The organism is Streptomyces sp. NPDC088794, assembly GCF_044750545.1.
GTDB lineage: Bacteria > Actinomycetota > Actinomycetes > Streptomycetales > Streptomycetaceae > Streptomyces.
Genome location: NZ_JBIVKB010000007.1, coordinates 341711 through 399092, shown reverse-complemented (window position 1 = coordinate 399092; position 57382 = coordinate 341711). Strand labels below are relative to the sequence as shown.

The 57382-nt window shown below is 71.1% G+C and carries 48 protein-coding genes (2 of these 48 cut by a window edge); 22 read left to right on the top strand and 26 right to left on the bottom strand.

What is annotated here, in order from left to right:
• On the bottom strand, positions 1-657 hold the 5' portion of the coding sequence (locus tag ACIP6U_RS22490) for a PP2C family protein-serine/threonine phosphatase (protein WP_401720486.1). Its footprint begins 564 nt before the window's first position; 657 of the gene's 1221 nt are visible here — the first part of the coding sequence; the start codon lies at positions 655-657; its stop codon lies beyond the left edge, outside the window.
• Positions 658-771: 114 nt separating this feature from the next.
• Here ACIP6U_RS22490 and ACIP6U_RS22485 point away from each other — a divergent pair, with 114 nt between their 5' ends.
• Positions 772-1248, top strand: a complete 477-nt coding sequence (locus ACIP6U_RS22485; RefSeq protein ID WP_401720483.1) for a hypothetical protein — start codon at positions 772-774, stop codon at positions 1246-1248.
• Positions 1249-1366: 118 nt separating this feature from the next.
• On the opposite strand, the gene ACIP6U_RS22480 is transcribed toward ACIP6U_RS22485, so the two are convergent.
• Complete coding sequence (locus ACIP6U_RS22480; protein WP_401720481.1) at positions 1367-1918, bottom strand: SH3 domain-containing protein; 552 nt, start codon at positions 1916-1918, stop codon at positions 1367-1369.
• Between the two features lie 981 nt (positions 1919-2899).
• The gene (locus tag ACIP6U_RS22475) at positions 2900-4318 is read right to left on the bottom strand and encodes a PLP-dependent aminotransferase family protein (protein ID WP_401720478.1); all 1419 of its coding nucleotides are present in this window, start codon (positions 4316-4318) and stop codon (positions 2900-2902) included.
• A 111-nt stretch (positions 4319-4429) separates the two neighbouring features.
• Here ACIP6U_RS22475 and ACIP6U_RS22470 point away from each other — a divergent pair, with 111 nt between their 5' ends.
• The 3 genes from ACIP6U_RS22470 to ACIP6U_RS22460 all read left to right on the top strand — a co-directional run bounded on the left by ACIP6U_RS22470 (position 4430) and on the right by ACIP6U_RS22460 (position 8190).
• On the top strand, positions 4430-5176 hold the full coding sequence (locus tag ACIP6U_RS22470) for an alpha/beta fold hydrolase (protein ID WP_401720476.1): 747 nt from the start codon (positions 4430-4432) through the stop codon (positions 5174-5176).
• A 109-nt stretch (positions 5177-5285) separates the two neighbouring features.
• Complete coding sequence (locus ACIP6U_RS22465; protein ID WP_401720473.1) at positions 5286-6227, top strand: endonuclease/exonuclease/phosphatase family protein; 942 nt, start codon at positions 5286-5288, stop codon at positions 6225-6227.
• Between the two features lie 28 nt (positions 6228-6255).
• Positions 6256-8190 (top strand): FUSC family protein, encoded by a 1935-nt coding sequence (locus tag ACIP6U_RS22460; protein WP_401720470.1) that lies wholly within the window; start codon positions 6256-6258, stop codon positions 8188-8190.
• A 119-nt stretch (positions 8191-8309) separates the two neighbouring features.
• On the opposite strand, the gene snpA is transcribed toward ACIP6U_RS22460, so the two are convergent.
• Complete coding sequence (gene snpA / locus ACIP6U_RS22455; RefSeq protein ID WP_401720467.1) at positions 8310-9020, bottom strand: snapalysin; 711 nt, start codon at positions 9018-9020, stop codon at positions 8310-8312.
• A gap of 174 nt (positions 9021-9194) precedes the next feature.
• Between snpA and ACIP6U_RS22450 the strand changes: the two genes are divergently transcribed.
• Entirely contained in the window at positions 9195-10193 is a 999-nt protein-coding gene (locus ACIP6U_RS22450) for a LysR substrate-binding domain-containing protein (protein ID WP_401720465.1), read from the top strand.
• A gap of 15 nt (positions 10194-10208) precedes the next feature.
• On the opposite strand, the gene ACIP6U_RS22445 is transcribed toward ACIP6U_RS22450, so the two are convergent.
• Positions 10209-12293: a PhoX family protein gene (locus ACIP6U_RS22445; protein ID WP_401720462.1), complete on the bottom strand. Its 2085-nt coding sequence runs from the start codon at positions 12291-12293 to the stop codon at positions 10209-10211.
• Positions 12294-12526: 233 nt separating this feature from the next.
• On the opposite strand from ACIP6U_RS22445, the gene ACIP6U_RS22440 reads away from it, so the two are divergent.
• Positions 12527-14122 (top strand): VWA domain-containing protein, encoded by a 1596-nt coding sequence (locus ACIP6U_RS22440; RefSeq protein WP_401720459.1) that lies wholly within the window; start codon positions 12527-12529, stop codon positions 14120-14122.
• 167 nt (positions 14123-14289) lie between these two features.
• Positions 14290-16014 carry a methionine--tRNA ligase gene (metG, locus tag ACIP6U_RS22435; protein WP_401720456.1) on the top strand — a complete coding sequence of 575 codons (1725 nt, stop codon included), beginning with the start codon at positions 14290-14292 and terminating at the stop codon, positions 16012-16014.
• A gap of 102 nt (positions 16015-16116) precedes the next feature.
• Here metG and ACIP6U_RS22430 read toward each other — a convergent pair whose 3' ends face one another.
• The 3 genes from ACIP6U_RS22430 to aspS form a co-directional block, all read right to left on the bottom strand.
• Positions 16117-17463 carry a polysaccharide lyase family 1 protein gene (locus ACIP6U_RS22430; protein WP_401720453.1) on the bottom strand — a complete coding sequence of 449 codons (1347 nt, stop codon included), beginning with the start codon at positions 17461-17463 and terminating at the stop codon, positions 16117-16119.
• Positions 17464-17676: 213 nt separating this feature from the next.
• Positions 17677-18576, bottom strand: a complete 900-nt coding sequence (locus ACIP6U_RS22425; RefSeq protein WP_401720451.1) for an intradiol ring-cleavage dioxygenase — start codon at positions 18574-18576, stop codon at positions 17677-17679.
• A gap of 153 nt (positions 18577-18729) precedes the next feature.
• A complete protein-coding gene (gene aspS, locus ACIP6U_RS22420) occupies positions 18730-20493 on the bottom strand; it encodes an aspartate--tRNA ligase (RefSeq protein ID WP_401720448.1) in 1764 nt (587 codons plus the stop codon).
• 186 nt (positions 20494-20679) lie between these two features.
• Here aspS and ACIP6U_RS22415 point away from each other — a divergent pair, with 186 nt between their 5' ends.
• Positions 20680-22884 (top strand): SpoIIE family protein phosphatase, encoded by a 2205-nt coding sequence (locus ACIP6U_RS22415; protein ID WP_401720445.1) that lies wholly within the window; start codon positions 20680-20682, stop codon positions 22882-22884.
• Here the strand turns inward: ACIP6U_RS22415 and ACIP6U_RS22410 are convergent.
• From ACIP6U_RS22410 to ACIP6U_RS22400, 3 genes are all read right to left on the bottom strand, one after another.
• Positions 22839-23915, bottom strand: a complete 1077-nt coding sequence (locus ACIP6U_RS22410) for an AI-2E family transporter (RefSeq protein ID WP_401720442.1) — start codon at positions 23913-23915, stop codon at positions 22839-22841. The two genes, ACIP6U_RS22415 and ACIP6U_RS22410, sit on opposite strands and share 46 nt — an antisense overlap.
• Positions 23916-24101: 186 nt before the next feature.
• Complete coding sequence (locus ACIP6U_RS22405) at positions 24102-25079, bottom strand: pirin family protein (protein WP_401720439.1); 978 nt, start codon at positions 25077-25079, stop codon at positions 24102-24104.
• 111 nt (positions 25080-25190) lie between these two features.
• Complete coding sequence (locus ACIP6U_RS22400) at positions 25191-25658, bottom strand: SseB family protein (protein WP_123998889.1); 468 nt, start codon at positions 25656-25658, stop codon at positions 25191-25193.
• Between the two features lie 161 nt (positions 25659-25819).
• Between ACIP6U_RS22400 and ACIP6U_RS22395 the strand changes: the two genes are divergently transcribed.
• The 3 genes from ACIP6U_RS22395 to ACIP6U_RS22385 all read left to right on the top strand — a co-directional run bounded on the left by ACIP6U_RS22395 (position 25820) and on the right by ACIP6U_RS22385 (position 29435).
• A complete protein-coding gene (locus ACIP6U_RS22395) occupies positions 25820-27646 on the top strand; it encodes an acyl-CoA dehydrogenase (RefSeq protein ID WP_401720437.1) in 1827 nt (608 codons plus the stop codon).
• 135 nt (positions 27647-27781) lie between these two features.
• A complete protein-coding gene (locus tag ACIP6U_RS22390) occupies positions 27782-29074 on the top strand; it encodes a M18 family aminopeptidase (protein WP_401720434.1) in 1293 nt (430 codons plus the stop codon).
• A 112-nt stretch (positions 29075-29186) separates the two neighbouring features.
• Positions 29187-29435, top strand: a complete 249-nt coding sequence (locus ACIP6U_RS22385) for a DUF6458 family protein (protein WP_280875979.1) — start codon at positions 29187-29189, stop codon at positions 29433-29435.
• Positions 29436-29528: 93 nt separating this feature from the next.
• Here ACIP6U_RS22385 and ACIP6U_RS22380 read toward each other — a convergent pair whose 3' ends face one another.
• Positions 29529-31355, bottom strand: coding sequence for an NHL domain-containing thioredoxin family protein (locus tag ACIP6U_RS22380; RefSeq protein ID WP_401720431.1), 1827 nt, complete (start codon positions 31353-31355; stop codon positions 29529-29531).
• A gap of 101 nt (positions 31356-31456) precedes the next feature.
• Between ACIP6U_RS22380 and ACIP6U_RS22375 the strand changes: the two genes are divergently transcribed.
• The gene (locus ACIP6U_RS22375; RefSeq protein ID WP_123998894.1) at positions 31457-31948 is read left to right on the top strand and encodes an LURP-one-related/scramblase family protein; all 492 of its coding nucleotides are present in this window, start codon (positions 31457-31459) and stop codon (positions 31946-31948) included.
• Positions 31949-32179: 231 nt separating this feature from the next.
• Here the strand turns inward: ACIP6U_RS22375 and ACIP6U_RS22370 are convergent, their stop codons facing one another.
• On the bottom strand, positions 32180-33883 hold the full coding sequence (locus tag ACIP6U_RS22370; RefSeq protein WP_401720429.1) for a sigma-70 family RNA polymerase sigma factor: 1704 nt from the start codon (positions 33881-33883) through the stop codon (positions 32180-32182).
• 232 nt (positions 33884-34115) lie between these two features.
• Here ACIP6U_RS22370 and ACIP6U_RS22365 point away from each other — a divergent pair, with 232 nt between their 5' ends.
• Positions 34116-34526, top strand: coding sequence for an SsgA family sporulation/cell division regulator (locus ACIP6U_RS22365; protein ID WP_401720427.1), 411 nt, complete (start codon positions 34116-34118; stop codon positions 34524-34526).
• Between the two features lie 92 nt (positions 34527-34618).
• Here the strand turns inward: ACIP6U_RS22365 and ACIP6U_RS22360 are convergent, their stop codons facing one another.
• Positions 34619-35509, bottom strand: a complete 891-nt coding sequence (locus tag ACIP6U_RS22360; RefSeq protein ID WP_401720424.1) for a carbon-nitrogen family hydrolase — start codon at positions 35507-35509, stop codon at positions 34619-34621.
• A gap of 181 nt (positions 35510-35690) precedes the next feature.
• Here ACIP6U_RS22360 and ACIP6U_RS22355 point away from each other — a divergent pair, with 181 nt between their 5' ends.
• Positions 35691-36515 carry a maleylpyruvate isomerase family mycothiol-dependent enzyme gene (locus ACIP6U_RS22355; protein WP_401720422.1) on the top strand — a complete coding sequence of 275 codons (825 nt, stop codon included), beginning with the start codon at positions 35691-35693 and terminating at the stop codon, positions 36513-36515.
• A 36-nt stretch (positions 36516-36551) separates the two neighbouring features.
• Here ACIP6U_RS22355 and ACIP6U_RS22350 read toward each other — a convergent pair whose 3' ends face one another.
• Both ACIP6U_RS22350 and ACIP6U_RS22345 read right to left on the bottom strand, forming a co-directional pair.
• On the bottom strand, positions 36552-37865 hold the full coding sequence (locus ACIP6U_RS22350; RefSeq protein ID WP_401720419.1) for a nitrate/nitrite transporter: 1314 nt from the start codon (positions 37863-37865) through the stop codon (positions 36552-36554).
• Entirely contained in the window at positions 37862-38533 is a 672-nt protein-coding gene (locus ACIP6U_RS22345; RefSeq protein WP_401720417.1) for a GntR family transcriptional regulator, read from the bottom strand. Before ACIP6U_RS22345 ends, ACIP6U_RS22350 begins: the two co-directional genes overlap by 4 nt.
• Before the next feature lie 262 nt (positions 38534-38795).
• Here ACIP6U_RS22345 and ACIP6U_RS22340 point away from each other — a divergent pair, with 262 nt between their 5' ends.
• Positions 38796-39698: a D-alanyl-D-alanine carboxypeptidase gene (locus ACIP6U_RS22340; RefSeq protein ID WP_123998901.1), complete on the top strand. Its 903-nt coding sequence runs from the start codon at positions 38796-38798 to the stop codon at positions 39696-39698.
• A 100-nt stretch (positions 39699-39798) separates the two neighbouring features.
• On the opposite strand, the gene ACIP6U_RS22335 is transcribed toward ACIP6U_RS22340, so the two are convergent.
• From ACIP6U_RS22335 to pdhA, 3 genes are read right to left on the bottom strand one after another with little or no spacing between them, the layout of a single operon-like run.
• Complete coding sequence (locus ACIP6U_RS22335) at positions 39799-41202, bottom strand: dihydrolipoamide acetyltransferase family protein (protein ID WP_401720413.1); 1404 nt, start codon at positions 41200-41202, stop codon at positions 39799-39801.
• A gap of 10 nt (positions 41203-41212) precedes the next feature.
• On the bottom strand, positions 41213-42208 hold the full coding sequence (locus ACIP6U_RS22330) for an alpha-ketoacid dehydrogenase subunit beta (protein ID WP_401720411.1): 996 nt from the start codon (positions 42206-42208) through the stop codon (positions 41213-41215).
• A gap of 1 nt (position 42209) precedes the next feature.
• The gene (gene pdhA, locus ACIP6U_RS22325) at positions 42210-43391 is read right to left on the bottom strand and encodes a pyruvate dehydrogenase (acetyl-transferring) E1 component subunit alpha (RefSeq protein ID WP_401720408.1); all 1182 of its coding nucleotides are present in this window, start codon (positions 43389-43391) and stop codon (positions 42210-42212) included.
• Between the two features lie 344 nt (positions 43392-43735).
• Here pdhA and ACIP6U_RS22320 point away from each other — a divergent pair, with 344 nt between their 5' ends.
• The 3 genes from ACIP6U_RS22320 to ACIP6U_RS22310 all read left to right on the top strand — a co-directional run bounded on the left by ACIP6U_RS22320 (position 43736) and on the right by ACIP6U_RS22310 (position 46013).
• Positions 43736-44395: a response regulator gene (locus ACIP6U_RS22320; RefSeq protein ID WP_401720405.1), complete on the top strand. Its 660-nt coding sequence runs from the start codon at positions 43736-43738 to the stop codon at positions 44393-44395.
• A 62-nt stretch (positions 44396-44457) separates the two neighbouring features.
• Positions 44458-44916: a pyridoxamine 5'-phosphate oxidase family protein gene (locus ACIP6U_RS22315; protein ID WP_401720402.1), complete on the top strand. Its 459-nt coding sequence runs from the start codon at positions 44458-44460 to the stop codon at positions 44914-44916.
• Between the two features lie 92 nt (positions 44917-45008).
• On the top strand, positions 45009-46013 hold the full coding sequence (locus tag ACIP6U_RS22310) for a phosphotransferase (protein ID WP_401720399.1): 1005 nt from the start codon (positions 45009-45011) through the stop codon (positions 46011-46013).
• Positions 46014-46122: 109 nt separating this feature from the next.
• Here the strand turns inward: ACIP6U_RS22310 and ACIP6U_RS22305 are convergent, their stop codons facing one another.
• A complete protein-coding gene (locus tag ACIP6U_RS22305; protein WP_401720613.1) occupies positions 46123-47715 on the bottom strand; it encodes a protein kinase in 1593 nt (530 codons plus the stop codon).
• Between the two features lie 332 nt (positions 47716-48047).
• Between ACIP6U_RS22305 and ACIP6U_RS22300 the strand changes: the two genes are divergently transcribed.
• Positions 48048-49676 carry a protein kinase gene (locus ACIP6U_RS22300; protein ID WP_401720396.1) on the top strand — a complete coding sequence of 543 codons (1629 nt, stop codon included), beginning with the start codon at positions 48048-48050 and terminating at the stop codon, positions 49674-49676.
• Positions 49677-49731: 55 nt separating this feature from the next.
• Here the strand turns inward: ACIP6U_RS22300 and ACIP6U_RS22295 are convergent, their stop codons facing one another.
• Both ACIP6U_RS22295 and ACIP6U_RS22290 read right to left on the bottom strand, forming a co-directional pair.
• A complete protein-coding gene (locus ACIP6U_RS22295; protein ID WP_280875995.1) occupies positions 49732-50274 on the bottom strand; it encodes a bacterial proteasome activator family protein in 543 nt (180 codons plus the stop codon).
• 96 nt (positions 50275-50370) lie between these two features.
• Entirely contained in the window at positions 50371-50958 is a 588-nt protein-coding gene (locus tag ACIP6U_RS22290) for a PadR family transcriptional regulator (RefSeq protein WP_401720393.1), read from the bottom strand.
• A 322-nt stretch (positions 50959-51280) separates the two neighbouring features.
• Between ACIP6U_RS22290 and ACIP6U_RS22285 the strand changes: the two genes are divergently transcribed.
• The gene (locus tag ACIP6U_RS22285) at positions 51281-51724 is read left to right on the top strand and encodes a hypothetical protein (RefSeq protein WP_401720390.1); all 444 of its coding nucleotides are present in this window, start codon (positions 51281-51283) and stop codon (positions 51722-51724) included.
• A 101-nt stretch (positions 51725-51825) separates the two neighbouring features.
• On the opposite strand, the gene ACIP6U_RS22280 is transcribed toward ACIP6U_RS22285, so the two are convergent.
• Complete coding sequence (locus ACIP6U_RS22280) at positions 51826-52806, bottom strand: NAD(P)H-quinone oxidoreductase (protein WP_401720387.1); 981 nt, start codon at positions 52804-52806, stop codon at positions 51826-51828.
• Between the two features lie 140 nt (positions 52807-52946).
• On the opposite strand from ACIP6U_RS22280, the gene ACIP6U_RS22275 reads away from it, so the two are divergent.
• A complete protein-coding gene (locus ACIP6U_RS22275; RefSeq protein WP_401720384.1) occupies positions 52947-53981 on the top strand; it encodes an ATP-binding cassette domain-containing protein in 1035 nt (344 codons plus the stop codon).
• Positions 53978-54826, top strand: a complete 849-nt coding sequence (locus tag ACIP6U_RS22270; RefSeq protein ID WP_401720381.1) for an ABC transporter permease — start codon at positions 53978-53980, stop codon at positions 54824-54826. Before ACIP6U_RS22275 ends, ACIP6U_RS22270 begins: the two co-directional genes overlap by 4 nt.
• A gap of 24 nt (positions 54827-54850) precedes the next feature.
• Here the strand turns inward: ACIP6U_RS22270 and ACIP6U_RS22265 are convergent, their stop codons facing one another.
• The 3 genes in view from ACIP6U_RS22265 to ACIP6U_RS22255 are tightly spaced (each overlapping or abutting the next) and all read right to left on the bottom strand, a layout consistent with a single transcriptional unit that may run on beyond the window.
• A complete protein-coding gene (locus ACIP6U_RS22265) occupies positions 54851-55948 on the bottom strand; it encodes a potassium channel family protein (protein ID WP_401720378.1) in 1098 nt (365 codons plus the stop codon).
• The gene (locus ACIP6U_RS22260) at positions 55945-57336 is read right to left on the bottom strand and encodes a molybdopterin molybdotransferase MoeA (protein ID WP_401720375.1); all 1392 of its coding nucleotides are present in this window, start codon (positions 57334-57336) and stop codon (positions 55945-55947) included. Before ACIP6U_RS22260 ends, ACIP6U_RS22265 begins: the two co-directional genes overlap by 4 nt.
• Positions 57333-57382 carry the 3' end of an NTP transferase domain-containing protein gene (locus ACIP6U_RS22255; RefSeq protein WP_401720373.1) on the bottom strand. 1021 nt of this gene lie beyond the right edge of the window, so 50 of the gene's 1071 nt are visible here — the last part of the coding sequence; its start codon lies beyond the right edge, outside the window; it ends in the stop codon at positions 57333-57335. The genes ACIP6U_RS22260 and ACIP6U_RS22255 overlap by 4 nt, the downstream gene beginning before the upstream one ends.

The window sequence follows — 57382 nt, the reverse complement described above, 5'->3', positions numbered from 1 at the left end:
CAGCCGCTCGGCGACCGTGCCGAGATCCGCCTCGTGGTACCCGGCCTCCCGGAACGTGCCCAGCAGCGCGGCCGCCGCCTCCACCGCGCCCAGGCCCTTGCCCTGCACGTCACCGACGAGGACGCGGGTGCCGTGCGGGCCGGGCTGGATGTCGTAGAAGTCGCCGCCGACGCGTGCCTCGACGTCGGAGGAGAGATAGACGGCGGCGTGTTCGAGGCCGCCCCAGTGCGGGGGCAGGGGGCGCAGGACGGTACGGCGGGTGGTGTCGGCGACGTCCCGGATGTGCAGCATGCGGAGTTCGCCGCGGACCCGGACCACGCAGGCGAGGGTGGCGAGGATGCCGCCGACGAGGACGAGCACGAAGTCGGGCCAGCCGGCCTGGTACTCGCCGGGCCACGCGCTGTCGACCACGACGTAGGTGAGGACGGCCAGCACGGACATGACGGCGGTGCCCCACACCCCGCAGATCGCGGCGGCGATCCCGGGCACGAGCACGATCCAGGAGATGACCCGGAACTCGCCGGTGGTGTTCCAGTCCACGGCGGCGATCGCGAGCAGCAGCACCAGCGGCGGCACCCAGGCCACACTGCGCCCCCGCACCCGCAGCATCTGATGCCGGGCGGCCGGGTCACCGCGCCGAGCCCCGGCCCGTCTCATGCGGCCCAGCGAAACACGCGCCCCCACCGCCCGCATCCGGGCACGACGACTTGCCAGCTCCCTTTTCCAGGTGTGCTCTGGAAGTCGGGGGCGAGGAGAGAGAGGAGCACTCTCATGGCTCAAGCGGCACCCACGCCCGGCGGAATGCGTGGCAGGACCGGCAGCCGGTTCGCGGGCCGGACGACCCGGCCCGTCCACACACCCGACATCTTCGACGACCGCGTGCACCGGGCGGCGCGCTACGGGGTCCCGGTGATCCTCGGACTCGTCTTCGGCTACTGGGCCGCCGCGAACCGGCGCGGCGGCGGCGAGATCACCGGCTGGAACATCCTGTTCGGCTTCGTCAGCGCGGCCGCGTTCATCGTGCTGTGCCTCGCGGTCGCGACGTTCGCCCCGCTGCTCAAGCGCGAACTGCACTCGCTGGTGAAGTCCGGCTTCGCGGGCGCCGCGGTCGGCTTCCTCTACAGCCAGACCGGCGAGTCGATCTACCGCTCGGTGGCGCTGGGCATCGTCGTCACGGCGGCCGTCTTCGGTGTCTTCTTCTACCGCTACTACACGCGCGAGGACGGCGAGGGAAACCGCCTGCGCTGACGTACGGCACCGCACACGCGTGGGCCCCGGCGGATGGATCCGCCGGGGCCCGCGCGTTCTCCGACTCCCTCGGTCTCTCGTGATCTCCCTCGGTTTCCCTCACCTCACCGAGGCAGCGTCACCAAGGCAGCCAGTCCCAGGCCGACGACGAGGATCCGGAGGCGCTGAAGCTCCACGAACCCGAGGCGCTCCAGGACCCGGAACTCGACGTGGCCCAGGAGCCGTCGTTCCAGTTCGGATCGTTCCAGTTCGCGTTGGACCAGTTGCCGTCCCGCCACTGCGGACAGGGGTCCGCGCAGGTCGGCACCCATTGCCCGTCGGTGTCCACGAAGGCGGCGCTCGCCCAGCCCTGGGCGCCGACGAGCCAGTACCAGTACGGGTTTCCGTTGACGCTCTGGCCCTGGACCATGCACTCGACACGGTCCTGACTGCCCGGCGAGAGCTGGTCGACGACGGAGGAGTTGACGGTGGGACCCGACCGCACGTTCAGTGCGGAGCGGGAGACGATGGTGCCCCAGATCGGACCGCCGGATCCGCCACCGCCGCCATGACCGTCGGCGTACGTCGGCGGGGCAGCGGCTGCGGCCGAGGTGCCCGCCGCCGCGGCGACGAGGGTGCCACCGGTGAGCAGTACCGCGGCCAGGGTCCGCAGGGCCGGAGTGGTGCGCATGGATCGGCCTCCTTCTCCCCAGCACCAGGAAACACCCGTTCGGGTGAACCCTCCACCGGAGAGCGGAATGCCCAGCTCCGCCACGGTTTCCGACGCACAGCGCCCGTTCGACTGGCAGCGTGCGCCCAGATGGAGTCACCCCGCTCGCGCCCGTCCCCCCGACCGTTTTGCCTGAGAGGGTGCCCTCCCGTCCCAGGAGCGCCCTGGCGGCCGCTCTGCTCACCCTCGCGTGCGTCCTCGCGCCGTTCGGCGCGCTGGCGGCCTGGGCGGCGTACGGGCTCGCCGACACCGGCCGGTACGTCACCACGATGGCGCCGCTGGCCAAGGACCCCGCGGTGCGGGACGCCGTCGCCGACTCCGTCGGGGCCGGAATCATGCACGAGGTCGACGACCGGACCGACACAGGCCCCCTGCCCACCGCCGCCCGCCCCTTCGTACGGGACGCGGTCCGTTCGTTCACCACGACCGAGGCCTTCCGCACGGCCTGGGACACCGGCAACCGGGCCGTCCACGACGCAGTGCTGACCGCGCTGCGCGACAGGACGGACCACGAGGACGTGACCGTCGACCTCGCTCCGGTCACCACCCGGCTGAAGGCCCGACTGTCGCTCGACCACGTGCCGTTGGCCGCCGACATCCCCGTCGAACACACCCGAGTCGCCGTCCTCCCGGCCCAGGAAGTGGACCGGTTCCGAAAGGGTTTCCACGTGCTGGAAGTCGCCGGTTTCTGGCTGCCGTTGGCGGCCGTCGTCTTCGCCGTGGCCGGCATCGCGCTCGCCGCCTGCCGCCGCCGCGCCCTCACCGCGACCGCTCTCGGCACGGCGCTGGGCGGCGCCGCCCTGGGCCTCGCCGTCGCCCTGGGCCGCCACCTCACCCTCACCGACCTCCCCGACGAGACCCACCGCCCCGCGGCGGCGGCGATCTACGACGCCCTCACCACGACCCTCCGCCAAACCGCCTGGCTCCTGCTGGCGTTGGGCCTCACGGTCGCGGTGACCACCTGGCTGACGGCCCGCTGGGGACACCTCGTCCTGCACCTCGTACGACGCCGCCGAGCACCCGCAACGCCCGCTCCAGATCCGGCAAACGGGCCGACCCGAGTCCAAGCCTGACCGCGTCCGGTGTGCGGCGCGGGTCGACGGCGAAGGCGGAACCCGGGGTGACGGCGATGCCGTGGGCCGCCGCGGCCGCGGTGAACGTGTCCGCGCGCCAGGGGGCCGGCAGCTCCCACCAGGCGAAATAGGCCCGCGGATCCGACCGCACCCGGAACCCGTCGAGCACCTCGGCCAGCACCCCCTGCCGACGCACCGCGTCCGCCCGCTTCGCCGCGACCAACCGCGCCACCGTCCCGTCCCCGATCCACCGCACGCCCGCCTCCAGCGCGAACCGCCCCGCACTCCATCCCCCGGACCGCACGGCCGCCGCCACCGTCTCCACCCGCCGCGGCGGTACGACGAGAAAGCCGACGGTGAGCCCGGGCGCGACCCGCTTGGACAACCCGTCGACGACATGGGTGAGTTCGGGGGCGTGGGCGGCGAAGGGGGCGGTGCCGGTCGCCGCGTCGAGAAAGGACCAGATGCGGTCCTCCACGACGGGGATGGCCAACCCCCTTACGGCTTCCGCCAGTTCGTGTCGCCTCCCGGCGCTCATCGACCGTGCCGTCGGGTTGTGCAGCGTCGGCTGGAGATAGAGCGCGGAGAGGGGAGCCGTGCGGTGGGTGGCCGCCAGTGCGTCCGGGAGCGGCCCGTCCGCGTCGCCCAGCAACGGCACCAGCGTGCAGCCCAGCCGTCCCGCGATCTCCTTGACCAGCGGATACGTCAACTCCTCGACGCCGACCCGGCCTCCCGGGCGGACCAGTGAGGCGAGGGCGGCGGCGATGGCCTGGCGGGCGTTGCCGGTGAAGAGGAGACCGGCGGGGTCGGGGCGCCAACCGGGGACGGCGAGCAGATCGGATGCCGCCTCGCGGGCGGACGCGGTGCCGGTGACCGGGGCCGGGCGGAGGGCCTCGGTCAGGACGTCGGGGCGCAGGAGCGGGGCGAGGGCGGGCGCGAGCAACTCCGACTGGCCAGGCACGGACGGGTAGTTGAGCTCCAGGTTGACCGGCGCGGAAGGTTCGCCGGGCACAAGGGCGACCGGTTCCTCGGCGGCCGGCTCGGTGAGCGCCCGCCCGGTCGGCTGCGGGGCGGCGGCCCGTACGAAGGTGCCGCGGCCGACCTCGCCCACCACCAGCCCGCGCCGCACGAGTTCGCCGTACGCCCGCTCCGCCGTCGAGGCGGCGATCCCGTGCCGGCGCGCGAACGCCCGCTGCGGGGGCAGCCGTTCGCCCGGGCGGAGCCGTCCGGCGGCGATGTCGGCGCCTATGCGGTCGGCGATCGCGCGGAAGTCGTGCGGTCGTCTCATCGGAGCCCCTCCCGTTCCCGTCATTGCTCGGAACCTCTCCCGTTCTCCCCATTGCACCGAGGGCAAAGATTTTATTGCACCGAGGAGTTGCCCCTGCCTACCGTCGATCACATGCCGCCGATCCCGCTCGTCCTCGTCCACGGCCATCCCTTCGACCACACGATGTGGCGCCCGCAGCTCACCGCCTTCTCCGCCACCCGCCGCGTCCTCGCCCCCGACCTGCGCGGCTACGGCGCCTCCCCGCCGTCCCCCGGGATCACGGCCTTCGAGCAGTTCGCGCAGGACATCGAGGCGCTGCTGGACGCGTCGGACGTGGAGACGTGCGTGCTGGGCGGTCTCTCCATGGGCGGCCAGATCGTCATGGACTGCTACCGGCGGTTCCCGGACCGCGTCCGGGGCCTGGTCCTCGCCGACACCTTCCCCGCCGCCGAGACCCCCGAGGGCGTCCGGGCCCGGCACGCCATGGCGGACCGGCTGCTGCGGGAGGGCATGCGCGGGTACGCCGACGAGGTGCTGGAGAAGATGGTGACGCCGTACGCCGACGCCGAGGTCAAGGCGCACGTGCACCGCATGATGACGGCCACCGCGCCACAGGCCGCCGCGGCCGCCCTGCGCGCCCGGGCCGCCCGCCCCGACTACCGCGACCTGCTCACCCGGGTCACCGTCCCGGCCCTGGTCGTCGTGGGCGCGGACGACGAGTACACCCCGGTCTCGGACGCCGAGGCGATGCACGCGGCGCTGCCCGACTCGACGTTGCGGGTGATCGCGGGGGCGGCTCATCTGCCGAACCTGGAGCGACCGGCGGAGTTCGACGAGGCGTTGGGGAAGTTCCTGGCGCGGATGGACGCGTGCCCGTAATGTCGGGCGAGTGACCATTCAGCCCGTCCGGCGTTTGCGGACGAGGCCGTTCAGGCCGAAGCGGGGGGACGGGGGCGGCGGCCCCCGTGACGGCGAGCGTCGACGCCGGGTGCCGCGTGCCGGACTGTGGCCCGCCGCCGTACTGTTCGCCGCACTGAGCCTGATCGTCGGCTGCCGTCTCCTCGACAGCGACGGCTTCACCCCCGTCCCCCAGATCCTCGCCTTCCTCCCCTGGCTGCTCGCCCCCACCGGCTTCGCCCTGCTGCTCGCGCTGCTGGCGCGCTGGCGGACCGGACTGGTGTGGGGGATCGTCCTGCTCGGACTGCTCGCGTGGCTCATCGAGCCGTACGGCAGCGGCGACGAGCCCGACGGGACGCCGGTCGCCGAGCTCAAGGTGCTCACCTCGAACGTGGAGTTCGGCCGCGGCGCCCCCTCCCTCGTCCCCGTCCTGCACCGCGAGCGGCCGGACATCGTGTTCGTGGAGGAGTGCGAGTACACCTGCCAGGACACCCTGGAGGGCACCTTCGCCGCCGAGTACCCCTACCGCCGGGCCGTCCGGGCGGGCGGCTCGGAGGGGTCGATCATCCTCAGCCGTTTCCCCCTGCGCGCGACCGAGGGAGTCGCCGGCACGATGGGCATGCCCGGAGCCGTCGCCGACGTGCGCGGCGCGTCCGTACGGCTCCAGCTCGCGCACCCGATGCCCCCGCTGCCCGGCCAGGTGGACGTCTGGCAACGGGAGTTGGGCCGGTTGCGGGACGTGGCCGCCGCCGACCGGGACGCCCCCGCCATCCTGGCCGGGGACTTCAACGCCTCCCAGGACCACGCGGCCTTCCGCTCCATCCTCGGCGCCGGGCTGCGCGACGCGGCCCGGCTCGCCGGTCACGACCGCACGCCCAGCTGGCCGTCCCGCACGGCCGGGGTGATCGGCGCGCAGATCGACCACGTCCTGGTGTCACGGGACTTCTCCGCGAGCCGCGCCCGGTTCCTCACGCTGGCCGACACCGACCACCGGGCCCTGGTCGTCGACATCACGCTCCACCAGCGCGGTTGACCCGGGACGGGGTGCCCATAATGGGCGCATGCCCCGCGAGTTCCCCATCGGCCTCACCCCTCCCGACTGGCTGGTGCGGAACCTCCGAGCCCAGCAGACCCCCGTCAACCGCCCCGCCGTGGCCCGCGCCGCGATCGCGATGGCCCTGCCCCTGCTGATCGGCCTCGCCGCCGACCACGCGGCGTACGGCGCGCTCGCCTCCATGGGCGCCCTGTCCGGCGTGATCAGCGACACCGCCGACGCGTACCGGATGCGGCTGCTGAAGATCGCGATCCCGCAGCTCTTCGGCGCGATCGGCGTGACCCTGGGCGCCCTGGTCGAGGGGCACGGCTGGCTCGCGGTCGCCGCCGTCACCGCCGTCGCGCTCGCCTCCGGGATGATCTCGACGATCGGCGCGGTCGCCTCCGTATCCGGACTGCTGCTGCTCCTGAACTGTGTGATCGGCGCGGGCCTGCCACTGCCCGGCGCGTGGTGGCTGGCGCCGCTGCTGATGTCCGGCGGCGGGCTGCTGGTGCTGCTCCTCGCGCTGCTCGCCTGGCCGCTCAGGTCGGGGGTGCCGGAGCGGGCGGCGGTCGGCGGGACCTACCGGCAGGTGGCCGAACTGATGGCGGCCTGCGGGCGGGAGGAGTACGACGAGGCCCGGCACGCCGTCACCCAGTCCCTGAACCAGTCCTACGACCTCATCCTCGCCCGGCGCGCCCGCCACCACGGCCGCAGCACCGAACTGACCCGGCTGCTCGCCCAGTTGAACGCCATCACCCCGGTCGTGGAGGCCGCCCCCGCCGCCCATCTCGCCGGCATCCCCATGCCGGCCGAGATCCCGGAAGCGGTACGCCACCTCGCGCACGCCGTGGAGACCGGCTACACCGGGCCGATAGGGCTCAGGCTCCCGGCGCCCGCCTCGGAGACCGCCCGCGCCGTCGACCACGCCCTGCGCCACGCGGCCGAGGTCGTCGCCCGGCCCGACGTCGACCCACGCGGCATCGACGACCGCCTCGGCCGGCCCGCCGCCCTCGGCATCCGCACCGCCCGCGCCCTGCGCAACGTCACCCTCTCCGCGGCCTCCTGGCGCTACGGACTGCGCCTGGCCCTGTGCATCGGCATCGCCCAGGCCCTGGTCTCGATCGTGCCCGTGCCGCGCTCGTACTGGGTCGCGCTCACCATCACCTTCGTGATGAAGCCGGACTTCGGCTCCGTCTTCTCCCGCGCCCTGCTGCGCGCCCTCGGCACGGTGGCCGGCCTGCTCGTCGCGGCGGCGGTGCTCTCACAGGTGCCGCGCGGTTGGTGGGACGTGGCGGTCCTGCTCTGCCTGGCCCCCTTGATCCCGCTCCTCACACCCCGCGGCTACGGCTACCAGACCGCCGCCATCACCCCGGTGATCCTGCTCCTGTCCGACGTCCTCAACCACCAGGGCACCGCCCTGCTCCTGCCCCGCCTGCTCGACTCCCTCATGGGCTGCGGCATCGCCCTGGTCGCCGGCTATCTGCTGTGGCCGGAGAGCTGGCACACCCGCGTCGGCGACCGCCTCGCGGACGCGGTCACCGACACCGCGCGCTACGTCGAGTCCGCGTTCGGCGACGACACCGAACCGGCCGCGCGGGCCCGGATGCGGCGCCGTCTCTACCGCGATCTGTCCGTCATCCGCACCGAGTTCCAGCGCGCCCTGACCGAACCCCCGCCGACCGGCCGCCGGGCCGCCGCCTGGTGGCCGCTGGTCGTCGCCGTGGAACGGATCGTGGACGCGACGGCGGCGGCCCGGGTGCGGGTGCGCCACGGAGCGGCTCCGCCGTCCGCGGGAGAGATCCACCAAGTGACGCTTCAGCTGCGGGAGTTGGCGGACGGCGTACGGGAGTCCGAGGTGCTGGTGGAGGTCCGTACCGACCTGACCGGGCCGGCCGGGAGCGTGCTGGAGCCGCTGCGCCAGGAGGTGGCGGCGGCCCGGGCCATCGCCTCGCCGCACTGACGTCCGCGGACCAACCCGCTCCCGCCGACACAGATGGGTGCGGGCCGCCTCGTGCAGAAGGCGGCCCGCACCTGGTGGGGGGTGGTGAGTGCTGGGTGGTCAGTACCCGGCGTCAGTTCCTAACGCCCGGACTTCTGGAGGGCCTTGTCGCTCGCGGCCTGGTCGAGGGCGGCGGCGAGGCCGTTCGCCCACAGCTGGTTCACCCGGGCCCGCTCGGCGGCGTTGGGGTTGGAGTTGGTGCAGGACGTGCCGGGGCCGCCGCCGGACATCAGCTCGCTGCACGGGCCCGTGTAGTGGTCCGGCAGACCGAGCACGTGCCCGGTCTCGTGGGCGGTGACGCGGGTCGAGTCGTACTGCTGGTTCTGCCGGTAGTCGAGGAAGACGTACCCGCGCCCGTGGCCGTCGGTGGAGGCGAAGGAGCCACGGGAGTCGTTGCCCTCGCGGTAGCTGAAGTTGGCGCTGGACGCGGACCCTGACTGGAGTCTCACGTTCGTCACCGCGCCGTTCCAGATCGCGGTGGAGCGGGCTATCTGGGTGGCGAAGGTGGGCGCGCGGGAGGCGTCGTAGATCACCGTGACGGCCGCCGCGCTGGTCGGGTTGGCGGCGCGCTTCTCCGCGACCGACTTCAGGACGGCCTGGAAGAAGGCCTGGCTGGCGTCGGACTCGGCGGCGGAGCCGGTGTAGGCCGAGTAGCCGGAGCCGCTGACCTGCGGAGCGGGCGCCGAGGCCGTGGCGGCGGCGGCCGGAACCGCCGTACCGAGACCGAGGACCGCGAGACCGATACCGGTCGCGACCGCCGAACGGGCATGCAGGGAAAGGGACTTGTTCATCGAGGACTCCTAGGTGGGGGTGAGTCTCGTCACCGAGGAGTTTCTGCGCCTGTGGCCCGGCTGTGATGATGGCAGTCGGCGATAGCACCGCCCTATCGGGAGCCCAATTCGTGCGTACCGGGCGGGATTTGTGCGTCTGGTGAAACGTCTGCTTCCGCTTTACGCTCCGTTTGCATGGACCTAGAGGTGAGGCACCTCCGTGCACTGTGCGCCATAGCCGACACCGGCAGCCTGCACCGGGCTGCCCGCCAACTGGGTGTCGCCCAGCCGTCGTTGAGCACCCAGCTGCGCCGGATCGAACAGGAGCTGGGCGGCCCGCTCTTCGTCCGGGCCCGCACCGGCTGCCGGCCCACCCCGCTGGGCCGTCTGGTGCTCAGCCGCGCCCGCCCGCTGGTGGCCGAAATGCGCTCCCTGGTCAGCGAGGCCCGGGCCGCCGCGACGGGCGGCCAGGAACTGCGCGTCGGCTCCACCGCGAGCCGCGCCCTGGCGGGCTGGCTGCGCCGCCTGCGCGCCCACGGCCAGGACCCCACCCTGCACATGAACGTCTCCCCGAACGCCCTGCTCCGCATGGTCGCCGACGGCCAGCTCGACGTCGCCTTCGTGCACGAGGTCGAGGGCTCCCCGCTGCGCATCCCCGAGGGCCTGCCGCTGCGCGTCCTGATCGAGCGCGAACCGCAGTTCGTCTCCCTGCCCGCCGGCCACCCGGCCACCGCGCACGCCTCGGTGCACGTCTCCGAACTGGCCCGGGACCGCTGGATGATCGACCCCACGGTGGACGGCGAGTGGGACGCCGTGCAGCACATGTTCCGCACGGCGGGCATCAACCCCCATGTCCTGCACGGCGATTACCACACGGCCGCCGCCCTGGTGGACACCGGCGAGGTCGTCACCGTCTGCCAGCCGTCCTGCCTCCCCCGCCCCGACATGGCCGTACGCCGCCTGCACGGCGACCCCTTGGGCGTACGGCTCCTGCTCGCGGCGCGCACGGAGACGGACCTGGACGGCGCCCTGCCGGCCCTGCGCGAGGCGTACTGGGAGGCGGCCCTGGAGGCACCGGCGTACCGGGAGTGGCTGGATCGCGAGGGTGGGAGACCCACGCCCGAGGGCAAAGGTATGAGACCCACGCCCGACGGCGGGGACCCCAGACCCGAGCCCGCCCCAGCCCTCCCGTAGGGGAGGTCGTCCGGATCAGACGCCGATGTCGCACCCGTCCTTGCGCCACACGGCGACGACGGCCGGGCGCACGATCTTGCCGGGGCCGTCGGGCCAGACGCTCGCCGGGCTCTCGACGGTCGCGCCGGCGATCTCGCCCGGGTGCTGCACGGCCACCAGCACCCGCCGGTCCTGCACGAGCGGACCGCAGGTCTCGGCGCCGTTCGGCACGGTCAGGAACTGCTTGAGCTCACCGCGTCGCGGCCCCTTGGTCGCCACGCCGAACAGCCCGTCGTGCGAGCCGAGTTGGGCGCCGTCGGTGGAGATCCACAGGTTGCCGTGCGGGTCGAAGGCCACGTTGTCCGGGCAGGAGATCGGGCTGACGTCGTCCTTCGGGAACCCGGCGAAGTAGGTGGCGGGGTCCTTCGGGTCACCGGCGACGAGGAACAACGACCAGGCGAACTTCGTACTGTCCGCACGGTTGTGACGCTCGGTCAGCTCCAGGATGTGCCCGTGCTTGTTGGCGTTGCGCGGGTTGGCCTCGTCGACGGGGGCGTTCGCGCCGACACCGCGGTTGGTGTTGTTGGTGAGGGCGACGTAGACCTTGCCGGTGTGCGGGTTGGGCTCGATGTCCTCGGGCCGGTCCATCTTGGTCGCGCCGACCTTGTCACCGGCGAGCCGGGTGAAGACGAGCACCTCCTCGGCCGTCATCCCCTCGACGTGCGAGACGGCGCCCTTGGCGGTGGCGGTGGCCAGCGGAATCCACTCGCCGCTGCCGTCGAACTCCCCGTCGGCGGGCAGCTTCCCGGTCCCGTCGATCTCGATGGCGGGGGAGTCACCCGTGAGCTTGGCGACGTACAGAGTCCCCTCGTCGAGCAGCGTCAGATTGTGCTCACGCGCGGCACGGGAGGACCCCTTCTTCATCCGCTTGCTACCGACGAACTTGTAGAAGTAGTCGAACCGCTCGTCGTCACCGGTGTAGACGACGGGACGCCCGTCGTCGGTGAGCCGCACGGTCGCACCCTCGTGCTTCACGCGCCCGAGGGCGGTGCGCTTGCGGGGCGTCGAGGTCGGGTCGTACGGATCCAGCTCCACGACATATCCGAAGCGGTGCGACTCGTTGGGCTCCTGGAGCACGTCGAACCGCTTGTCGAACCGTTCCCACTTGCGCTCGGTGGCCCCGGCGACGAGCCCGTACCGCTTGTCCGTCGCGCGGGCCCCGTTGGCGAAGTACTGGTTGAAGTTCTCCTCGCCGTGCAGGGTGGTGCCCCAAGGGGTGGTCCCGCCGGAGCAGTTGTTGAGCGTGCCGAGCACCTTGCGGCCGGTCGGGTCGGCGGAGGTCTTCAGCAGGTCGCTGCCGGCGGCGGGCCCGGTCACCTTGAACTCGGTGGTGACGGTGACGCGCCGATTGAGGTGGTGCCGGGGCACGGGACGCAGGGCGCCGGTCCGCCGGTCCTCCTCCACGACCACGACACCGAGCCCGTGCGCGGCCCAGGCGACCTCGACCTGGTTGCGGGTGGGGTTGGCGGGGTCGTACCCGCGGAACATCAACACCTCGTCGGTGTACTCGTGGTTGGCGACGAGCAGCTGCCGCCGATGCTCACCCGGGACGGGCAACAGGGCGAGAAAGTCGTTGTTGTACCCGAACTGCCCGGCCTGGGCGGCGGCCGTCTGGTTCTCCGGGTCGAAGGCGGGGGCACCGCGCAGGATGGGCTCGCCCCAGCGGATGACGACGTTCTGCGCGTATCCGTCGGGGACGACGACGGCGTCGGCGGTGTTGGGAGCGACGGCCCCGAACCGGAGTCCGCGCGCGGCTTTGCCCTGGGGTTTGTGCGTTGCGGAGAATCCGGCGGACGACTCCCGCACCGCGGCCTCCGCGGGCCGGGCCCCGACCACACCGGCCGTCCCGGCAGCGGCGGCGACCGTGACGACGGCGGCGGCCCGCATCATCGAACGACGGCCGAGGGCACCGGCGATGACGTCACCGACGTACTCGTTGGAGCTGGTGTTGGGCGCCTCGTGGAAACAGGCGTCACCACACCGGAAACGACAGGTCAGGGAGGATCGTCCTCCCGGGTGCGAGTCGGACGGCATCCCGATGATCGGCAACTGCTTGCGCACTTTGCTCTCCCCTTGCATGCCCTTGGCTTGAACGTGGCGCTAGGGGCACGCATGTGCGGGAGCGCTGACGCGGGTTGAACGAAAGGTGAACCCCGTTTGGCCGCGGGGCTGTTGACACCGGGCCCGCTACTGTCTCCCGCCCCTGCCCAAGATCACCGCCCGGGGCCGCTAACCTTACGTGTCCGTCCTGGCCAGGGATTGACGGGCTTCAACTCACGCGAAGGGTTGCGCACATGGGCATTCTCACTCTCCTGCGGAACGCGTTCGGCAGGTCACGCAAGGGGCGTGCCGCCGAAGCAGAGGGTGCGGACCGAACCCCTTCGCAGCGGACGGAGGAGACGCCGGTCACATCGACCGAGCCGTCCCCCGCTCCGCAGCCGACGGTCCCCGCACAGTCACAGTCCTCTTCCGACGAGCACGACCTGGTGGCAGCGGCCTTCGACAAGGTCGCCGTCCCGAAGCCGGCTTCACCGGTGGAGGGGGAGCGGGTCGTCGAGGCCCCGGTCACCGAGGAGCCGACGCCGGAGGCGGAAGCGGAACCGGTCGTGGTCGTCGTGCCCGCCGAGACGCTGATCGCCGAAGAGGAAGAAGAAGAGGTCACCGCCGAGGAGCCTCCGGCGAAGCCGGTGGTGGCGGAGCCGCTGGCCGAGGAGTCGGTGGTGGCGGAGCCGGTGGCCGAGAAAGCGGAACCGCTGGTCGTCCTTGCCGAGACCTCGGTCACGGAAGAAGAAGTGGTCACCGCCGAAGCGGTCATCGTGCTCGTGCCGCCGACGGAAGAGGAGCCCGCGGCGGAGACTCCCGACCCGCAGCCCGAGCCGACGGTGGAACCGGAACCGGAGCCGACCCCTGAACCGGTCGCCACGACGGTCGAGGAACCGGAAGCAGCGGCAGCCGCCGAACCGGCCGATGCACCCACTTCCGAGCCCGCCGCTCCCGAGCCTGCGGCAGTCGCCGAACCGGCCGATGCCGCCGCTCCCGAAGCCACCGCTTCCGAGCCCGCGCCCGCGGCAGTCGCCGAACCGGTAGCCGCGGAGGTCGCCGAACCGACCGCTCCCGCGACCCCCGAACCTGCCGCGACCCCCGAGCCCGCAGCCGCCGATGTCGAGGAAGCCCCACAGGGGCCACCCGCACTCGACGACGAAAGCAGCACGGGTGGTGCGGGTGGGAACATCATCGAGGCCGACGGCGAAGCCGAGGCCGAGGTCCCCGCCCCCACAGACCCCGTTGGGACCGCCCTCGCCAAGGCCAACCTCACCGGCACCCAGGCCAAGCTCTACCTCGTCCTGGACCGCTCCGCGAGCATGCGCCCGTACTACAAGGACGGCTCCGCCCAGGCCTTGGCCGACCAGACCCTCGCCCTGGCGACCCACCTGGACCCCGCCCCCACCCCCTCCGTCCACGTCGTCTTCTTCTCCACGGAAGTGGACGGCACCACAGACCTCACCGCCGCCTCCCCCGAGAACGCGATCGACGAAACCCACGCCGGCCTCGGCCGCATGGGCCGCACCAGCTACCACGCCGCCGTCGAAGCCGTACTCGCGCACTACGACAAGAACGCCACCCCCGGCACCCCCGCCCTGGTCGTCTTCCAGACGGACGGCGCCCCGGACGCGAAGACCCCGGCGACCCAGTCCCTGACGGACGCCGCGAAGTCGCACGCCTCCGTGTTCTTCTCGTTCGTCGCGTTCGGCGACCACGACAACAAGGCCTTCGACTACCTCCGCAAGCTGAAGACCAGCAACACGGCCTTCTTCCACGCGGGCCCGACCCCCCTGGAACTCACGGACGCGGAACTCTACGACGGCGTCCTGATCGACTGGCGCCCGTAAGTCCGCGCTCCACCCACCCCACCCCGTCACACCCCGTGCCGTCCGCTTCTCACCCAATAAAACGGGAGGCGGACGGCATACACATGTCGGCTACGATTTCAAGGTTCACACCTGCAGAACACCTTGCAGAAACCCTTGCAGAAACCGCGACCTGGGAGCAGCCCCCGATGGCTCGACACCTCATCACCAGCGCCCTTCCGTACATCAACGGGATCAAGCACCTGGGCAACATGGTGGGGTCCATGCTCCCGGCGGACGTCTACTCCCGTTACCTGCGCCAGCGCGGCCACGACGTGCTCTACATCTGCGCGACGGACGAGCACGGCACCCCGGCGGAACTGGCCGCGAAGGAGCAGGGCATCCCCGTAGCCGAGTTCTGTGCGCAGGCGCACGACGCGCAGAAGGCGATCTACGATGGCTTCGCGCTGGACTTCGACTACTTCGGCCGCAGCTCCTCCCCGCAGAACAGGGAGATCACGCAGCACTTCGCCCGCCGCCTGAACGAGAACGGCTTCATCGAAGAGCGCGCGATCCGCCAGGTGTACTCGCCCACCGACGGCCGTTTCCTCCCGGACCGCTACGTCGAGGGCACCTGCCCGCACTGCGGCTACGACAAGGCTCGCGGCGACCAGTGCGAGAACTGCACCCGCGTGCTCGACCCGACGGACCTCATCAACCCCCGTTCCGCGATCTCCGGCTCCACCGACCTGGAGGTCCGCGAGACCAAGCACCTCTTCCTCCTCCAGTCGAAGCTCCAGAACGAGGTCGAGGAGTGGGTCGCGGCGCACGAGGAGGAGTGGCCGCAGCTGGCGTCCTCCATCGCCCGCAAGTGGCTCACCGAGGGCCTGCACGACCGCGCGATCACCCGTGACCTGGACTGGGGCGTCCCCGTCCCGGCGGACACCTGGCCGGAGCTGGCCGCGGAGGGCAAGGTCTTCTACGTCTGGTTCGACGCCCCGATCGAGTACATCGGCGCGACGAAGGAGTGGTCGGACCAGGACCCGGAGAACCGCGACTGGAAGGCGTGGTGGTACGAGTCCGACACCGGCGAGAACCCGGTCCGGTACACGGAGTTCATGGCGAAGGACAACGTCCCGTTCCACACGGTGATGTTCCCGGCCACGGAGCTCGGCATCCGCGAGCCCTGGAAGATGGTCGACTACGTCAAGGCCTTCAACTGGCTGACGTACTACGGCGGAAAGTTCTCCACGAGCCAGAAGCGCGGTGTCTTCACCGACCAGGCCCTGGACATCCTCCCGGCGGACTACTGGCGCTACTTCCTGATCGCCAACGCCCCCGAGTCGGACGACTCGTCCTTCACCTGGGAGCACTTCACGGCGACGGTGAACAAGGACCTCGCCGACACCCTCGGCAACTTCGTGAACCGCGTCCTGTCGTTCTCGAAGAAGCGCTTCGGCGACGAGGTCCCGGCGGGCGCGGCGGCGGGCGAGCCGGAGACGAAGCTCGGCGAGCAGATCGCGGAGCTCCTCGCGGAGTACGAGTCCCAGCTGGAGGCCCTCCAGTTCCGCAAGGCCGCGGCAGCACTGCGCGCCCTGTGGTCGGCCGGCAACTCCTACCTGGAGGAGAAGGCCCCCTGGCTGGAGATCAAGACCGACAAGGACGCGGCAGCCCTCACCCTCCGTACGGCGATGAATCTGATCCACCTCTACGCGGTGGTCTCGGAGCCCCTCATCCCGACGTCGTCGAAGGCCATGCGGCAGGCGTTCGCCCTCGCCGAGGACACGGCGACCTGGGTCACCCCCGACCAGGCCCGCGCCCTCGACTCGGTCCCCACCGGCACCCCCTTCACGGTCCCCCCGGTCCTCTTCGCCAAGCTCACGGACGAGGACCTGGAGAACTACAAGGAGCGCTTCGGCGGCGAGCCCGCGTAACGACGTATCGGCGTGACCGCAGTGCGGCGTGAGGCCCCGGACCCGTGAACATCCCGGGGCCTCACGCCTGTTCTGGGGGCTGCCCCAGGAGCCGGCCCGCTCCTACGACAGCACGCCGGCCCCCGTCGTCGATGCCAGCTCCGTGAGCAGGTTCTTCGCCGACGTCTCAAGACCCGCCGTGAGCGTCGGCGTCCAGTTCACCGACGTCTTGATCTTCTTCGACGCGGCGGCGTTGTACGCGGCGACCAGGTCCGTCGCCGTGCCGTTGACCAGGTTCCCGGAGCCCGCGACCGAGCCGGTGCCGTCGCCGCTGAGCAGCTTGGCGATCTTGCCGCCGGCCGGCACCTTCCAGTAGTTGTTCTGGGCCACGACCTGCGCCTTGGCACGGGAGTTGATGCTGTACTGCGGCGCGTAGCCGTGCAGCGTGGTCGTGTCGTAGACGTTGTTGTAGAGGTGGATCTGGCCGAGGCGGGCCAGCGGGGCGCGCTGGACGATGCCCTTCCACACGTTGTGGTGGATCGTGACGCGCAGCTTGCCGGTGCTGTCGGTGTCACTGCTGCCGATCAGCATCGTCTTGTCGTGGTCGGTGAACTGGTTGCGCTCGACGGTGACGAGGTCGGAGCCCTTGGTGATGTCCAGGGCGCCGTCGTGGATCTGGTACTCGCGGCCGTAGTACGTGGGGTTGGCGCTGTCGAAGTGGGCCGCGTCGGTGAACGTGTTGTGGTCCGCCCAGACATGGGTCGCCCCGCGCAGGGTGACGGAGTCGTACTCCGAGTTCCAGTTGCCGGCGTCGCCGTCCGTCGGGTCCCACTGCGGGAAGCAGTCCTCGGTGGCGGCGAAGGTGAGGTTGCGGACGATGACGTTGTCGACGTTCTGGATCTGGAGCATGCCGCCGGTGATGCCGGCCTTGGTGCCGGGGACGCCGACGATGCTGGTGTTGGCCGGCACCTTGAGGACGACGTTCTCGGCCTGCCTGTCCTGGGCCGCGGCCCGCGCCTTCTCCTGCGTGCCGGAGGGCAGCTTGGAGCGCCCGTAGGTGGCGGGGTCGTACGCCTTCAGGTACGCGGTCAGCGCATACCCGGTGCCCGACGCGTAGTCGGCGCAGGTCAGCTTCTTCCCGGCGGCGTCGGTGTTGGCGTCGATCGTGCCCTTGACCTTGATGATCCGCGGTGTCGTGTCGGACACCGAGCCCAGCGCCTTCACCAGCTGCGCACGCGTGGAGACGGTGAAGGTGTGCGCGGCGTCCGCCTTCGCACCGCCGGTCGTGCCGGTCCCGGACGACGCCCAGCCGTCCTTGGCGGCGAGCGTCCGGTGATAGAGGTCGACGGTCGTACCGGCGTTCGCGTTCAACACGACGACACCGGCACCGCCGACGGCGACCACGGCCGCAGCAGAGACGACGACGACGCGGCGCGCGCGAAGGGACCGACGGTGGGAAGCAGAGGCCACGGATGAGTCCTTACGTGGTGCGAAGACAGCCATGCTCGACGTGAAGCTCCCGCGAAGGGACCTTCCGACTCACCAGTGGTCACACGATCAGAAAAGGTTGCCGACTGCCGCACCGATCGATCTCATCCAGCAGGACCTGATCGAACAACTCGCCATCCCGAGGGCGCCCGGAACCTCACTGCCAGGTTCCCGGGCGCCCTCGGCTCTCGTGTCTCAGCCGTCGTGCGTCTCGTCCGTCGCCACTTCCAGGGTCAGGCGGCCGTGGACGCCCCGGGCGAAGTGCCTGCGGTCGTACTTGAGGTAGAGCAGGCCGCCCGCGTGTCCGTTGTCCGGGTAGATGGAGTCCTCGTCGAGGGTGACGCGCGTAGTGGTGTTGCTCGCGTACGGCTCCACCTCGGCCGACAGCAGCACCGACTTCTCGTCGAAGAACAGCTGGCCCGTGTGGCAGGCGTGGCCGCCCTCGTAGCCGGCGTCGGTCCAGGTGCCGTCCACGTGGACCTTCACATGGATGTGGACGCAACGGCCCTGGTACCAGCCGGGGAAGACGGTCCGGAAGGTGACCTCGCCGTGCCGGTCGGTGCGCCAGGTGCCGCGCAGATAGCGCTCGTCGTCGGTCGGCTCCTGGTGGCCGCCGCCACCGCCCGGGGGAGGACCGCCGGTGGGAGTGCCGGTGGGGGCATCCGTGGGCGGAGGGCCCGTCGGGCCGCCGCCCCCACCGCCGCTGCCCATGTCCTCGTAACCGGAGTACACGCCTGTGGCGTTGCAGTGCCAGATGTCCACGGCCGCGTTCCGGACCGGCTTGCACGTGTCCGCGTCGATCACCTTGAGCTGGAGGGCGAGCGGGACGCCCGCCTGGTCCTCCGTGACATCCCGGCGGATCTTGTCGGCGTCGATGTAGTACGGCCCCTCGACCAGCTCGGAGGTCAGCGTGTAGCAGGTGTCCTCCGGGGCGCCCGGCTTCGGGGCGCCCTGTTTCGGGCCACCCTCCTGGGCGGATGCGCCGGTGGCGAGGGCGGTGCCCGCACCGGCCGCGGTCACCGCGACACCGCCGGCCACCAAGACCGTGCGGCGGGCCAACGTCCCTCTGTCTTCGGGTGTTTGAGTGTCCGTCATGGTCAGCGAACGTAGGCGTGAGCTACTCGGCAGGAACATCTGAAAGAGCTGTGAATCGCGGTGCCCAAGCGAAAGGGCTCGAAACCGACGCCGGTTTCGAGCCCTTCGGTACCGCTCAGCGTGCTTGTGTCACCACCGCTCGGACCGCTGGTGTCACTTCGCCTGCGGCTTGCGCACCTGGAGGTGCAGCTCCTTCAGGCGGACCTCCTCCAGCTCCGTCGGCGCGCCCATCATCAGGTCCTGGGCGTTGCCGTTGAGCGGGAAGGAGATGGTCTCGCGGATGTTCGGCTCGTCGGCCAGCAGCATCACGATCCGGTCGACGCCGGGGGCGATGCCGCCGTGCGGCGGGGCGCCGAAGCGGAACGCGCGCAGCATGCCGGCGAACTTGTCCTCGACGGTGTCCCGGTCGTAGCCCGCGATCTCGAACGCCTTGAGCATGATGTCGGGCTCGTGGTTGCGGATCGCGCCGGAGGACAGCTCGACGCCGTTGCAGACGATGTCGTACTGCCAGCCCAGGATGTCCAGCGGGTCCTGCGTCTCCAGGGCCTCGAGACCGCCCTGCGGCATGGAGAAGGGGTTGTGCGAGAAGTCGATCGCGCCGGTCTCCTCGTCCTTCTCGTACATCGGGAAGTCGACGATCCAGCAGAACCGGAAGACGCCCTCCTCGAAGTGCCCGGCGCGCTTGGCCGCCTCGACCCGGACCGCGCCCATGATCTTGGAGACCTCGTCGAACTCGCCCGCGCCGAAGAACACGGCGTGACCGGCGGCCAGCGACAGGCGCTTGGTCAGCTCGGCGATGTTCTCCTCGGTCAGGAACTTCGCGATCGGGCCGGTCAGCGAGCCGTCGTCGGTCACGCGGACCCAGGCCAGGCCCTTCGCGCCGAGCGTGACCGCGTAGTCGCCGAGCTGGTCGAAGAACTTGCGGGGCTGCGCCGAGACGTCCGGCACCGCGAGCGCCCGCACGTGCTTGCCGGCGAAGGCCTTGAACTCCGAGCCCTCGAAGATGTCGGTGATGTCGGTGAGTTCGAGCTTGGCGCGCAGGTCCGGCTTGTCGGAGCCGTACTTCAGCATCGACTCGCGGAACGGGATGCGCGGGAAGGGGGAGGTGACCTCCTGGCCGCCGCCGAACTCCGTGAACAGCTCGGTCATGAGCTGCTCGATCGGACGGAACACGTCCTCCTGCTCGACGAAGCTCATCTCCACGTCGAGCTGGTAGAACTCGCCCGGCGAACGGTCCGCGCGCGCGTCCTCGTCACGGAAGCAGGGCGCGATCTGGAAGTAGCGGTCGAAGCCCGAGATCATCAGCAGCTGCTTGAACTGCTGCGGCGCCTGCGGCAGGGCGTAGAACTTGCCGGGGTTCAGCCGGGACGGGACGACGAAGTCACGGGCGCCCTCGGGGGAGGTCGCGGACAGGATCGGCGTCGCCATCTCGTTGAAGCCGAGCGCGACCATCTTCGAGCGGATCGCGGCGATCACCGAGGAGCGCAGCATGATGTTGCGATGCATGCGCTCGCGGCGCAGGTCCAGGAAGCGGTACTCCAGGCGCCGCTCCTCGTTGACCCCGTCCTCGGTGTTGATCGTGAAGGGCAGCGGGGCGGCCGCGCCGAGCAGCTCGACCTCGCCGACCTCGACCTCGACCTCACCGGTCGGCAGATCCGCGTTCACGTTGTCCGTGCCGCGGGAGACCACCTTGCCGTCGACGCGGACCGTCGACTCCTTGGTGACCTTGTCCAGCGCCTCGTAGGCGGGCGTGCCCGGGCGGGCGACGAGCTGCGTGATGCCGTAGTGATCGCGCAGATCGATGAAGAGGATGCCGCCCAGGTCGCGCCGATTGTGCAGCCAGCCGCTCAGCCGGACGTCGGTGCCGACGTCAGAGGCGCGGAGCTCGCCGCAGGTGTGGGACCTGTACCGATGCATCGTCGTTCATCCAGTCTTCGCGAATCGGAGTCTGTGTCACTCAGGGTCACTCGGGGTGTTTCACGTGAAACACTCGGCCCAGCCTACCGGGGACCCCAAGATCGGCTCCCCACCATTTGGCGCCCGGAACACTTCTCACACCCCGATCAGTGGCACTCATCGATCACCTTTTCTTAAAGTGGGGCAATGCGCACTGGTGAGCCTCTGCCCGCCGTGGGGGAGGTTCTGGCCGCCCTCGCGACCGGCCTGTGGTCCTGGGACACCGCCACGGAGGCGGTCACGGTGGACGCCGAGGCCGCCCGTCTGCTGGGGCTGCCCGCGAAGGCGGCCACCCTCACGGAGGCCCAGATCCGGTCCCGGCTGCACCCCGTCGACTGGAACGAGATCGCCGGCATCGTCGGCCTCGCCGTCGCCGAGGGCACCCTCGCCGAGGTGCGGGTCCGGGTCATGGACGAGCACGGCCGGGTGATCCGCGTCGTCCGCTCCCGCTCCAAGCCGTCGTACGACCCCGCGCAGGAAGCGTTCCAGCTGATCGGCACCCTCCAGGAGGTCACCGAGCCGACCCCGGGCAGCCCCGCGGGACGCAGCGCCGTCACGGGCGACTGGCGGCGCTCCCGGGAGGCGTTCCTGCTGGACGCGGGCCGGGCACTGGCCGAGGCGCGGTCGACGGCGGAGGTGCTGCGGGTCGCGGCGGGCCTGTCAATGCCGGGCTTCTCCCCGGACGGACTCGCGGTCTTCGAGGTCGCGGGCGACCGCCTGTCGATCATCGGCCTGCACGGGTACCAGCCCGGCGACGAGGACCCGTTCTCCCCCATGTCCCTGAACGCGGACTATCCGGCCGCCGAGGTGATCCGCACCGGCCGCGCCGTCTACCTCTCGTCCCCAGGCGACTACAAGGCCCGCTATCCGGTCATGTGGCAGCTGATCGAGCACCTCGGCCGCGAGTCCTGGGCGTATCTGCCGCTGACGGTGGCGGGCCGCACGATGGGGGCCTGGATGGCGTCCTTCGCGTATCCCGTCGCCTTCACCCCCGACGAGCGCTCGGTCCTGACCACCATCGCCCGCATGCTCGCCCAGGCCCTCTCCCGGGCCGGCGTCGAGGAGAGCGAGCGTGCTCTCACCGACGGCCTCCAGCGCTCCATGCTGCCGACCCTGGGCCCTCGAATACCGGGCATGAACGTCGCCGCCCGCTATGTGCCCACCGGCGGCGGCCTCCAGGTCGGCGGCGACTGGTACGACATGATCCCGCTGCCCGGGAACACCGCGGGCGGCGGCCGGATCGCCCTGGTCATCGGCGACGTCCAGGGCCACGACGTACGGGCGGCCGGTCTGATGGGCCAGCTGCGGATCGCCCTGCGCGCCTACGCCTCCGAGGGCCACCGCCCCGACGCGGTGCTCTCCCGCGCCTCCCGCTTCCTGCACGGGATGACCTACGGCTCCCCCGAGGACGCCTCCGACCTGCGCTTCGCGACCTGCCTGTACATCGAGGCCGACCCGGCCACCGGCACCCTGGACATCGCGCGGGCCGGCCACCCGGACCCGGCGATCCGGATGGCGGACGGCACGGTGCTGGCCCGGCCGACGGCGGGCGGGCTGCCGCTCGGCATCGACCCGGACGCCGACTACCCGACCACCCGGATCACCCTCGAACCCGGCGAGACCATGCTGATCTGCACCGACGGCCTGATCGAGACCGGCGGCCACGACCTGGACACGGGCTGGCAGCGGATCCGTACGATCCTCGAAGAGCACGAGGGCGACCTCGAGGAGCTGGCCGACGCCCTGGTGCAGGGCGTGCACGGGCCCTCCTCCCACCACACCACCGGCCCGCTCGCCGACCGCCGCGAGGACGACATAGCGGTACTGCTGCTGTCCCGCCCGGCCACCGGCGACGCCAAGGACACACCGACCGGGCTGGCGCCGACGGTCCGGCGCACCATGATGTCGGTCGCCCAGGCGGAGCCGGAACGGGTGGCGGTGGCCCGGCAGCAGCTGCGCGAGCTGCTGCACGACTGGACCTCGCAGGACCAGATCGACTCGGCGGTCCTGCTGCTGTCCGAGATGCTCACCAACGTCCTCGTGCACACCGACGCCGACGCGCTGCTGCTGGCCGAGGTGCGCGACGAGACCGACGGGCGCCGGATGCGCATCGAGGTCACCGACACCAGCGACGACCTCCCGCACAAGCGCCGCCCCGGCGAGCTGGCCTCCTCCGGCCGCGGCCTGGTCCTCATCGAGCTCCTCGCCGACACCTGGGGCGTGGACCCGCGGGGCGAGGGCAAGAGCATCTGGTTCGAACTCCACGAGCCCGAACCGAAGGACACCGAGGGATACGAGATCCAGGGCTACGAGGTCGAGGGCGCCGGCGACTCCACCGGCCCCGGCGCCTGAGGCGGCGCCCCGTAGCGCGTCCGCAGTTCGTGCAGGACCCCGAAGGCGGCCGCCGTCAGCGGTACGGCGAGCAGCATGCCGAGGATGCCGGCGACGGACGCGCCCGCGGTGATCGTCAGCATCACCACCGCCGGGTGCATCTGGACCGTCCGGCTCTGGATCATCGGCTGGAGTACATGCCCCTCCAGGACCTGCACGGCGAGCACCACACCGAGGGCCCACAGGGCGATCACGAAGCCGCGGTCGGCGAGCGCGACCAGGACGGCGACGGCACCGGAGAGGAAGGCGCCGAGGTAGGGGATGTAGGCGCCGACGAAGACCAGCGCGCCCAGGCCGACGGCGCCGGGGACGTCGAGCACGAGCAGGCCCACGGTGATGCACAGGGCGTCGATGAGCGCGATGAGCGTGGTCCCGCGCATGAACCCCTCGACGGCCTCGAAGGCCCGGCGCGCCATGGCCTCGACGAGGTCGGCGGTGCCGCGCGGGGCGATGGACCGCAGGGTGCCGACGGCGCGGTGGGAGTCGCGCAGGAAGAAGAAGACCAGGAGCAGGGCGAGGACGGCCATGGCGATGACCTCGCCGACCACACTGACGCCGCTGATCACGTTGGAGGCCGCGGTGCCGCCGAACTTGGTGAGCAGTTCCTTGGCGTTGGAGGCGAGGTCGTCCAGCGAGGTCCCGGCGGCCCCGAAGTGCTCGGTGAGCGAGTTCGCCGCGTCCTTGAGCGAGGCGACGATCTCGTCACCGGTGTCGATCAGCGCGGCGACCACGATGTACACGGCCCCGCCGACCACGGCGACCACCGCGACGCAGGTGAGCCCGGCGGCCACCGACCGGTTGACCCGCGCCTTCACCAGCCGCCGGTACAGCGGCCCGAGCAGCGCCGTCCCCAGCAGCGCGAGCAGCACGGGCGTGACGGCCGTCTTGAGCTCCCCGCACAGCCGGATCCCGACGTATCCGACCCCGGCGAGCAGCAACAGCACGACACACCAGGCGGCGAACCGGCGAACGGCCTCGGGAAGCAGCTGCACACCCCCACCCGACCACGCCCCGCCCTTCACGTCCCGCCCGAACACCCCGTCCGGGTGACGGCCCGTCAGCCGGTCATGCGGTTGCCGGGCATTCGGCGGCGCCCGTGCGGACGGAAGGGCCCCGTCCGGCTGTCGTGGCCGGGCGGGGCCCTTCCGCGGAACCGGACGACGCTGGTCCGGAACCGGTCAGCCCTGGGGGCCGCTCTCGTTCATGCCGTGCACCGCCGGGATGGTGCCCAGGCGGCCCTTCTGGAAGTCCTCGAAGGCCTGCTGGAGTTCGGCCTGGTTGTTCATGACGAACGGGCCGTAGTGGGCCATCGGCTCACGGATCGGCTGCCCGCCGAGGAGGACGACCTCCATGTCCGGGGTGTTCGAGTCCTGCTGCTCGTCCGCGCGGACGGTCAGCGAGGAACCCGCCCCGAAGACGGCGGTCTGGCCCAGGTGGATCGGCCTGCGCTCGGCGCCCACCGCGCCCTTGCCGGCCAGCACGTACGCGAGACCGTTGAAGTCCTCGCGCCACGGCAGGGTCAGCTCGGCGCCCGGCGCCAGCGTCGCGTGGATCATCGTGATCGGCGTGTGCGTGATGCCGGGGCCCGCGTGACCGTCCAGCTCACCGGCGATGACCCGCAGGAGCGCGCCGCCGTCGGGGGTGGTGAGCAGCTGAACGTTGCCGCCGCGGATGTCCTGGTAGCGCGGGGCCATCATCTTGTCCTTGGCCGGGAGGTTCACCCACAGCTGGAGCCCGTGGAAGAGGCCGCCGGACACGACCAGGGACTCCGGCGGCGCCTCGATGTGCAGCAGGCCCGCGCCCGCCGTCATCCACTGGGTGTCGCCGTTGGTGATCGTGCCGCCGCCACCGTTGGAGTCCTGGTGGTCGAAGACGCCGTCGATGATGTAGGTGACGGTCTCGAAACCGCGGTGGGGGTGCCAGGGAGTGCCCTTGGGCTCGCCCGGCGCGTACTCCACCTCACCCATCTGGTCCATCATGATGAACGGGTCGAGGTGGCGGTAGTGGATCCCGGCGAACGCGCGGCGCACCGGGAAGCCCTCGCCCTCGAATCCGCTCGGGGCGGTCGTGACGCCGAGCACGGGGCGTGCCACGGCATCGACCGGCGTGGTCACGCGCGGGAGCGTCAACGGGTTCTCGACGGTCACTGCAGGCATGTCGGTACCTCCTTGTGCGGCCAGTTTAGTTGAGCATTGAACTTTCTGCCACCCCTAACAGAGAAAGCCCGGAGGACATTCCCTCCGGGCTTCCAGGTCTGGGGATGCGGATCAGCCGTACATGCGACGCATCGCGAAGTCGACCATCTGTTCGACCGCCTTCGCGTCGAAGACCATCCTGTGCTCGCCCTCCATGTCGAGGACGAAGCCGTAGCCGGTGGGCAGGAGGTCGATCACCTCGGCGCCGGTGATCACGAAGTACTTGGACTCCTTGCCCGCGTACCGCCGCAGCTCCTTGAGCGAGGTGAACATCGGGATCACCGGCTGCTGCGTGTTGTGCAGCGCCAGGAACCCGGGGTTGTCGCCCCGCGGGCAGTACACCTTCGATGTGGCGAAGACCTGCTGGAAGTCCTCGGCCGCCAACTGGCCGGTGGTGAACGCCCGCACCGCGTCCGCGAGGGACGGTGGGGACGGCTCGGGGTACAGCGGCGGCTGCTGGCCGTACCCGCCCGGCATCTGCTGCTGTCCTTGGGCGTACTGCTGTTGCTGAGCGCCCACACCCTGGTCGTAGCCGTACATGCCCCAAAGAGTACTGAGTCACAGATGACCCAATCGGGGTTGCTTCTTATTACCGACGGGTAGCATCATCGTAGCTACTTATTGGTACACGTTTATCCATCTGAACCAGCGCGAGGATCCAGTGCCTCGCCGATCTCTCTACGGAGCCGGGAGCCGTCACCATGGGGCACTACAAGTCGAATCTCCGCGACATCGAGTTCAACCTCTTCGAAGTACTCGGCCGCGACAAGCTGTACGGCACCGGGCCCTTCGAGGAGATGGACGCCGAGACCGCGAAGAGCATCCTCGACGAGCTCACCCGCCTCGCCGAGAACGAGCTGGCGGAGTCCTTCGCGGACGCCGACCGCAACCCCCCGGTCTTCGACCCGGAGACGAACACCGCGCCGGTCCCGGCGTCCTTCAAGAAGAGCTACAAGGCCTTCATGGACGCGGAGTACTGGCGCCTGGGCCTGCCCGAGGAGATCGGCGGCACCACCGCTCCGCCGTCCCTGATCTGGGCGTACGCGGAGCTGGTGCTCGGCGCGAACCCGGCCGTGTGGATGTACTCCTCCGGCCCGGCGTTCGCCCGCATCCTCTTCGAGGAGGGCACCGAGGAGCAGAAGAAGCTCGCCAGGATCGCCGTGGAGAAGACCTGGGGCTCCACCATGGTGCTCACCGAGCCCGACGCGGGCTCGGACGTCGGCGCCGGCCGCACGAAGGCGGTCCAGCAGGAGGACGGCTCCTGGCACATCGAGGGCGTCAAGCGCTTCATCACCTCCGGTGAGCACGACATGGAGGAGAACATCCTCCACTACGTGCTGGCGCGCCCCGAGGGTGCCGGGCCCGGCACCAAGGGCCTGTCCCTCTTCCTCGTACCGAAGTACCTCTTCGACTTCGAGACCGGCGAGCTGGGCGAGCGCAACGGCGTCTACGCCACCAACGTCGAGCACAAGATGGGCCTGAAGGCCTCCAACACCTGCGAGATGACCTTCGGCGACCGGCAGCCCGCCAAGGGCTGGCTGATCGGCGACCGGCACGACGGCATCCGCCAGATGTTCCGGATCATCGAGTTCGCGCGGATGATGGTCGGCACGAAGGCCATCTCCACGCTGTCGACGGGCTACCTGAACGCGCTGGAGTACGCCAAGGAGCGCGTCCAGGGCACCGACCTCGCCGCCTTCGGCGACAAGACCGCGCCCAAGGTCACCATCACCCACCACCCGGACGTCCGCCGCTCGCTGATCACGCAGAAGGCGTACGCCGAGGGCATGCGCGCCCTCGTCCTGTACACCGCCTCGATCCAGGACGCGATCCAGGTCAAGGAGACGAACGGCGAGGACGCGAAGACCGAGCACGCGCTCAACGACCTGCTCCTGCCGATCGTGAAGGGTTACGGCTCCGAGAAGGGCTACGAGCAGCTCGCGCAGTCGCTCCAGACCTTCGGCGGCTCCGGCTTCCTCCAGGAGTACCCGATCGAGCAGTACATCCGGGACGCCAAGATCGACACCCTGTACGAGGGCACGACGGCGATCCAGGGCCAGGACTTCTTCTTCCGGAAGATCGTCCGCAACCAGGGCTCGGCGCTCAACTCCCTGGCCGAGGACATCAAGAAGTTCCTCGCGCTCGGCACCGGCGGCGAGCAGCTGGCCGGCGCCCGCGAGCACCTCGCCAAGGCGGCCGTCGAGCTGGAGGCGATCGTCGGCCTGATGCTGACCGACCTCGCGGCCACCGAGCAGGACGTCAAGAACATCTACAAGGTCGGTCTGAACAGCACCCGCCTGCTGCTCGCCTCCGGCGACGTGATCGTCGGCTACCTGCTCCTCAAGGGCGCCGCCGTCGCCGCCGAGAAGCTGGAGACGGCCCCCGCCAAGGATGTGGCCTTCTACACCGGCAAGATCGCGGCGGCGAAGTTCTTCGCGGCCAACGTCCTGCCGGGCGTCACCGGCGCCCGCAAGCTCGCCGAGAACGTCGACCTGGACGTCATGGAGCTCGACGAAGCCGCGTTCTGATGAGAGACCGGTCACCCGGTCCCGGTCGTGGTTCCAGCGGCCCGGGATCTGGGTAGCCAGAACTCCACATCGCCTCCCGAGGGCCCGCTCCCCAGCACGCGGAGTGGGCCTTCGTACGTCGTTAAGGTGAACCCCATGAGCGAACCCCCCCGCTTCGACCGCGGCCACACCGACGACCTCATGTCCTTCCTGACGGCCAGCCCGTCGCCGTACCACGCGGTGGCCGGCTCCGCCGAGCGGCTGGAGAAGGCAGGGTTCAGGCAGGTCGTGGAGACGGATGCCTGGGACGGGACGACCGGCGGGAAGTACGTGCTGCGCGGCGGCGCGATCGTGGCCTGGTACGTCCCCGAGGGCGCGGCGCCCCACACGCCGTTCCGTATCGTCGGCGCGCACACCGACTCCCCGAACCTGCGGGTCAAGCCGCTGCCCGACACCGGGGCGCACGGCTGGCGCCAGGTCGCCGTGGAGATCTACGGCGGGCCGCTGCTGAACTCCTGGCTCGACCGTGACCTGGGCCTGGCCGGCCGGGTGACCCTGCGGGACGGCTCGACCCGCCTGGTCAACGTGGACCGGCCGCTGCTGCGGGTGCCCCAACTCGCCATCCACCTGGACCGTTCGGTGGCGGCGGAGGGGCTCAAGCTCGACAAGCAGCGGCATCTGCAGCCGGTGTGGGGTCTCGGCAACGACGTGCGCGACGGCGACCTGATCGCCTTCGTGGAGGAGACGGCCGGGCTCGCGGCGGGCGAGGTCACCGGCTGGGACCTGATGGTGCACTCCGTGGAGCCGCCGGCCTACCTGGGCCGGGACAAGGACCTGGTCGCGGGCCCGCGCATGGACAACCTGCTCTCGGTGCACGCCGGCGTGGCCGCGCTCGCCGCGGTCTCCGTCGGGAACCTGCCCTCCATCCCCGTACTCGCCGCCTTCGACCACGAGGAGAACGGCTCGCAGTCGGACACGGGCGCGGACGGGCCGCTGCTCGGCAGTGTGCTGGAGCGTTCGGTGTTCGCCCGCGGCGGCTCCTACGAGGACCGGGCGAGAGCCTTCGCCGGCACCGTCTGCCTCTCCTCCGACACCGGTCACGCGGTGCACCCCAACTACGCCGAGCGGCACGACCCGACGCACCACCCGCGGGTCAACGGCGGGCCGATCCTCAAGGTCAACGTCAACAACCGCTACGCCACGGACGGTTCGGGCCGCGCGGTGTTCGCCGCCGCCTGCGAGAAGGCGGGCGTGCCCTTCCAGTCGTTCGTGTCCAACAACTCCATGCCCTGCGGCACGACGATCGGCCCGATCACCGCGGCCCGGCACGGCATCAAGACCGTGGACATCGGTGCCGCGATCCTCTCGATGCACAGCGCCCGCGAACTGTGCGGCGCGGACGACCCGCATCTGCTGGCCAACGCGCTGGTGGCGTTCCTGGACGGGTAGTCGCGGGGGCAGCCGGACGGGTTGTCAACGGCGCGGTGGCGCATGGGTGTTGTACGCCGGGGTACCCGGAGGTCCGGACCGGAAGGACCGGGCCGGACAGGAGGCGACACTCATGGGCCTCGGTGGATGCATCATCCTGATCGCTTCGGGAGCCATCCTCACCTTCGCGACCGACTGGCACATGAAGGGGGTCAACCTCGACCTGGTCGGCGTCATCCTCATGGCCGTCGGACTCATCGGCGTCAGCACGTTCAGCAGCATCGCCCGGCGCAGGCGTGTGGTGGTACCGCCGACCACTTCGGTGATCGACGAGGACCCGAACCGCCGCCGCGACGGCTACGGCGGCGGATACGGCGTGTAACGGTCAATCGCGAACAACTGCGCGCGAAGCCAACGTGTTCAGTTGTGTGAATAGCGTGAAGAATTTCGAGGCCCGAAAGGTCTTTCGGAGCGCTCACGCCTCTCGCTCGTCCATGCCCGCCAGGACCAGCGGCAGCCGGTCCGCCCCGCCCTCGGTGAGGCGGACCGGAACGCCCCAGTCCTGCTGGTGCACATGGCAGGCCGGGTACTCGACGGCTGGGTCGTCGTCGCACGAGGCGGCCATCGCCGAGACGTGCAACACGCCTTCCTCGACCGCCGGGTTGAGCTCCAGATCCCGTACGAGATCCGTGTCCGCTCCCTCGCCCGCGAGCAGCAGCTCGGGCGGGGTGGCGGAGACCAGGAGCCGGGTCGAGGGGCCGTAGCGGGTGTCGAGCTTCTGACCGGCGGGCGCCTGGAAGATCACGTCCAACCGCAGCTTCCCCGCCGCCACTTCGGTCGCGGCGCGCTGCGTCCGATGGGCGACCGCGGCCACCCGTACCGCCTCCTCCGGCAGCCGCAGCCGGGTCAGCCGGTGGCGGGCCGACTCGACGACCACGATGTCGTCGCCGACGAGCACGGCGTCGCTCGGCTCCCGCAGATCCGTGGCCAGCGTGGTGACCTCGCCGGTCGCGGGGTCGAAGCGGCGCAGCGCGTGGTTGTACGTGTCGCTGATCGCGACCGAGCCGTCGGGCAGCGCGGTGACGCCCAACGGGTGCTGGAGCAGCGCCTGTTCGGCCGCCCCGTCGCGATGACCGAAGTCGAACAACCCCGTACCCACCGCCGTGTGCACGCTGCCGTCCAGATCGACCCAGCGCAGGGCGGACGTCTCGGAGTCGGCGAGCCACAGCCGCTCGGGCGTCGCGGCGAGCCCGGACGGCTGCGCGAACCAGGCCTCGGCGGCGGGCCCGTCGACGAGCCCCTCGTTGGTCGTGCCCGCGGCGACGGCGACGGTCCGCTCCTCCGGATCGTAGACCCACAACTGATGCACCCCGGCCATGGCGATCCACACCTGGCCGTCCCACAGGGCGACGTCCCACGGTGAGGACAGGTCGACCTCGCGGGCCGGCCCGGAGGTGGGCGCCCCCTGCCACCACTGCCGGCCGGTGCCGGCCAGGGTGGTGACCCCGCCGGTCGCGAGGTCGAGGCGGCGCAGCGCGTGGTTCACGGTGTCGGCGACGACCACGGAACCGTCGTCGAGCGGCGCGAGCCCCTGCGGCTCGCTGAAGGCGGCGGTGTCCGGGCCGCCGTCCGCGAACCCGCGCGTGCCCGTGCCGATCCGCCGTACGACGCTCTCCCCGTCCGCGGCGAGCTCGACGAGCTGATGCCGGGTGGTGTCGCTGACCAGGAAGGTCCCGCCGGGCAGGACGATGGCCTTGCCCGGGAAGCGCAGCACCGTCGGCTCCGGCTCCGGCGCCACGTACGGGCCGTCGCCGCGCCGCAGCGTGCCCTTCGCCCCGTGCTCGGCCTCCAGCTCCGTCACCAGCCGCTCGATGGCGTGCACATGGCCCTCGCCCGCGTGCTGCGCGACGACGTACCCCTCGGGGTCGATCACGACCAGCGTCGGCCACGCGCGCACGGCGTACTGCTTCCAGGTCGCCAGCTCCGGGTCGTCGAGGACCGGGTGCGCCACTCCGTACCGCTCGACGGCGTCGGCCACCGCCGCGTGCTCCGCCTCGTGGACGAACTTCGGCGAGTGCACCCCGATCACCACGACCGTGTCGGCGTGCTTCTCCTCCAGCTCCCGCAACTCGTCCAGGACATGCAGACAGTTCACACAACAGAACGTCCAGAAATCCAGGACGACGATGCGTCCGCGCAGGTCGGCGAGGGTGTACCGCTGGTCGCCCGTGTTCAACCAGCCGCCTTTGCCGACCAGCTCGGGAGCGCGGACGCGGACGCGTCGGGGAGTGGAGTCGCTCATGCGTCAAGAGTGCCACCCGCCACTGACAGTCACCCCGGCGGAGTCAGTCCGTCGGCCTATCGGCGGCGTCGCGGACCCGGGACCGGGGAAGCCGTGACGGTATGAGATTCCTCGTGCGCGACCGGCTCCTCGGCTTCGGTGACGACTACTGGATCGAGGACGAACACGGCAACAAGGTGTTCCTCGTCGACGGCAAGGCCATGCGGCTGCGGGACACCTTCGAGCTGAAGGACACGCGAGGGCGCGTCCTCATCGACATCCACAAGAAGATGCTCGCCCTGCGCGACACCATGGTGATCGAACGGGACGGCGAACCCCTCGCCCGCATCAAGCGAAAACGCCTCTCCCTCCTGCGCAACCACTACCGCGTGGCCCTCGTCGACGGCACCGAGCTCGACGTCAGCGGCAAGATCCTCGACCGCGAGTTCGCCGTCGAGTACGACAACGAACTGCTGGCCGTGATCTCCCGCCGCTGGATGCACATCCGCGAGACGTACGGCGTCGACGTCGTCCGCGACGACGCGGATCCGGCGCTGCTGATCGCGGTGGCGGTGTGCGTGATCCACCTGGCGGAGAAGGAGCGGGAGGACTGAGCGGGAGGACTAGGGCCTGTCCGGCGGATCAGGCCGGCTGTGAGGTGCGGTGCTTCTTGGCCGAGTCGAGCGGGGTCTGGTGCGTGCAGCTGCAAGGCGGAGGAGGGAGTCGACGCGATGGGGGTCCCCCCGCGCGAGCGAAGCCGAGCGTGGGGGAGTCGGCGACCGACGACAACGCGGCAGATGTGCGTGCCAGGGCCCGCGACGCCGGACTGATCCGCCGGACAGGCCCTAGACGGGGTACCGGGGAGCGGACTGCACCGGAGGGGGGCAGTCGTCCGTGGGGGACGGGGACGGTGCGGGCTCCGTCGGTTCCTCGACGGGCTTCGTGGGCTCGGGTGACGTGGGCTCGGGATAGGTGGGCTCGGGTGACGTGGGTTCAGGAGTCGAGGGCTCAGGGGTCGAAGGCTCCGGTGACGTCGGCTCGGGCGCCGGCGTGCCCGGGCCCGAAGGCGCCGAGGTGGGCGTGGGTATCGGCGTCGGAGACGGAGGCAGGGGCGGGAGCGGAGGCGGTGCCGGTACCGGCGTGGCAGCTCCAGCCCCCGAGTCGCCGACGTCGTACGAGACCGGGACCGGCACGTCGGACGGCGTCGAACCGGCTCTCGGCGTCCGCGTTCCCTCCGTGGTGCCGGGCGTGGCCGTCGCGTCGCCCGTCTCCGGCTGCCCGGCCGGCGCCTGAGCGACGGGCGTCTCCCGCACCGACCCCTTGTCCACGGTGACCGGACCGGGGTCGACCGACCCGAGCGCGATGCAGATCGCCACGGCACCGGCCACGGCGGCACCGGCGGCCACCGCCACCGGCGCCTTCGCACCCCCGGCCACGGCGGACTTCACCCCGTGCAACAGCCCACCACCGTGCCCACCACCCGCAAGCCCGGCCGCGCCACCGTGCCCGCCGGCAACCCCGGCCGCACTGCCATGACCACCGGCAATCCCGGCCGCGCCGCTATGACCGCCCGCGAGTCCGGCCGCAGCGCCATGCCCGCCGGCCGAACCGGCCGCCCCCGCGGACGCCCCGCCGGAACCGCCCGCCGAAGCCCCGGCACCGCTACCTGCGCTCGCCCCACTACTCGCACCCGAACCGGAAGCCGCGCTTCCGCTCGCCCCGGCGCCTCCACCGGCACCCGAGGCACCGGCGCCCGACGTACCGCTCACTGCGGCTCCCGCCGAACCCGCGGCGCCCGCCGCGCCCGCCACCCCCGACAGGAGCCACTTTCCGGCCCCGCCCACCGCGAACACCAACAGCGCCGGTCCGACCAGTGCGGGCAGCTTGCTGTTCGTCTGCATCAACAGGGCGAGCCGCTCACGGCAGTCGTCGCACGCGTCCACGTGTCCGAGCAGCCGTTCGGACTGACGGGCCGTCGCGTTGCCGCGGACGTACGCGGGCATGCGCGCCCAGTGCACCTGGCACGCGGGATCGTCGGGAGCGCCGGTCTGGGTGCGCAGGAACGCCTGCCGCATGCCTTCACGCGCGCGATGGAGCAGGACCGCCGTCGCCCCCTCGCGCGTGCCGAGCTGCGGCCCGATCGCGGCGAGCGGCTGACCCTCCGCCTCGGCCAACCACAGTGCCTTGACCCAGCGTTCGGGGAGTTCGCCCAGCACGCGCGTGAGGAGGTCGACGGAGGACACCCGCTCCGCGGGGTCGTCCCCGTGCGCGCCGGCCTCGGCCCGCTCGTCGGTCTGCGGATCCCGCGGTGTCTCACGTACGGCGCCCCCGGCCGCGGTGGCCAGCCGCCGCACCGTCGTCATCAGGTACGCCGGCACGTTGTCGATCTCGTGCCCGGCGGACAGCCGCCGCCAGACCCGGAAGTGGGCCTCGGCGACGATGTCGTCGGCGGTCCAGGAGTTCCTGGTGAGCGAGCGCGCGTAGGCGACGAGACGCGGCTGCTGCTCCGCGTACACGCGGGCGTACTCGGCGGTGGAACCGTCGTTCATGGCAGGAACTCCAGTTGCCTGCTGGGGGATGGCCCCGATGGGTTTGTCACCCTAGATGACAAAGGTTTCAATTAAAGTTGCGGCCGAAATGAAAGGTGACGCAGGTCACAGTCGCCACTCGCGAAACCGCGTAATCAGAAACCCCTCCCGGCGGTCGAGAAGACATCGGCACCACCAGCCATCGGCGTCACGCACCAACTCGCCGACCTCCCGCCCGCCTTGGAGACCATCCGTGTACGTCAGCCTCGACCAGCCCACCGGCGCCCGACTGATCACCCGCGATCAGGAGCTGGCCGTCCCCGTCACCCTTCGCTACGGCTCCGACGACCCGCTCGCCGTGCACTTCGCGTTCCCGGCCTGGATAGCGCTGGACGGTGAGCCGGTGACGTGGACCTTCGCCCGCGCGCTGCTGGAGGAGGGTCTCGGCGCGTCCACCGGCCTCGGCAGCGTGCACATCTGGCCGTGCGGGCCGACGGACACGATCGTGGAACTGCACACCCTGGACGGGGTGGCCATGCTGCGGTTCAGGACGGCCGACCTGCACCGGTTCCTGCTGCGGACGTACACGGTGACGGAGCCGGGCGAGGAGGCGGTGGGTCCGGCCCTGGAGCACGGGCTCGCCGCGCTGCTGGACGGGGTGTGACCCGCCCTCGACTCCGGGGCGCCCTCGGCTCCGAGGCTCGGTCGGCGTCGGAGCGTGGTCGGCGCCGGGGAGCGGTCAGTGCCGGGGAGCCGTCAGCGTCGGGGCGGGTCCAGCCCCAGCAACCGGTCCTTCAGCGCCGGGAACTGTTCCCGCGTCACGCCCACCCTCGCCGGGTCGAACTCGACGGTGAGGACCTCCTCGCCGGCGCCGGCCTCCGCCAGGACCTCGCCCCAGGGATCGACCACGATCGAGTGACCCGCCTGCGGAACTCCGGCGTGCGTCCCGGCCGTTCCGCAGGCAAGGACGAACGACTGGTTCTCCACCGCCCGCGCCTGAGCCAGCAGCGTCCAGTGGGAGCGGCGGCGCTCGGGCCAGCCCGCCGGGATCACCAGGGTCTCGGCGCCCGCGTCGACGAGCCCACGGAAGAGTTCGGGGAAACGGAGGTCGTAACAGGTCGCGAGGCCGAGGACCGTGTCCGGCAGACGGACCGTCACCAGGTCGCGCCCCGCGCCCATCAGCACGGCCTCGCCCTTGTCGAAGCCGAAGCGGTGGATCTTGCGGTAGGCCGCGGCCAGTTCACCGGAGGGGGAGAAGACGAGCGAGGTGTTGTAGAGCGTGCCCGCACCGGACGCCGGGTCACTCACGGACGCCGAGCCGGCGTCGGACGGCGAAGGACCGTCAGACGTCGAAGCAGCGCCGGACGCCAAGTCGCCCCCGGCCCCGGCACGTTCCGGGATCGAGCCCGCGTGCAGCCACACGCCCGCGTCGCTCGCCGCCTTGGACATCGCCTCGTAGGTGGGCCCGTCCAGCGGTTCGGCCTCGGTGCCGAACTCCTCGTAGGCGAACGCCCCGGTGGTCCACAGCTCCGGCAGTACGACGAGATCGGCCCCGGCCTGCTCGCGTACCAGGGAAGCCACTCGCTGCCGACGTGATTCGACCGATTCGCCCTGGTCTACGGCGAGTTGGAGCAGAGAGGCGCGCACACTACCACCGTCCTGGCATTCGAGCCGTCCACACAGGCCTACGATCGTCACACGAAAGCACTGCCGGGGTGCCTCACAGCAGCGTAACTTAGCGGTTCAAGACACCCACCCAGCGCAGCCACCTCCCACTGGCAACGACGCCAACCAGCCCGTGTACCGACCGCCGAGGGGTCCCGTTTCCGTGAGTCTGCATCCCACTCTCCAGCCCTACGCCGACGCCTGGACCCACTCCATCGAAGCGATATCCGAGCTGGTCCAGCCGCTTGTGGAGGGCGAGTGGAACCGCCGGACCCCGGTCCCCGCCTGGTCGGTGCGGGACGTGGTCTCCCATGTCATCGGGCTGGACTGCGAGATGCTCGGCGACCCGCGGCCCATCCACACCCTGCCGCGCGACCTGTACCACGTCACCAACGACCACCAGCGCTACATGGAGATGCAGGTCGACGTCCGCCGCCACCACACGGCACCGGAGATGACCTCCGAGCTGGAGTACGTGATCATCCGCCGCAACCGGCAGCTGCGCAACGAGTCGCGCGACCCGGGTGCCAAGGTGCGCGCCCCCCTCGGCACCGAGCTCACCCTCGAAGAGTCCATGCGCTCCCACGCGTTCAACGTCTGGGTGCACGAACAGGATCTGCGCACCGCCCTCGGCCGGCCCGGCAACCTCGACTCCCCCGGCGCGCAGGTCGCCCGGGACGTGCTGCTCGCCGAGCTGCCCGCGATCGTGGCCGAGAAGGCGGACGCGCCGCGCAGTTCGGCGATCGTCTTCGACGTGCACGGTCCGATCGAGTTCCTGCGCACCATCCGCGTCGACATCCAGGGCCGCGGCACCCTGGAGACGGCCCCCGCGCTCGGCCCCGCCGCCACCTTCACCCTCGACTGGGAGACGTACGTCCGGCTGGCCTGCGGCCGGGTGTCGCTGGACGCGGCGGCGGACCGGGTGAAGGCGGAGGGCGATCCGGAGCTGACGGGGGCGATCCTGCGGAACTTCACGGTGACGCAGTAGCGGTACCGGGTCGGTCAGGCGTGCACGTGTCCCGGCTCACGCCGGTACGTGCACCGTCTCCACCCGGCTGGCCACCAGCCGTTCGCGCTCCAGGCGGGCCGCCCGCTTGCGCAGGCGCAGGATCTGGCTGATGCCGAGGGCCTGGAGGACGAAGACCACGGAGAACGCGATGCTGTAGTCGTCGTCCGTCGCGTCCAGCAGCACGCCGATCGCGAACAGGGTCGTCATCGAGGCGACGAAACCGCCCATGTTGGTGATCCCGGAGGCCGTGCCCTGACGTTCGGGCGGGTTGGCCGGGCGGGCGAAGTCGAAGCCGAGCATCGAGGCGGGCCCGCACGCGCCGAGGACCGAGCACAGCACGATCAGCAGCCACATCGGCGCGTGCTCGGACGGGTACGCCAGCGTCACCGCCCACACCGTCGCCGTCGCCGCCACCGTGCCGAGCGCCAGCGGCAGCCGCGCCGCGTGGTGCCGGGCGACGACCTGGCCGTAGACGAGGCCGAAGGCCATGTTCGACAGGACGACCAGGGTGAGGAGTTCACCGGCCGTGGCGCGGGACAGGCCCTGTGCCTGGACGAGGAACGGCATGCCCCACAGCAGCAGGAACACCATCGCCGGGAACTGGGTGGTGAAGTGCACCCACAGGCCGAGCCGGGTCCCGGGCTCGCGCCAGGAGGCGGCGATCTGGCGGCGGACGTAGGCGGCGCCCTGGTGCGGGAAGGGCTCCGGCTCGTGGCCCTCGGGGTGGTCCTTGAGGAACAGCAGGAGCAGGACGAACACGATCACGCCGGCGCCCGCGCTGCCCGCGAAGGCGGCCGTCCAGCCGACGCCGTGCAGCAGCCGGGCCAGCACCAGCGTGGAGACCAGGTTGCCCGCCATGCCGGCGAGCCCCGCGAGCTGCGCGACCAGCGGGCCACGGCGGGCCGGGAACCACCGAGTACCGAGGCGCAGCACGCTGATGAAGGTCATCGCGTCGCCGCAGCCGAGCAGGGCGCGGGAGGCGAGGGCGGTGCCGTACGAGGGTGAGAAGGCGAAGCCGAGCTGCCCTGCCGTGAACAGGACGGTGCCGATGGCCAGCACCTTCTTGGTGCCGAGCCGGTCGACCAGGAGGCCGACGGGTATCTGCATGCCGGCGTAGACCAGCAGCTGGAGGATCGAGAAGGTCGACAGGGCCGAGGCGCCCACGTGGAAGCGGTCGGCCGCGTCGAGTCCCGCGACCCCCAGCGACGTACGGAAGATGACGGCGACGAAGTAGACGGAGACGCCGATGCCCCAGACGGCGATGGCGCGCCGGCCCCCGGGCGGATCACCGGGCAGGGACAGTGCGGAACGCGAACTGCCGCCGCTCATCGGACCTCGCCCCGGGCCAGGTGGGAGAACCAGTCGACGTGCTGGTGCACGATCTCGGCGGCCGCCTCGGCGTCGCCGGTGCGCAGCGCGTCGAGGATCGCCTCGTGCTCGGTGAGCGTCTTGGCGATGCGGTCGGGGTGCGCGTGCATGATGGCGACGCCCATCCGCAGCTGCCGGTCGCGGAGTTGGTCGTAGAGGCGGGAGAGGATCTCGTTGCCGCCGCTGCGGACGATCTCGGCGTGGAAGCAGCGGTCGGTGACGGCGGCGCCGGCCAGGTCTCCCGCGGCGGCCTGCTCCTTCTGCTGGGCGAGCAGCTCCTCGAGCCGGGCGATCAGGGTCGGTGACGCAGGTACGACCTTGCGGACCGTGTGCTGCTCGACCAGCATCCGGGTCTCCACCACGTCCGCGATCTCCTGCGAGGAGACGGGCAGGACGAGCGCGCCCTTCTTCGGGTAGAGCCGGATCAGGCCCTCGACCTCAAGACGGAGCAGCGCCTCGCGCACGGGTGTCCGTGAGACCCCGACGGCGTCGGCCAGCTCGCCCTCGGTGAGCAGGGTGCCGCCTTCGTAGCGGCGCTCCAGGACGCCCTGTTTGACGTGGGCGTACACGCGGTCGGCGGCGGGCGGCTGCTTGACGGTGGGAGACGGGGCGGGTGGTGCGGAAGCCATGGGGACATCTTAGATACAACACGTACGCATGAGGAGAGCGGGTCCATCATCCGGACGAGCCACCCACCCGGTATCCGCCCGTCCGGGTGCCCGCCTGTCCGGTAGCCGCCGCTTCTGTAATGACCGCGTCACGGAAGCAGACCCGCCCCAGCTGTCGCACAACCATCCGTGCTACATACGTGTCAGACACGTGCGGCCCGATCTTCTCTCCCCTCAACTTGGCCGCACCGCAGGGGCATTCGACGTAATCGGGGTATCTCAGTTGATAACCGGCATCAAGGGCGTTCGTATCCGCCGAGCCGCAGCCGTCGCCATCACGTCCGGCGCGATGCTCGCGACCGGAGCCCTCACCGCGGCTCCCGCGCAGGCCGTGACCACGCCCACGATCGTCGCCAAGGGCGGCTACGTGATGAACAACGCGAACGGCAAGGGGCTGTACAGCAAGGCGGCCAACACCAAGCGTTCCACCGGCTCCACCACCAAGATCATGACCGCGAAGGTCGTGCTCGCGCAGTCGAACCTGAACCTCGACGCCAAGGTCACGATCCAGAAGGCCTACAGCGACTACATCGTGTCGAAGGGTGCCTCCTCCGCGCACCTGATCGTCGGCGACAAGGTCACCGTCCGCCAGCTCCTCTACGGGCTGATGCTGCCGTCCGGCTGTGACGCGGCCTACGCGCTCGCGGACAAGTTCGGCACCGGCTCGACGCGCGCCAAGCGCGTGGCCAACTTCATCGGCAAGATGAACACCACGGCCAAGAACCTCGGCCTGACGAACACGCACTTCGACTCGTTCGACGGCATCGGCAACGGCGGCAACTACTCGACGCCGCGCGACCTGACGGTCCTCGCCAGCAACGCGATGAAGAGCTCCACGCTGCGCACGGTCGTCAAGACCAAGAAGTACACGGCGAAGACCATCACCAAGACGGGCTCCACCCGCACGATGGCCGCCTGGACCAACACGAACACCCTGCTCAGCAGCTACAGCGGCACGATCGGCGTGAAGACCGGCTCCGGCGCCGAGGCCAAGTACTGCCTCGTCTTCGCGGCCACCCGCAACGGCAAGACGGTCTACGGCACGGTCCTCGCCTCCACCAACGCCACCCAGCGCGCGACGGACGCGACGAAGCTCCTGAACTACGGCTTCGCGAAGATCGGCTGACACACCGGCACCGCTTGCACACCACCTGAGAAAGGGGCCCGCCGCGATCGCGGCGGGCCCCTTCCATGTCCAGCGTCGTCGGCTCACGCCGACGTGGACGTCACGCCCAGGTGATCAGCCGCTTCGGCTGTTCCAGGATCGCCGCCACGTCCGCGAGCACCTTGGAACCCAACTCCCCGTCCACCAGGCGGTGGTCGAAGCTCAGGGCCAGGGTCGTCACCTGGCGGGGCTTCACCTTGCCCTTGTGGACCCACGGCTGGAGCTTGATCGCGCCGACCGCGAGGATCGCGGACTCGCCGGGGTTGAGGATCGGCGTGCCGGTGTCGACGCCGAAGACGCCGACGTTGGTGATGGTGACCGTGCCGGCCTGCATGGCGGCGGGGGACGTCTTGCCCTCCCTCGCCGTCGACACCAACTCACCCAGCGACTGCGCCAGTTGCGGGAGCGTCTTGGCCTGGGCGTCCTTGATGTTCGGGACGATCAGGCCGCGCGGGGTCGCCGCCGCGATGCCCAGGTTGACGTAGTGCTTGAGCACGATCTCCTGGTTCGCCTCGTCCCAGGACGCGTTGACGTCCGGGTTGCGCTTGATGGCGACCAGCAGGGCCTTGGCGATCAGCAGGAGCGGATTGACCCGCAGGCCCGCCATGTCCTTGTCCTGCTTCAGCTCCTCGACCAGCCTCATCGTCCGCGTCACGTCGATCGTCACGAACTCCGTGACATGCGGCGCGGTGAAGGCGGAGCCCACCATCGCCGCCGCCGTCGCCTTGCGGACGCCCTTGACCGGGACCCGGGTCTCACGGGCCGTGTCGTACGTCGGCACCGAAACGGGAGCCGCCACGGGCGCCGGGGCCGCCACGGGCGCGGGCGCCGGGGCCACCGCCGCGTGCACGTCCTCGCGCGTGATGACGCCGTCCGGGCCCGACGGGGTCACCGTGTTCAGGTCGACGCCGAGGTCCTTGGCCAGCTTGCGCACCGGCGGTTTGGCCAGCGGGCGGCCCACCTCGACCGTGGTGGTCCCCGCGTGCCCGTTCAGCTCGGACTGGATCGCCTGAGCGGCCTCCGGGACCGTGGTCTCCGCGGCCGTGGCCTCCGAGCCCTTGCGCGGGCGCCTCTTCGTCGAGGACGTCGAGACGCCGTAGCCCACCAGCACCGGCGTGCGGGCCGCCGGCTTCGCCTCCTCCGTCTCGGCGGGGGGAGCCTCGACCGGGGCCGCGGCCGGAGCCTCCGCGGGAGCCGCCCCGCCTCCCGACACGTCCACCGAGATGATCGACGTGCCCACGTCGACCGTCGTGCCCTCGGGGAAGCGCAGCTCGCGCACCACCCCGTCGTACGGGATGGGCAGTTCCACCGCGGCCTTGGCCGTCTCGACCTCGCAGACCACCTGCCCGTCGGTGACCGTGTCGCCGGGCTGGACGTACCACTTGAGGATCTCCGCCTCGGTGAGCCCCTCACCCACGTCCGGCATCTTGAACTCGCGTACTGACGTGTCCGTCATCGTCGTCACGACCCTCTCCTCAGTACGCCAGGGCGCGGTCGACGGCGTCGAGCACCCGGTCCAGGCCCGGCAGGTACTCCTCCTCCAGGCGGGCCGGCGGGTACGGGGCGTGGTAGCCGCCGACCCTGAGGACCGGTGCCTCCAGGTGGTAGAAGCAGCGCTCCGTGATGCGCGCGGCGATCTCCGCGCCGGAGCCGAAGAACACCGGCGCCTCGTGGACCACGACCAGGCGGCGGGTCTTCTCCACCGACGTCTGGATGGAGTCGAAGTCCAGCGGGGAGATGGAGCGCAGGTCGAGGATCTCCAGGGACCTGCCCTCCTCGGCGGCCGCGTCGGCGACCTCCTGGCAGAGCTTCACCATCGGGCCGTAGGCGGCCAGCGTGAGGTCCGTGCCGGTGCGCACGACCCGCGCCTTGTGCAGCGGGCCGGGGATGGCCTCGGGGTCGACCTCGCCCTTGTCCCAGTAGCGCCGCTTGGGTTCGAAGAAGATCACCGGGTCGTCGCTCTGGATGGCCTGCTGCATCATCCAGTACGCGTCCGACGCGTTCGACGGCGAGACCACCTTCAGGCCCGACACGTGCGCGAAGAGCGACTCCGGGGACTCGGAGTGGTGCTCCACCGCGCCGATGCCGCCGCCGTAGGGGATGCGCACGACGACCGGCATCTTGACCTTGCCCAGCGAGCGGGCGTGCATCTTGGCGAGCTGGGTGACGATCTGGTCGTAGGCCGGGAAGACGAAGCCGTCGAACTGGATCTCCACCACCGGGCGGTAGCCGCGCAGCGCGAGGCCGATCGCCGTGCCGACGATGCCGGACTCGGCGAGCGGGGTGTCGATGACGCGGCTCTCGCCGAAGTCCTTCTGCAGACCGTCGGTCACCCGGAAGACGCCGCCGAGCTTGCCGACGTCCTCGCCCATGATCAGGACCTTGGGGTCGGTCTCCAGGGCGCGGCGCAGCGATTCGTTGATCGCCTTGGCCAGCGCCATGTTCTTGGCCGTCACGGATTCCGTCGCCATGTCACTTGCCCCCTTCCGCGTCCGCGAACGACGCCTGGTAGGCGGCGAACTGGGCTCGCTCCTCGTCGACGAGCGCGTGCCCGTCCGCGTACACGTTCTCGAAGATGGCGAAGTGGTCCGGGTCCGGCATGGCACGGACCGCCTCGCGCACTCGCTTTCCCAACGTCTCGCTCTCGGTCTCCAGTTCCGCGAAGAATCCCTCGTCCGCGTGGTTTGAGACCTCCAGGTACCGGCGAAGGCGCAGGATCGGGTCCTTGGCCTCCCACGCCTCGCGCTCCTCGTCGGCCCGGTACTTCGTCGGGTCGTCGGAGGTGGTGTGCGCGCCCATGCGGTAGGTGTACGCCTCCACGAGCGTCGGTCCCTCGCCGCGGCGGGCCCGCTCCAGCGCCCACCGGGTGACCGCGAGACAGGCCAGCACGTCGTTGCCGTCGACCCGCACGCCCGGGAAGCCGAAGCCCTGGGCGCGCTGGTAGAGCGGGACGCGGGTCTGCTTCTCGGTCGGCTCGGAGATCGCCCACTGGTTGTTCTGGCAGAAGAACACCACCGGCGCGTTGTAGACCGCAGAGAACGTGAACGACTCCGCGACATCGCCCTGGCTGGAGGCACCGTCGCCGAAGTAGGCGATGACCGCGCTGTCGGCGCCGTCCTTGGTGACGCCCATCGCGTAGCCGGTGGCGTGCAGCGTCTGGGAGCCGATGACGATCGTGTAGAGGTGGAAGTTGTTGCTGTTGGGGTCCCAGCCGCCGTTGTTCACACCGCGGAACATGCCCAGCAGGTTGGTCGGGTCGACCCCGCGGCACCAGGCGACGCCGTGCTCGCGGTAGGTCGGGAAGACGTAGTCGTCGTCGCGCAGCGCCCGGCCCGAGCCGATCTGGGCGGCCTCCTGGCCCAGCAGCGAGGCCCACAGGCCCAGCTCGCCCTGGCGTTGCAGGGCGGTCGCCTCGGCGTCGAAGCGGCGGGTGAGCACCATGTCGCGGTACAGGCCGCGCAGGTTCTCGGGGGTGACGCCGGTGACGTACTTGTCGTACTCGGGGTTCTTGACGCGCTCGCCCTCGGGCGTCAGCAGCTGGACGAGTTCCGGCTCGGCGTTCGGCGCGTTCTTTGCGGTCGTTCGCTTGCCGGCCGTGCTGTTGGCTCCGGCGCTGCGTCGCGGTTTGCGCGCGGCAGTGCTCTCCACGGTCACGTGTGCTCCTCCGTCGGTCCGGCTACCCGGGTTCGCCGGGCGCCAGTGCGGCTCACCTGTGTCCCACGGACGCACGGGGTGGGTGCGGCCTTCTGGGGAACAGGCGTGACAGGTGCCCCGGCGAGCGCCCTGCAGAAGGCACGTTACCCAGTGCTCCACATTTCTGTGAAACCCCTCCTGACCTGCGATTTTGCTTGGATATCCAAGTAAATCGCGAAAGTCGGGAACTCTTCCTGGTCACAGCCTTGCAGGGGGCCGGAACAACGGCACGTTATCCCGGTGACCCAGGTCACGGGAAGAGTTCCCCATGGGCGGGACTTCAGGCCCTGTGTGAGACTGCGTTTGTGCGCGAAGAGGGAAAAATCCGGGTATTCCTGCTCGACGACCACGAGGTGGTCCGGCGCGGTGTCCACGAGCTCCTGTCGGTCGAGGACGACATCGAGGTGGTCGGCGAGGCGGCCACGGCGGCCGACGCGCTGGTACGCATTCCGGCCACCCGGCCCGACGTGGCGGTGCTCGACGTACGGCTGCCGGACGGCAGCGGCGTCGAGGTGTGCCGGGAGATCCGCTCTCAGGACGAGTCGGTGCGCTGTCTGATGCTGACGTCGTTCGCGGACGACGAGGCCCTCTTCGACGCGATCATGGCGGGCGCCTCCGGATACGTCCTCAAGGCCATCCGCGGCACCGAGCTGCTGACCGCCGTCCGGGACGTCGCGGCCGGCCGCTCCCTGCTCGACCCGGTCGCCACCGCGCGCGTGCTGGAGCGGCTGCGCGACGGCGGCACCGCGCGGGGCGACGAACGGCTCGCGAACCTCACCGTCCAGGAGCGCCGCATCCTGGACCTCATCGGCGAGGGCCTCACCAACCGCCAGATCGGCGAGCAGCTGCACCTCGCCGAGAAGACGATCAAGAACTACGTGTCGAGTCTGCTCTCCAAACTCGGCATGCAGCGGCGCTCCCAGGCAGCCGCGTACGTGGCACGCCTCCAGACGGAGAGACATTGACGGAGTGACATACGGGACTTATGTCCCTGTTATCTCGCTTTCCGCACCGCCACAGTGAACGCATGCTCTCCGACGCGCCCTCCGAGACGCCTTCCGACGTGCGCACCACCGACCGGCTCGCCGTCGAGCTGCTCGCCCGCACCGACCACGGCCGGATCGCCACCAGCGTGCGCGCCCTGCCCTTCCTCGCCTTCGCCCGGCACATCGTCGAGGACGGCCGGGTGCTACTGCGGCTGCCCAGGAGCTGCGGCTACGACAGGGCCTGCGTCGGCACGGTGGTGGCGTACGGCTCGGACAACCTGGGGTTCGCGCGGCCGGGCGAGAGCCTGTGGACCGTGCAGGTGGTGGGCGCGTGCACGGCGTACGAACCGACCGCCGCCGAGACCGAGCGGTTCGGCCCGGCGCCCCGCCTGATGGACGGCGAGCCGTACGAGCCCGTCTATCTGAGCGTCGAGCCACAGTTCGGGACCGTGCACTCGACGGACGGCGGCCTGGAACGCCACTTCGGGCACACACTGTGACCGAATGCGACTGACTGTGACAAAGCCCAGGTCAAGGCACCGGCTCGTGCCCTAGCATCTGGCGCGTGCCGCGCTCCCCGTTACCACCCCCATTGCCTCACGCGCCCCCGCTGGAGCCCTTGCTGCGCCAGTACGCCGCCGGTTCCGCCGTCACCTGCGAGCCCGTCGAACAGGGCCTGCTCAACCGCGGCTACCGGCTGCGCACGACCCGCGGTCGCTACTTCCTCAAGCACCACTTCGACCCCGAGACCGCCGACCCGGTCGCCATCGCCCGCCAGCACCGCGCCACCCAGCGCCTGGCCGCCCTGGGCGTCCCGGTGGCCCCACCGCTGACCGGCCGGGACGGACGGACGGTCGCCGTCGTCGGCGGGCACGCCTACGCCCTGCACCCCTGGGTCGAGGGGCGGCACCGCGACGGCGGCCAGCTCACCACCACCCAGTGCGAGCGCCTCGGCGCGCTGCTCGGCGTGGTGCACGCGAGCCTGGAGCGCGTCATGCCGCGCCCCACGCGCGCGTGCGACGAGCCGGCCGACAGCGCCGACCCCCAGGACACGTTCACCCTGATCGACGACCTGCTCACGCGGGTACGGCGCCACCACCCGGCGGACTCCTTCGACGAACTGGCCCGCCACCGCCTCCTGGAACGCCGGGCGCTCCTGGAGCAGCACGCCGACCGGCGCCCCCCGCACGGCGCCTGCGTCGGCTGGGTGCACGGCGACTTCCACCCGTTCAACCTGCTCTACAAGGGCGACGCGCCCGCCGCCATCGTCGACTGGGACCGGCTCGGCCTGCGCCCGCGCGCGGAGGAGGCCGTACGCGCCGCCGCGATCTTCTTCGTACGCCCCGCGGGCACGCTGGACCTGCCGAAGGTACGGGCGTACGCGCACGCGTACCGGCGCACGGCCGGCGCCACGCCCTCCCAGCTCGCGGCGGCCGTGCACCGCGTGTGGTGGGAGCGCCTCAACGACTTCTGGATGCTGCGCTGGCACTACGAGCGCGGCGACACCCGCGCGGATCCCCAGTTCCCGGCCGCCTCGGCGCTCGCCGTGTGGTGGACGCGCGAGTACGACGCGGTGTGCGAGGCGTTCGCGTCGTAGCCGAAGGGTCCCCGCGGACGCCGCGCGGGCGGCATCCGGAAAACAGCACGCGCGCGGAGAGGCCGTTTCCGGCTCTACGCGCGCGTGTCAGGTCTGCCGCGATCCTCGGTCAGCCGAGAACGCCCGAGCTCACAGCTCCGGCGTCCGTGCCACCGTCCGCGCCCGGGTCCGTCGGTTCGCCCGTCGGCTGGGTCGGCGTCACGCTCGGCTCGTCCGTGGGCTCCTCGGTGGTCGGCTCGTCCGTGGGCTCGTCGGTCGGCTCGTTCGTGGCGCTCTGGGACGGCGTGTACGAGGGCGTGTACGACGGCGTGTAGTTCGAACCGGAGCTCGTGCCGCTGCCGTCGTCGGTCTGCTCGTCCGTCGGCTCGTCGGTGGTGTCGTCGCTCGGCGTCTCGCTGGCCGAGTCGTCCTCGGTGGTCGCCGACTGGGACGGCGACTTCGAGGGGCTCGAACCGCCGTCGCCCGACCCGGTGTTGTTCAGCGCCAGCGCGACGCCCGCCGCGATGGCGATCACCGCGAGCACGGCGAGGATCCACAGCTTGCCGCGACCGCCGCCCCGGTTGCCGTGTCCCTCGAAACCGCCGTCGTCCCCGTTGCCGTAGCCGCCGGGCAGGATCGGCTGCGGGATCTGGGTCGTACCGGAGGAGTCGCCGGAGGGCAGCACCGACGTGGTGCCGTAGCCCGCCACCGGGGTGCGGCCGTCGTGCATGCCGACCGGGCCGGTGTTCCAGGTGCCGGTGTGGCCGCCCTGGTCGTAGAGCATCTGCAGCCCGTACTGGACCAGCCCGCGCATCTCCTCGGCGGTCTGGAAGCGGTCGTCGGGCTCCTTGGCGAGCGAGCGCATCACCAGGCCGTCGAGCTCCGGCGGCGAGGCGTCGGAGACCTCGGACGGCGGGGTCGGGATGTCCTGGACGTGCTGGTAGACCACCGACAGGGGCGTCTCGCCGGTGAACGGGGGCCGCAGCGCGAGGAGTTCGTAGAGGAGGCAGCCCGTCGCGTACAGGTCGGAGCGGTGGTCGACCGCCTTGCCCAGCGCCTGCTCGGGCGAGAGGTACTGCGGGGTGCCCATGACCATGCCGGTCTGCGTCATCGTCGTGGACGCGCCGTGCAGCGCGCGGGCGATGCCGAAGTCCATCACCTTGACGGCGCCGTTGTGCGTGATGATCACGTTCGCCGGCTTGATGTCACGGTGCACGATGCCGTGCTGGTGCGAGTAGGCGAGCGCCTCCAGGACCCCGGAGACGATGATCAGGGCCTGCTCGGGGCCGGGCGCCTCGGCGTTGAGGAGGAGGTCGCGGATGGTGCGGCCCTCGACGATCTCCATCACGATGTACGGCACCGACTGGCCGGCGCCCGCGCCGTAGCCGCCCGTGGTCACGGTGTCCTCGCCGGAGTCGTACACGGCGACGATCGCGTGGTGGTTGAGGCCGGCCACGGACTGGGCCTCGCGGGTGAAGCGGGCCTTGGAGGTCGGGTCCTCGGCGAGATCGGCACGGAGCAGCTTGACCGCGACGGTGCGCCCGAGCCGTACGTCCTCGGCCGCGAAAACCTCGGCCATACCGCCCCGACCCAGTCTGTGGGTCAGCCGGTACCGGCCGTCGCCGACCAGTCCGCCGTTGCCCCACAGCTCCGGTGCGTCCGACATACCGCCGCCAGCCGTCTCGGGGTCGGACGGGCCCTGAGCGTGCTGCTGTGCCATCAGTCCTCGCCGTCGTTTCTGCCCGCGGTGCGCGCGGTGTTGTCACGGTCTCCGTCGGCCACGCTACAGGCTCGGCGCAAGCCTCCGGTCCGGGACGGGTGCCGCGAACCGCACAGGACGGACCGGCCATCAAACCCTCGAACCGTTCGGTGGTGCAACTTGCGTGTACCGCCCGTACAGCCTCTGTAACGCTCTCGCGCAGCTTCTTTCGCGTACGGTCACGGATCGGGCACCGAACTTGACGTGTCAGTGCCCTCCGGCAGACTTGGCCGGTAATGAGTCAGTAGATCAATGACGGTGGGCCGGCTTCTCAAGGCCGATGGGGGACACGGAACATGAGCCAGGACGGCGCACAGGGCCGGTACGCGGGGCGAGCGCTGGCCGGCGGCCGCTATCAGCTGCGCGACTTGCTCGGTGAGGGCGGCATGGCCTCGGTGCACCTGGCGTACGACGCCGTGCTCGACCGGCAGGTCGCGATCAAGACACTCCACACCGAGCTGGGCCGCGAGCAGGCCTTCCGCGAGCGCTTCCGCCGCGAGGCCCAGGCCGTGGCCAAGCTCACGCACACCAACATCGTCTCGGTCTTCGACACCGGCGAGGACGAGCTGGACGGCTCGACGATGCCGTACATCGTCATGGAGTACGTCGAGGGCCGGCCGCTCGGCTCGGTGCTCGACGAGGACGTGCGGCGGTTCGGCGCGATGTCCGCCGACCGGGCGCTCAAGGTCACCGCGGACGTCCTGGCGGCCCTGGAGATCAGCCACGAGATGGGTCTCGTCCACCGGGACATCAAGCCGGGCAACGTGATGGTGACCAAGCGCGGTGTGGTCAAGGTGATGGACTTCGGCATCGCGCGCGCCATGCAGTCCGGTGTCACCTCGATGACGCAGACCGGCATGGTGGTCGGCACCCCGCAGTACCTCTCGCCCGAACAGGCGCTGGGCCGCGGGGTGGACGCGCGCTCCGACCTCTACTCGGTCGGCATCATGCTGTTCCAACTGGTCACCGGGCGGCTGCCGTTCGACGCGGACTCGCCGCTGGCCATCGCGTACGCGCATGTGCAGGAGGAGCCGGTCGCCGCCACTTCGGTCAACCGGGCGCTGCCGCCCGCGGTGGACGCGCTCATCGCCCGCGCGCTGAAGAAGAACCCGAACGAGCGCTTCCCGAGCGCCGTCGCCATGCGCGACGAGTGCCTGCGCGTGGCCGCCTCCTTCCACGCCACCCCGCCGAGCATCGTCCCCGGCGCCCCCACCCCGAGCGGCGCCGGCGTCGGCTCCGCGGTGTTCCCGCCGGTCGACCAGGCGAGCCAGGCGCCCCCGGGCCCGGTCCACACGCCGTACCAGCCGACCCCCAACCAGAACCCGTACGGCACACCGACGCCCGCTCCGGCGTACGGCTACCCGCAGCAGAGCGGCTACCAGACGCCGGCCGGGTACGGGCAGCAGCCGCAGACCCCGCCGCCCTACAACCTCTCGCCCCAGCCCGGGACCCCCTCCGGGGGCGGCGGCAGGGGCAACCGGCCGGTGGTCGTCGGCGCGATCGTCGTCTCCGTGCTCGCCGTCGGCGGTCTGGTCGCGGCGCTGATGCTCAACAACGGCGGCGGCAGCGGCGACGAGGGCAAGGGCGGCGACAGCAGCGCGAGCGCGTCGGCGACCGGCGACGCCTCGCAGTACCGCGGCCCGGACACGTCGAAGACGATCGACTCCTCCGAGTGCTCGGAGCCGCAGGAGTCGTACAACGACCCCGGCAAGATCCGGCTGCCCGACTTCCGCTTCAAGTACATCAAGTCGGTCAAGGAGTGCCTCCAGGCGGCGGGCTGGGAGGTGAAGACCAGCGATGTCCCGGAGAACACGTACGGACAGGGCGCGGTCATCAGCCAGTTCCCGTCCGCCGACACCGACGTCGACCCCAAGAAGATGCCCGAGATCGAGCTGGGCGTCTCGACGGGCTACCCGCCGTCCTGACCGAACGTGCACGGGCCCGGCAGGTCAGCTGCCGGGCCCCTGCACGTTCGGATGTCTACAGGTACGGTCCGCCCACCCGGCTGCCCGGGTGACCGTCCTCGCCCGCTTCCTGACCGCCGACGCCCGGCGGAAGAGCGCGGCGCATCTGCTCCAACTGGGCCCGCGCGGCCATCTGCTGGGCGAACAGCGTGGTCTGGATCCCGTGGAAGAGTCCCTCCAGCCAGCCGACCAACTGGGCCTGCGCGATGCGCAGTTCCGCGTCGCTGGGGGTTCCCTCGTCCCGGAAGGGCAGGGAGAGCCGCTCAAGCTCCTCGACCAGCTCCGGCGCGAGACCGTCCTCCAGCTCCTTCACCGAGCTGCGGTGGATCTCCTTGAGCCGCACCCGGCTCGCCTCGTCCAGGGGAGCCGCCCGCACCTCCTCGAGAAGCTGCTTGATCATGCTGCCGATCCGCATCACCTTGGCCGGCTGCTCTACCTGTTCCGTCACCGGAATCTCGCGGGAGTCCTCGTCTCCGCCGCCGCCAATCGCCATGCCGTCCTGGCCCACGACCAGGATCTGCGGATTGTCCGGCGACCGTTCGTTCCTCGGCATCTCCATGCCGCCATTCTCTCGCACCCGTGCATTTCATCACCGTGGCACCCCCGGTGATGGGTGATCCACTGTTTCCGGCCCCGGCAATTCCGGTCCGGGCGATCAAGCGGGCGGCGACTCCGGCCGATCAGGTGGCGGCGTCTGCGCCCGCCCGCCGCGGACCATCCGCAACAGCCGGGCCTCGCAGTGGTCCAGCCAGCGGATCTCCGCCTCCGCGTGACAGATCAGCTGCTCCAGGACCAACAGCCGGGCCAGTTCGTCCGGATGCTCGGCGGGCTCCCCGGTCAACGCCCGCGCGCGCTGTCGTACGTACTCGTGCAGCGCGTCCGCGATGTGCCGGCGCTGCGCCTCGACGACCCGGCGCACGTCCACGCCGGGCGCGCCGACCGCGAGGACCAGCTTGATCGCCAGTTCGTCGCGGGGCGCCCCGGACCGCTCCACCGGTCCCGCGAACCAGGCCCGCAGCTCGGTGCGGCCCGCCTCGGTCAGCGCGTACAGCGCCCGGCCGGCCTCGTCGGCCCCGTCCTGGACGACCATCCCGTCCCGCTCCAGGCGGCCGAGGGTCGTGTAGACCTGCCCGATGTTTAACGGCCAGGTGCCGCCGGTACGCGCCTCGAACTCGGTGCGCAGCCGGGAGCCGTAGCGGGGGCCGCGGTCCAGCAGCGCGAGCAGTCCGTGGCGTATCGACATACCTGGATTGTGCAACCGTCCCGCGCCCCTTCGGCCCCCTGGCGCAATCCGGAATGCCGGACCGCGGGGCCGGTGTGAGCCTGGAGACGTGACTCCATGGCTGCGCACGCTGCGCGCGACGGGACGGGTGGTGGGGACGGGGACGGGGGTGCTCGTCCTGTGGTGGGGGGCGGCTGTGCCGTCTTCCGGAGCGGTGCCGTCCCACTGGGCGATGCCGTCTCATGGGGCGGTGCCGTCTCATGGGGCGGTGCCGTCGCCCGGGGTGACCCTGCCGAGCGCCTCTGCCCCCGAGGGGACCATTTCGCACGCCCCAGTTCCCGGAGTGACCCCGGCACACGCCCCCGTTCCCGGGGCCCCCGCGGCCGTGGCGGGCCCGAAGGCGTCCGGTTCCCCGTCCCCCAAGCCTCCCGACCGCCCCGCCGAACCGTCCCGCGCCGGAAGCGTGGCGGGCGAGGGGCGGGAGCGGCCGGGGCGGGCGGAGACGTCGGCCCCGGCCGACGAGAACGCGGACGGGGAAGAGGAGGACGCGGGGTACGTCGAGGAGGAGGACGCCGAGAGCTCCCCCGACGCCACCGAGTCTCCCCAAGCCTCCGGGACGCCGGGGTTCGCCGTCACCCCGGCCGGCCGGCCTGCGCATCGGCCCGTCACCCACGCCGAGGCCCCCACCGAACCCGTCCTGCGGATCCTGCCGCTGGGCAGCGGCCTGATCCTGATCGGCACGGGCCTGGCCCTGGCCTTCGCGGGCCTACGCCTACGCCGCAGATAAACCGCGCGCAAGCAGGACGCCCTGAGGGGCGCGGGGAACTGCGCGACCAGCCCCCACGGCCCGCAGCCGCCCCACGATCCCCGATCACCCCATCCCTGGCGTCAAGGCACCACCAGCAGCACCTTGCCCACGTGCCCGCTCTCCTCCACGACCCGGTGAGCCGCGGCAGCATCCGCCATCGGGATCTCGCTGTCGACGACCGGACGCACGTGCCCGGCGGCGAGCAGCGGCCAGACGTGTTCGCGTACGGCCGCGACGATCGCCGCCTTCTCCGCGAGCGGACGCGCGCGCAGCGAGGTCGCGCTGATGGCGCCCCGCTTGCCGAGCAGCGCGGCGATGTTCAGCTCGCCCTTGAGCCCGCCCTGCATGCCGATGATCGCGAGACGCCCGTTGACGGCGAGGGCCTGGACGTTGCGGTCGAGGTACTTGGCTCCCATGTTGTCGAGGATGACGTCGGCGCCCGCCCCGTCGGTGGCCTTCTTCAGCTCCTCGACGAAGTCCTGCTCGCGGTAGTTGACCAGGATGTCGGCGCCCAGCTCGGCACAGCGGTCGAGCTTCTCCTTCGTACCGGCCGTCACCGCGACCTTCGCGCCGACGGCCTTGGCCAGCTGGATCGCCATCGTGCCGATGCCGCTGGAGCCGCCGTGCACCAGCAGCGTCTCGCCGGGGCGCAGGTGGGCGACCATGAAGACGTTCGACCAGACCGTGCAGACCACCTCGGGCAGGGCGGCCGCGCTCTTGAGGTCGACGCCGGTGGGCACGGGCAGCAGCTGGCCGGCCGGGACGACGACCTTCTCGGCGTATCCGCCGCCCGAGAGCAGCGCGCACACCTCGTCGCCGACCGCCCAGCCGGTGACGCCGGGTCCGGTCGCGGCGATCCGGCCGGAGCACTCCAGGCCCAGGTAGGGGGAGGCGCCGGGTGGCGGGTCGTAGAAGCCCTGCCGTTGCAGGATGTCGGCGCGGTTGACGGCGCCGGCCACCACCTCGACCAGCACTTCGCCCTCGCCCGGCACCGGATCGGGGACCTCGTCCCACACCAGCGCCTCGGGCCCACCAGGTTCGGGAATCGTGATCGCATGCATGTAAAGGACGCTACCCCTCGCTGCCGCGCCGCTCCCGTCCGCCGGGTCCGTACCGAAAAAAGTGTGCGATCACCGATGAGTTCCGGAGAAGGTAAAGGTCTCACCATGCAGAACCCAAGTGCGTGGAAGGAAAACCCACCATGAGCCAGCACACGACCGGCCTGGCCATCGAGACCGCGGGACTGGTGAAGACGTTCGGCGACACCAGGGCGGTGGACGGCGTCGACCTCGCCGTCCCGACCGGCACGGTCTACGGCCTCCTCGGCCCGAACGGCGCGGGCAAGACCACCACCGTCAAGATGCTGGCCACGCTGCTGCGCCCGGACGGCGGCCAGGCACACGTCTTCGGCCACGACGTCGTGCGCGAGGCCGACGACGTCCGCGCCCGCGTCAGCCTCACCGGCCAGTACGCGTCGGTGGACGAGGACCTCACCGGCGCCGAGAACCTGATCCTGCTGGGCCGCCTGCTCGGCCAGGCCAAGAAGGCCGCGCGGGAGCGTTCGGCGCAGCTCCTGGAGGCCTTCGGGCTCACGGACGCGGCGGGCAAGCAGGTCAAGCACTACTCCGGCGGCATGCGACGCCGTATCGACATCGCCGCGTCCATCCTCAACACCCCCGATCTGCTCTTCCTCGACGAGCCGACCACCGGACTCGACCCGCGCAGCCGCAACCAGGTCTGGGACATCGTCCGCGCGGTCGTCGCGCAGGGCACGACGGTGCTGCTGACCACGCAGTACCTGGACGAGGCCGACCAGTTGGCGTCCCGGATCGCCGTCATCGACCGCGGCAAGGTGATCGCCGAGGGCACGAAGGGCGAGCTCAAGGCGTCCGTCGGCGCCGGTTCCGTACACCTGCGGCTGCGGGACGCGGGGCAGCGGCCCGAGGCGGCCGAGGTGCTGCGGCGGACGCTGGACGCGCAGGTGCAGCTGGAGCCGGACCCGGTCGCGCTGACCGCCCGCGTGGGCGCGGCGGCGAGCGACAAGGCCGCCGAACAGGCCGCCCGCGCGCTGGGTGAACTCGCCCGCGCGGGCATCACCGTGGACAACTTCTCGCTGGGCCAGCCCAGCCTGGACGAGGTCTTCCTCGCCCTCACCGGACACGACACGCAGGACTCGGCGGAGCAGGGCACGGACAAGGCAGAGCAGGGCAACCGGAAGAGCGAGGCCGTCGCATGAGTACCGCAACGAGCACCGAGACCAAGGACCTCGCCCCCGTCAGCGCCGAGTCCCTCGCGGCGCTGCTGATCGGCGGGGAGCGACCGCCGAGGCCCAGCGCCCTGTCCGCCTCGCTGACCTTCGGCTGGCGGGCCATGCTCAAGATCAAGCACGTGCCGGAGCAGCTCTTCGACGTGACCGCGTTCCCGATCATGCTGGTGCTGATGTACACGTACCTCTTCGGGGGCGCCCTGGCCGGGTCACCGACGGAGTACATCCAGTTCCTGCTGCCGGGCATCCTGGTGATGTCGGTCGTGATGATCACCATGTACACGGGCATCTCGGTCAACACCGACATCGAGAAGGGCGTCTTCGACCGCTTCCGCACGCTGCCGATCTGGCGGCCGGCGGTGATGGTCGGCTATCTGCTCGGTGACGCCCTGCGGTACACGATCGCGTCCGTCGTGATGCTCACCGTCGGCATGATCATCGGCTACCGCGCGGACGGCGGGGTGGCCGGCGTGCTCGCCGGGATCGCGCTGCTCGTCGTCTTCTCGTTCGCGTTCTCGTGGATCTGGACGATGTTCGGACTGCTGCTGCGCACCGAGAAGTCGGTGATGGGCGTCAGCATGATGGTGATCTTCCCGCTGACCTTCCTGTCCAACGTCTTCGTCGACCCGCACACCATGCCCGGCTGGCTCCAGGCCTTCGTCAACAACAGCCCGATCACCCACCTCTCGTCGGCGGTGCGCGGCCTGATGGCGGGCGACTGGCCGGCCGACGAGGTCGCCTGGTCGCTGGGCTGGGCGGGCCTGTTCGTGCTGGTCTTCGGCCCGGTCACGATGCGGCTGTACAACCGCAAGTAGTCCGGGCGGTTCCCACGGCCCCGGTCAGTGCCGGTGCATCGGGCGGACGTCGGGCGCGATCTGCGTGCCCGGCGACGCCCGCACGATCGTGATCAGCCGGTCCGTCAACTGCAGTGTCCCGACGGCCGGATCGTCGTATCCGAGCACGCGATGCCCGCGTACGACACTCACCACCAGGTCGTCGGTCTCGCGCGGCTTCCTGCCCACCTCGGCCTTTATGACGGGCCGCTCCACCATGTCGAGCCCGCTGCCCTGCTGGATGAGGTCCTCCATCACCATGCCGGCCGCGGGGCTGAGCACGGACAGACCGAGCAGCCGGCCGGCCGCGCTCGCGCTGGTGATGACGGCGTCGGCGCCGGACTGCTTGAGCAGCGGCGCGTTCTCCTCCTCGCGCACGGCGGCCACGATCTTGGCGCCGCGGTTGAGCTGCCGGGCCGTCAGGGTCACCAGTACGGCCGTGTCGTCGCGTTGGGTCGCGATGATGATCTGCCGCGCCCGCTGCACCTCGGCCCGCGTCAGCACCTCGCTGCGGGTCGCGTCCCCGATCACCCCGGCGAACCCGTCGGCGGTCGCCGCCTCGATCACCTTGGCGCTGGGATCGACCACGACGACCTGCTCCTGCTTCAGCCCGGTCGCGCAGACGGTCTGGACCGCCGAACGCCCCTTCGTCCCGAAGCCGATGACGACGGTGTGATCGCGCAAGGTGGACCTCCAGCGGTTCTGACGCCATTCCTCCCGGGTCCGTTCGGTGAGGACTTCGAGCGTGGTGCCGACCAGGATGATCAGGAAGACCACCCGCAACGGCGTGATGACGAGGATGTTGATGAGCCGGGCACCGTCGCTGACGGGGGCGATGTCGCCGTATCCGGTGGTGGAGAGGGTGACGGTCGCGTAGTAGGCCGCGTCCAGGAAGTCGACCGAGCCGTCGGAGTTGTCGTTGTAGCCGTCCCGGTCGAACCAGACGATCAGGGCGGTGGCGGCCAGCACCAGCAGCGCCATCAGCAGCCGTCTCAGGACCTGCTGGATGGGGCGCTCGACGACCTTCTTCGGGAGTTTCACCCGATGGGTCACGAGATGCTCGTCCGCCTGCCGGGCGATCGCGTCATGGCCCGGAAGTTTCACGTGAAACACACCCCGATCCCGGCGAACGCCCAGGGCAGATCGAGCAGTTCGAGCTCCTCACCCGCACGGGACCCACCCGGTGGTACGACGACCAGGGCATCGGCCGCCGCGATACCGCGCAGCATCGCCGGACCGTTGTAGTGCAGCGCCACGGCGTGGTCACCGCGCAGCACGACGGGGATCAACCGGGTGTCGTACGGATGCCCGTGGACCGCGTCCTGGATCGGCATCGTGTACGGCTCGGGGGCCGGGCGGGCCGCGAGGGTCCGCAGCAGGGGCTCGGCGAGCGTGAGCAGGCCGGAGACGGCGGCGAGGGGATTGCCGGGCAGGCCGACGAGGTGCTGGTTCTCCTTGGTGCGGGCCAGCAGCATGGGGTGGCCGGGGCGCACCTCGACGCCGTCCACGAGGAGTTCGGCGCCGATGCGGTCCAGGGTGGGGTGGACGTGGTCGACGGGCCCGGAGGCGGTGCCGCCGGTGGTCACGATCAGATCGGCGGCGGAGCCGGTGACCGCCTTGTGCAGGGCCTTGGCGTCGTCACCGATCCGGCGGACCGCGATCACGTCCGCGCCGAGCGCCCGCAGCCACGACGGCAGCATCGGCCCGAGCGCGTCCCGGATCAGGCCGTCCCGTGGCAGCCCCTCGGTGAGCAACTCGTCGCCCAGGACAAGGACTTCGACGCGGGGAGCGGGTACGACGGTGAGGGTGTCGTAGCCGGCCGCTGCGGCGAGACCGAGCACCGCCGGGGTCACGAGCGTGCCCAGGGGCACGAGTTGGTCCCCGGAGCGGCACTCCTGTCCCCGCGGCCGGATGTCCTGACCGTGCTGGAGATCCCGCCCGGCGTGCAGACGTCCCTTGTCGTCGGTGCGCCCGTGCTCGCTGCGCAGCACGGCGGTGGTGTCCGACGGGATCCGCGCACCGGTGGCGATCCGCACGGCCTCCCCGTCGGTGAGCCGCGCCGGCTCCCCGTGCCCGGCCAGCACGCCCTCGTCCCGTACGTCCCAGGGGCCGGGCCCGGCGACCGCCCAGCCGTCCATCGCCGAGGTGTCGAAGGAGGGCAGGTCGGTGAGGGCGGTGAGGGGGGCGGCGAGGGTGAGTCCGAGGGCGTCCTCGATCCGCACGGAGACAGGAGCGCGCCGCCCGCCGGACCGAGCCGCCCGCGCGGCGATCGCCCTGGCCTCGGCCCAGGCGGTGGCCCGGTGCGTGTCCGCGTGCTGATCGTGCCGGGTGCCGGGTCCGCCGGGCGAGGGCACGGCGTCACCGGAACCGGAAGCGGGGCCGGAACCATGACCATGAGCAGGAGTACGCCCGTTGGGATCCCTCACCAGCGCGAGCACCTCATCGACGTCGAAGTCGGTGTCCTCGGCGTTCCCACCGGTCCGGGCGGTCATCCGGCGTCCGGAGCGGGCCTGGCCTCGGAGTCGTCCTCCTCGGCCC

Coding starts and splice junctions, on each gene's coding strand:
- ACIP6U_RS22405 (WP_401720439.1), bottom strand. CDS start 25,079: ATGCCTGCAGTGACCGTCGAGAACCCGTTGACGCTCCCGCGCGTGACC.
- ACIP6U_RS22345 (WP_401720417.1), bottom strand. CDS start 38,533: ATGGCTTCCGCACCACCCGCCCCGTCTCCCACCGTCAAGCAGCCGCCC.
- ACIP6U_RS22315 (WP_401720402.1), top strand. CDS start 44,458: ATGCTCTCCGACGCGCCCTCCGAGACGCCTTCCGACGTGCGCACCACC.
- ACIP6U_RS22375 (WP_123998894.1), top strand. CDS start 31,457: ATGAGATTCCTCGTGCGCGACCGGCTCCTCGGCTTCGGTGACGACTAC.
- ACIP6U_RS22460 (WP_401720470.1), top strand. CDS start 6,256: ATGCCCCGCGAGTTCCCCATCGGCCTCACCCCTCCCGACTGGCTGGTG.
- ACIP6U_RS22390 (WP_401720434.1), top strand. CDS start 27,782: ATGAGCGAACCCCCCCGCTTCGACCGCGGCCACACCGACGACCTCATG.
- ACIP6U_RS22385 (WP_280875979.1), top strand. CDS start 29,187: ATGGGCCTCGGTGGATGCATCATCCTGATCGCTTCGGGAGCCATCCTC.
- ACIP6U_RS22290 (WP_401720393.1), bottom strand. CDS start 50,958: ATGTCGATACGCCACGGACTGCTCGCGCTGCTGGACCGCGGCCCCCGC.
- ACIP6U_RS22350 (WP_401720419.1), bottom strand. CDS start 37,865: ATGAGCGGCGGCAGTTCGCGTTCCGCACTGTCCCTGCCCGGTGATCCG.
- ACIP6U_RS22415 (WP_401720445.1), top strand. CDS start 20,680: ATGCGCACTGGTGAGCCTCTGCCCGCCGTGGGGGAGGTTCTGGCCGCC.
- ACIP6U_RS22485 (WP_401720483.1), top strand. CDS start 772: ATGGCTCAAGCGGCACCCACGCCCGGCGGAATGCGTGGCAGGACCGGC.
- ACIP6U_RS22475 (WP_401720478.1), bottom strand. CDS start 4,318: ATGAGACGACCGCACGACTTCCGCGCGATCGCCGACCGCATAGGCGCC.
- ACIP6U_RS22280 (WP_401720387.1), bottom strand. CDS start 52,806: ATGCATGCGATCACGATTCCCGAACCTGGTGGGCCCGAGGCGCTGGTG.
- ACIP6U_RS22450 (WP_401720465.1), top strand. CDS start 9,195: ATGGACCTAGAGGTGAGGCACCTCCGTGCACTGTGCGCCATAGCCGAC.
- ACIP6U_RS22425 (WP_401720451.1), bottom strand. CDS start 18,576: ATGACGGACACTCAAACACCCGAAGACAGAGGGACGTTGGCCCGCCGC.
- ACIP6U_RS22295 (WP_280875995.1), bottom strand. CDS start 50,274: ATGGAGATGCCGAGGAACGAACGGTCGCCGGACAATCCGCAGATCCTG.
- metG (WP_401720456.1), top strand. CDS start 14,290: ATGGCTCGACACCTCATCACCAGCGCCCTTCCGTACATCAACGGGATC.
- ACIP6U_RS22380 (WP_401720431.1), bottom strand. CDS start 31,355: ATGAGCGACTCCACTCCCCGACGCGTCCGCGTCCGCGCTCCCGAGCTG.
- ACIP6U_RS22260 (WP_401720375.1), bottom strand. CDS start 57,336: ATGACCGCCCGGACCGGTGGGAACGCCGAGGACACCGACTTCGACGTC.
- ACIP6U_RS22275 (WP_401720384.1), top strand. CDS start 52,947: ATGAGCCAGCACACGACCGGCCTGGCCATCGAGACCGCGGGACTGGTG.
- snpA (WP_401720467.1), bottom strand. CDS start 9,020: ATGAACAAGTCCCTTTCCCTGCATGCCCGTTCGGCGGTCGCGACCGGT.
- ACIP6U_RS22480 (WP_401720481.1), bottom strand. CDS start 1,918: ATGCGCACCACTCCGGCCCTGCGGACCCTGGCCGCGGTACTGCTCACC.
- ACIP6U_RS22370 (WP_401720429.1), bottom strand. CDS start 33,883: ATGAACGACGGTTCCACCGCCGAGTACGCCCGCGTGTACGCGGAGCAG.
- ACIP6U_RS22395 (WP_401720437.1), top strand. CDS start 25,820: ATGGGGCACTACAAGTCGAATCTCCGCGACATCGAGTTCAACCTCTTC.
- ACIP6U_RS22330 (WP_401720411.1), bottom strand. CDS start 42,208: ATGGCGACGGAATCCGTGACGGCCAAGAACATGGCGCTGGCCAAGGCG.
- ACIP6U_RS22470 (WP_401720476.1), top strand. CDS start 4,430: ATGCCGCCGATCCCGCTCGTCCTCGTCCACGGCCATCCCTTCGACCAC.
- ACIP6U_RS22270 (WP_401720381.1), top strand. CDS start 53,978: ATGAGTACCGCAACGAGCACCGAGACCAAGGACCTCGCCCCCGTCAGC.
- ACIP6U_RS22440 (WP_401720459.1), top strand. CDS start 12,527: ATGGGCATTCTCACTCTCCTGCGGAACGCGTTCGGCAGGTCACGCAAG.
- ACIP6U_RS22400 (WP_123998889.1), bottom strand. CDS start 25,658: ATGTACGGCTACGACCAGGGTGTGGGCGCTCAGCAACAGCAGTACGCC.
- ACIP6U_RS22300 (WP_401720396.1), top strand. CDS start 48,048: ATGAGCCAGGACGGCGCACAGGGCCGGTACGCGGGGCGAGCGCTGGCC.
- aspS (WP_401720448.1), bottom strand. CDS start 20,493: ATGCATCGGTACAGGTCCCACACCTGCGGCGAGCTCCGCGCCTCTGAC.